This is a genomic window from Bradyrhizobium sp. 1(2017) (genome assembly GCF_011602485.2).
Classification (GTDB): domain Bacteria; phylum Pseudomonadota; class Alphaproteobacteria; order Rhizobiales; family Xanthobacteraceae; genus Bradyrhizobium.
In genome coordinates, this window is the sequence record NZ_CP050022.2 from 7,770,318 (window position 1) to 7,826,187 (window position 55,870).

At 58.4% G+C, this 55,870-nt stretch carries 54 protein-coding genes and 10 pseudogenes (1 of these 64 running past the window's edge); 29 read left to right on the forward strand and 35 right to left on the reverse strand.

Annotation, left to right across the window (positions count from 1 at the left end):
• Positions 1-296 precede the first annotated feature (296 nt).
• The 3 genes from HAP40_RS36740 to HAP40_RS36750 all read right to left on the reverse strand — a co-directional run bounded on the left by HAP40_RS36740 (position 297) and on the right by HAP40_RS36750 (position 2,220).
• The gene (locus HAP40_RS36740) at positions 297-1,007 is read right to left on the reverse strand and encodes a hypothetical protein (protein ID WP_166812093.1); all 711 of its coding nucleotides are present in this window, start codon (positions 1,005-1,007) and stop codon (positions 297-299) included.
• Between the two features lie 239 nt (positions 1,008-1,246).
• The gene (locus tag HAP40_RS36745; protein ID WP_166812091.1) at positions 1,247-1,858 is read right to left on the reverse strand and encodes a hypothetical protein; all 612 of its coding nucleotides are present in this window, start codon (positions 1,856-1,858) and stop codon (positions 1,247-1,249) included.
• An 11-nt stretch (positions 1,859-1,869) separates the two neighbouring features.
• The gene (locus HAP40_RS36750) at positions 1,870-2,220 is read right to left on the reverse strand and encodes a hypothetical protein (RefSeq protein ID WP_166812090.1); all 351 of its coding nucleotides are present in this window, start codon (positions 2,218-2,220) and stop codon (positions 1,870-1,872) included.
• 78 nt (positions 2,221-2,298) lie between these two features.
• On the opposite strand from HAP40_RS36750, the gene HAP40_RS36755 reads away from it, so the two are divergent.
• Positions 2,299-2,550 (forward strand): helix-turn-helix domain-containing protein, encoded by a 252-nt coding sequence (locus HAP40_RS36755; RefSeq protein ID WP_166812088.1) that lies wholly within the window; start codon positions 2,299-2,301, stop codon positions 2,548-2,550.
• Between the two features lie 16 nt (positions 2,551-2,566).
• Positions 2,567-3,301: a hypothetical protein gene (locus HAP40_RS36760; protein WP_166812086.1), complete on the forward strand. Its 735-nt coding sequence runs from the start codon at positions 2,567-2,569 to the stop codon at positions 3,299-3,301.
• Positions 3,302-3,557: 256 nt separating this feature from the next.
• On the opposite strand, the gene HAP40_RS36765 is transcribed toward HAP40_RS36760, so the two are convergent.
• From HAP40_RS36765 to HAP40_RS36795, 7 genes are all read right to left on the reverse strand, one after another.
• Complete coding sequence (locus HAP40_RS36765) at positions 3,558-4,067, reverse strand: hypothetical protein (protein WP_166812085.1); 510 nt, start codon at positions 4,065-4,067, stop codon at positions 3,558-3,560.
• A 159-nt stretch (positions 4,068-4,226) separates the two neighbouring features.
• Positions 4,227-4,397, reverse strand: coding sequence for a hypothetical protein (locus tag HAP40_RS36770; RefSeq protein ID WP_166812083.1), 171 nt, complete (start codon positions 4,395-4,397; stop codon positions 4,227-4,229).
• Positions 4,398-6,103: 1,706 nt separating this feature from the next.
• Complete coding sequence (locus HAP40_RS36775) at positions 6,104-6,298, reverse strand: hypothetical protein (protein ID WP_166812081.1); 195 nt, start codon at positions 6,296-6,298, stop codon at positions 6,104-6,106.
• Between the two features lie 998 nt (positions 6,299-7,296).
• Positions 7,297-7,947 (reverse strand): hypothetical protein, encoded by a 651-nt coding sequence (locus HAP40_RS36780; protein ID WP_166812079.1) that lies wholly within the window; start codon positions 7,945-7,947, stop codon positions 7,297-7,299.
• Positions 7,937-9,958: a DUF927 domain-containing protein gene (locus tag HAP40_RS36785; RefSeq protein ID WP_246741212.1), complete on the reverse strand. Its 2,022-nt coding sequence runs from the start codon at positions 9,956-9,958 to the stop codon at positions 7,937-7,939. Before HAP40_RS36785 ends, HAP40_RS36780 begins: the two co-directional genes overlap by 11 nt.
• A 31-nt stretch (positions 9,959-9,989) precedes the next feature.
• Entirely contained in the window at positions 9,990-10,691 is a 702-nt protein-coding gene (locus HAP40_RS36790) for a recombinase family protein (protein ID WP_166812077.1), read from the reverse strand.
• A 360-nt stretch (positions 10,692-11,051) separates the two neighbouring features.
• The gene (locus HAP40_RS36795) at positions 11,052-11,375 is read right to left on the reverse strand and encodes a hypothetical protein (protein ID WP_166812075.1); all 324 of its coding nucleotides are present in this window, start codon (positions 11,373-11,375) and stop codon (positions 11,052-11,054) included.
• Positions 11,376-11,404: 29 nt separating this feature from the next.
• Between HAP40_RS36795 and HAP40_RS36800 the strand changes: the two are divergent.
• The 5 genes and pseudogenes from HAP40_RS36800 to groL form a co-directional block, all read left to right on the forward strand.
• Positions 11,405-12,070: pseudogene (locus tag HAP40_RS36800) on the forward strand (DUF932 domain-containing protein); the annotation flags it as partial.
• Positions 12,071-14,087: 2,017 nt separating this feature from the next.
• A complete protein-coding gene (locus HAP40_RS36810) occupies positions 14,088-14,333 on the forward strand; it encodes a response regulator transcription factor (RefSeq protein WP_246741211.1) in 246 nt (81 codons plus the stop codon).
• A 527-nt stretch (positions 14,334-14,860) separates the two neighbouring features.
• Entirely contained in the window at positions 14,861-15,070 is a 210-nt protein-coding gene (locus tag HAP40_RS36815; protein ID WP_246741388.1) for a DUF1488 family protein, read from the forward strand.
• A 99-nt stretch (positions 15,071-15,169) separates the two neighbouring features.
• A pseudogene (locus tag HAP40_RS36820) lies at positions 15,170-15,491 on the forward strand (co-chaperone GroES).
• A 134-nt stretch (positions 15,492-15,625) separates the two neighbouring features.
• Positions 15,626-17,275 (forward strand): chaperonin GroEL, encoded by a 1,650-nt coding sequence (groL, locus tag HAP40_RS36825; RefSeq protein WP_166812071.1) that lies wholly within the window; start codon positions 15,626-15,628, stop codon positions 17,273-17,275.
• A gap of 611 nt (positions 17,276-17,886) precedes the next feature.
• Here groL and HAP40_RS36830 read toward each other — a convergent pair.
• Both HAP40_RS36830 and HAP40_RS36835 read right to left on the reverse strand, forming a co-directional pair.
• A complete protein-coding gene (locus tag HAP40_RS36830; protein ID WP_166812069.1) occupies positions 17,887-18,270 on the reverse strand; it encodes a hypothetical protein in 384 nt (127 codons plus the stop codon).
• 138 nt (positions 18,271-18,408) lie between these two features.
• Positions 18,409-18,601: pseudogene (locus HAP40_RS36835) on the reverse strand (hypothetical protein).
• Positions 18,602-19,934: 1,333 nt separating this feature from the next.
• On the opposite strand from HAP40_RS36835, the gene HAP40_RS36840 reads away from it, so the two are divergent.
• Complete coding sequence (locus HAP40_RS36840; RefSeq protein WP_166812067.1) at positions 19,935-20,612, forward strand: Crp/Fnr family transcriptional regulator; 678 nt, start codon at positions 19,935-19,937, stop codon at positions 20,610-20,612.
• A 74-nt stretch (positions 20,613-20,686) separates the two neighbouring features.
• Here HAP40_RS36840 and HAP40_RS36845 read toward each other — a convergent pair whose 3' ends face one another.
• Positions 20,687-20,932, reverse strand: coding sequence for a DUF2061 domain-containing protein (locus HAP40_RS36845; protein ID WP_166812065.1), 246 nt, complete (start codon positions 20,930-20,932; stop codon positions 20,687-20,689).
• A 182-nt stretch (positions 20,933-21,114) separates the two neighbouring features.
• Positions 21,115-21,486 carry a signal transduction histidine kinase gene (locus HAP40_RS36850; protein ID WP_166812063.1) on the reverse strand — a complete coding sequence of 124 codons (372 nt, stop codon included), beginning with the start codon at positions 21,484-21,486 and terminating at the stop codon, positions 21,115-21,117.
• A gap of 1,647 nt (positions 21,487-23,133) precedes the next feature.
• Here HAP40_RS36850 and HAP40_RS36855 point away from each other — a divergent pair.
• Positions 23,134-23,445 carry a hypothetical protein gene (locus tag HAP40_RS36855; protein WP_166812061.1) on the forward strand — a complete coding sequence of 104 codons (312 nt, stop codon included), beginning with the start codon at positions 23,134-23,136 and terminating at the stop codon, positions 23,443-23,445.
• Between the two features lie 240 nt (positions 23,446-23,685).
• Positions 23,686-23,993: pseudogene (locus HAP40_RS36860) on the forward strand (transposase); the annotation flags it as partial.
• A gap of 36 nt (positions 23,994-24,029) precedes the next feature.
• Here the strand turns inward: HAP40_RS36860 and HAP40_RS36865 are convergent.
• A protein-coding gene (locus tag HAP40_RS36865) for an IS5 family transposase (RefSeq protein WP_166812059.1) occupies positions 24,030-24,793 on the reverse strand; the annotation gives its coding sequence in 2 pieces (ribosomal slippage) (positions 24,030-24,481 and positions 24,481-24,793; 765 coding nt in all).
• Positions 24,794-25,286: 493 nt separating this feature from the next.
• Between HAP40_RS36865 and HAP40_RS36870 the strand changes: the two genes are divergently transcribed.
• From HAP40_RS36870 to HAP40_RS36895, 5 genes are all read left to right on the forward strand, one after another.
• Complete coding sequence (locus HAP40_RS36870; RefSeq protein ID WP_166812057.1) at positions 25,287-25,475, forward strand: hypothetical protein; 189 nt, start codon at positions 25,287-25,289, stop codon at positions 25,473-25,475.
• Positions 25,476-25,530: 55 nt separating this feature from the next.
• On the forward strand, positions 25,531-25,986 hold the full coding sequence (locus HAP40_RS36875; protein ID WP_166812055.1) for a hypothetical protein: 456 nt from the start codon (positions 25,531-25,533) through the stop codon (positions 25,984-25,986).
• A 677-nt stretch (positions 25,987-26,663) separates the two neighbouring features.
• Complete coding sequence (locus HAP40_RS36885) at positions 26,664-26,927, forward strand: hypothetical protein (RefSeq protein WP_166812051.1); 264 nt, start codon at positions 26,664-26,666, stop codon at positions 26,925-26,927.
• A 541-nt stretch (positions 26,928-27,468) separates the two neighbouring features.
• Entirely contained in the window at positions 27,469-27,678 is a 210-nt protein-coding gene (locus HAP40_RS36890) for a hypothetical protein (protein ID WP_166812049.1), read from the forward strand.
• Positions 27,679-28,832: 1,154 nt separating this feature from the next.
• Complete coding sequence (locus tag HAP40_RS36895) at positions 28,833-29,438, forward strand: response regulator transcription factor (protein WP_334271037.1); 606 nt, start codon at positions 28,833-28,835, stop codon at positions 29,436-29,438.
• Positions 29,439-29,490: 52 nt separating this feature from the next.
• Here the strand turns inward: HAP40_RS36895 and HAP40_RS36900 are convergent, their stop codons facing one another.
• Positions 29,491-29,769 (reverse strand): hypothetical protein, encoded by a 279-nt coding sequence (locus tag HAP40_RS36900; protein WP_166812045.1) that lies wholly within the window; start codon positions 29,767-29,769, stop codon positions 29,491-29,493.
• 125 nt (positions 29,770-29,894) lie between these two features.
• Positions 29,895-30,152, reverse strand: a complete 258-nt coding sequence (locus HAP40_RS36905) for a hypothetical protein (protein ID WP_166810869.1) — start codon at positions 30,150-30,152, stop codon at positions 29,895-29,897.
• Between HAP40_RS36905 and HAP40_RS37455 the strand changes: the two are divergent.
• Positions 30,085-30,295, forward strand: a pseudogene (locus tag HAP40_RS37455) (hypothetical protein); the annotation flags it as partial. The gene HAP40_RS36905 and the pseudogene HAP40_RS37455 sit on opposite strands and share 68 nt — an antisense overlap.
• A 123-nt stretch (positions 30,296-30,418) precedes the next feature.
• Here HAP40_RS37455 and groEL read toward each other — a convergent pair.
• Together groEL and HAP40_RS36910 are read right to left on the reverse strand one after the other, a co-directional pair.
• Positions 30,419-30,609: pseudogene (gene groEL / locus HAP40_RS37460) on the reverse strand (chaperonin GroEL); the annotation flags it as partial.
• A 1,202-nt stretch (positions 30,610-31,811) separates the two neighbouring features.
• A pseudogene (locus tag HAP40_RS36910) lies at positions 31,812-32,491 on the reverse strand (Crp/Fnr family transcriptional regulator).
• A gap of 931 nt (positions 32,492-33,422) precedes the next feature.
• Between HAP40_RS36910 and HAP40_RS36915 the strand changes: the two are divergent.
• From HAP40_RS36915 to HAP40_RS36925, 3 genes are all read left to right on the forward strand, one after another.
• Positions 33,423-33,863, forward strand: coding sequence for a hypothetical protein (locus HAP40_RS36915; protein ID WP_246741210.1), 441 nt, complete (start codon positions 33,423-33,425; stop codon positions 33,861-33,863).
• A gap of 26 nt (positions 33,864-33,889) precedes the next feature.
• A complete protein-coding gene (locus HAP40_RS36920; protein ID WP_166812043.1) occupies positions 33,890-34,261 on the forward strand; it encodes a signal transduction histidine kinase in 372 nt (123 codons plus the stop codon).
• A 237-nt stretch (positions 34,262-34,498) separates the two neighbouring features.
• A complete protein-coding gene (locus tag HAP40_RS36925) occupies positions 34,499-34,852 on the forward strand; it encodes a hypothetical protein (RefSeq protein ID WP_166812041.1) in 354 nt (117 codons plus the stop codon).
• Between the two features lie 366 nt (positions 34,853-35,218).
• On the opposite strand, the gene HAP40_RS36930 is transcribed toward HAP40_RS36925, so the two are convergent.
• Positions 35,219-36,253, reverse strand: coding sequence for an IS110 family transposase (locus HAP40_RS36930; protein WP_166812039.1), 1,035 nt, complete (start codon positions 36,251-36,253; stop codon positions 35,219-35,221).
• Between the two features lie 388 nt (positions 36,254-36,641).
• On the reverse strand, positions 36,642-36,818 hold the full coding sequence (locus tag HAP40_RS36935; protein ID WP_166812037.1) for a hypothetical protein: 177 nt from the start codon (positions 36,816-36,818) through the stop codon (positions 36,642-36,644).
• 218 nt (positions 36,819-37,036) lie between these two features.
• On the opposite strand from HAP40_RS36935, the gene HAP40_RS36940 reads away from it, so the two are divergent.
• Entirely contained in the window at positions 37,037-37,798 is a 762-nt protein-coding gene (locus HAP40_RS36940; protein WP_166812035.1) for an IS5 family transposase, read from the forward strand.
• A 61-nt stretch (positions 37,799-37,859) separates the two neighbouring features.
• Positions 37,860-39,207: pseudogene (locus HAP40_RS36945) on the forward strand (IS701 family transposase).
• 36 nt (positions 39,208-39,243) lie between these two features.
• On the opposite strand, the gene otsA reads toward HAP40_RS36945, so the two are convergent.
• From otsA to HAP40_RS36980, 7 genes and pseudogenes are all read right to left on the reverse strand, one after another.
• Positions 39,244-40,608, reverse strand: coding sequence for an alpha,alpha-trehalose-phosphate synthase (UDP-forming) (otsA, locus tag HAP40_RS36950; protein WP_166812033.1), 1,365 nt, complete (start codon positions 40,606-40,608; stop codon positions 39,244-39,246).
• Between the two features lie 124 nt (positions 40,609-40,732).
• A complete protein-coding gene (locus HAP40_RS36955; protein WP_166812031.1) occupies positions 40,733-40,897 on the reverse strand; it encodes a DUF3309 family protein in 165 nt (54 codons plus the stop codon).
• Between the two features lie 42 nt (positions 40,898-40,939).
• Positions 40,940-41,458: a sensor histidine kinase gene (locus HAP40_RS36960; RefSeq protein ID WP_246741209.1), complete on the reverse strand. Its 519-nt coding sequence runs from the start codon at positions 41,456-41,458 to the stop codon at positions 40,940-40,942.
• Positions 41,376-41,756 (reverse strand): hypothetical protein, encoded by a 381-nt coding sequence (locus HAP40_RS36965; RefSeq protein WP_166812027.1) that lies wholly within the window; start codon positions 41,754-41,756, stop codon positions 41,376-41,378. The genes HAP40_RS36960 and HAP40_RS36965 overlap by 83 nt, the downstream gene beginning before the upstream one ends.
• An 89-nt stretch (positions 41,757-41,845) precedes the next feature.
• Positions 41,846-42,202: a hypothetical protein gene (locus tag HAP40_RS36970; RefSeq protein ID WP_166812025.1), complete on the reverse strand. Its 357-nt coding sequence runs from the start codon at positions 42,200-42,202 to the stop codon at positions 41,846-41,848.
• Between the two features lie 45 nt (positions 42,203-42,247).
• Entirely contained in the window at positions 42,248-42,403 is a 156-nt protein-coding gene (locus HAP40_RS36975) for a hypothetical protein (RefSeq protein WP_166812023.1), read from the reverse strand.
• A gap of 432 nt (positions 42,404-42,835) precedes the next feature.
• Positions 42,836-43,698: pseudogene (locus tag HAP40_RS36980) on the reverse strand (transglutaminase family protein).
• Between the two features lie 89 nt (positions 43,699-43,787).
• On the opposite strand from HAP40_RS36980, the gene ppk2 reads away from it, so the two are divergent.
• On the forward strand, positions 43,788-44,624 hold the full coding sequence (gene ppk2, locus HAP40_RS36985; protein WP_349259200.1) for a polyphosphate kinase 2: 837 nt from the start codon (positions 43,788-43,790) through the stop codon (positions 44,622-44,624).
• A 1,942-nt stretch (positions 44,625-46,566) separates the two neighbouring features.
• On the opposite strand, the gene HAP40_RS36990 is transcribed toward ppk2, so the two are convergent.
• Together HAP40_RS36990 and HAP40_RS36995 are read right to left on the reverse strand one after the other, a co-directional pair.
• Positions 46,567-46,764: a hypothetical protein gene (locus HAP40_RS36990; protein WP_014491587.1), complete on the reverse strand. Its 198-nt coding sequence runs from the start codon at positions 46,762-46,764 to the stop codon at positions 46,567-46,569.
• Positions 46,765-47,625: 861 nt separating this feature from the next.
• On the reverse strand, positions 47,626-47,988 hold the full coding sequence (locus tag HAP40_RS36995; RefSeq protein WP_246741208.1) for a response regulator: 363 nt from the start codon (positions 47,986-47,988) through the stop codon (positions 47,626-47,628).
• A 121-nt stretch (positions 47,989-48,109) separates the two neighbouring features.
• On the opposite strand from HAP40_RS36995, the gene HAP40_RS37000 reads away from it, so the two are divergent.
• The 4 genes from HAP40_RS37000 (at position 48,110) to HAP40_RS37015 (ending at position 50,990) form a co-directional block, all read left to right on the forward strand.
• The gene (locus tag HAP40_RS37000) at positions 48,110-49,369 is read left to right on the forward strand and encodes a GAF domain-containing sensor histidine kinase (RefSeq protein ID WP_246741207.1); all 1,260 of its coding nucleotides are present in this window, start codon (positions 48,110-48,112) and stop codon (positions 49,367-49,369) included.
• 205 nt (positions 49,370-49,574) lie between these two features.
• Complete coding sequence (locus HAP40_RS37005; RefSeq protein ID WP_166812017.1) at positions 49,575-49,775, forward strand: hypothetical protein; 201 nt, start codon at positions 49,575-49,577, stop codon at positions 49,773-49,775.
• A gap of 259 nt (positions 49,776-50,034) precedes the next feature.
• Entirely contained in the window at positions 50,035-50,271 is a 237-nt protein-coding gene (locus HAP40_RS37010; protein ID WP_166812015.1) for a DUF6894 family protein, read from the forward strand.
• A 479-nt stretch (positions 50,272-50,750) separates the two neighbouring features.
• On the forward strand, positions 50,751-50,990 hold the full coding sequence (locus HAP40_RS37015) for a DUF6894 family protein (protein ID WP_414645361.1): 240 nt from the start codon (positions 50,751-50,753) through the stop codon (positions 50,988-50,990).
• Positions 50,991-51,049: 59 nt separating this feature from the next.
• Here HAP40_RS37015 and HAP40_RS37020 read toward each other — a convergent pair whose 3' ends face one another.
• A complete protein-coding gene (locus tag HAP40_RS37020; RefSeq protein ID WP_166812013.1) occupies positions 51,050-51,859 on the reverse strand; it encodes a transglutaminase-like domain-containing protein in 810 nt (269 codons plus the stop codon).
• A 460-nt stretch (positions 51,860-52,319) separates the two neighbouring features.
• On the opposite strand from HAP40_RS37020, the gene HAP40_RS37025 reads away from it, so the two are divergent.
• Entirely contained in the window at positions 52,320-53,258 is a 939-nt protein-coding gene (locus tag HAP40_RS37025; protein WP_246741206.1) for a zinc-binding metallopeptidase family protein, read from the forward strand.
• Positions 53,259-53,571: 313 nt separating this feature from the next.
• On the forward strand, positions 53,572-53,754 hold the full coding sequence (locus tag HAP40_RS37030; protein ID WP_166819209.1) for a hypothetical protein: 183 nt from the start codon (positions 53,572-53,574) through the stop codon (positions 53,752-53,754).
• A 14-nt stretch (positions 53,755-53,768) separates the two neighbouring features.
• Here HAP40_RS37030 and HAP40_RS37035 read toward each other — a convergent pair whose 3' ends face one another.
• The 3 genes and pseudogenes from HAP40_RS37035 to HAP40_RS37045 all read right to left on the reverse strand — a co-directional run bounded on the left by HAP40_RS37035 (position 53,769) and on the right by HAP40_RS37045 (position 54,589).
• Entirely contained in the window at positions 53,769-53,984 is a 216-nt protein-coding gene (locus HAP40_RS37035) for a hypothetical protein (protein ID WP_014491577.1), read from the reverse strand.
• Between the two features lie 55 nt (positions 53,985-54,039).
• Positions 54,040-54,283 (reverse strand): annotated as a pseudogene (locus HAP40_RS37040) (transcriptional regulator).
• A 96-nt stretch (positions 54,284-54,379) separates the two neighbouring features.
• Complete coding sequence (locus tag HAP40_RS37045) at positions 54,380-54,589, reverse strand: cold-shock protein (RefSeq protein WP_166812009.1); 210 nt, start codon at positions 54,587-54,589, stop codon at positions 54,380-54,382.
• 450 nt (positions 54,590-55,039) lie between these two features.
• On the opposite strand from HAP40_RS37045, the gene rpsU reads away from it, so the two are divergent.
• Positions 55,040-55,318 carry a 30S ribosomal protein S21 gene (gene rpsU, locus HAP40_RS37050; protein ID WP_166819208.1) on the forward strand — a complete coding sequence of 93 codons (279 nt, stop codon included), beginning with the start codon at positions 55,040-55,042 and terminating at the stop codon, positions 55,316-55,318.
• Between the two features lie 498 nt (positions 55,319-55,816).
• Here the strand turns inward: rpsU and HAP40_RS37055 are convergent, their stop codons facing one another.
• A protein-coding gene (locus HAP40_RS37055; protein WP_166812007.1) for a DUF1488 domain-containing protein crosses the window boundary here: on the reverse strand, positions 55,817-55,870 show its end. Its footprint extends 225 nt past the window's final position; only the last 54 of its 279 coding nucleotides appear in the window; its start codon lies off the right edge, out of view; the stop codon is at positions 55,817-55,819.

A 55,870-nucleotide genomic window follows, 5' to 3' on the forward strand; every position in this document is an offset into this window, starting at 1 on the left:
TAATGGCGCCAGCCGCAACCAGAAAAACGGCCGTCAAAGCGAGCATTCGCGAGGTCGTCCAATCAAATTCCATCGCGCTTTCCTCCAGCTTGAGGCGCGCACTCTATACCTGGGGATACCTGCCAATTGTGAACTACATCATACGGCTGCCTCCATGCTCAAGGATTTTTGCTGATTCCCTAGGGGCTGTGGAATGAACATCGTCGCATTTCGAGGCCGGCGACGGTTTTGTTCGCTACTGCCGCCGCATCGGCCCGCCAGCTTGAACCGGCGGGCCTATTGTCGAAAGTCGAATGTTAAGCGGCGGCGACGCCGCACACGACATCACAAACGAGCTTGTCGTAGTCGTTCAATTCTTGTTCGTCGGATCTGTCCTCAAAGAACCACTCCACCAGCAAGGCCGCCTTTGCCTGCGTAGCACCGGGCGTAGACGGGTCCGCGTCGATAATTACTTTTTGGATGGGGATAATCTGATTGAAGTAGACGTCGTTCAGGTGGTCCTCGGCTTCCCGGAAACCTGTCTTGATCTTGAGCGCATCGCAGACGGCGCGGTGCTCATCAGCAGCTTTCAGAGCCTCGTCGAGACGCCGCTGTTTCAGTTCGTCAGGCTTGCTCTTGAACAGATGCAGAAACCCGTCTTTCGGTCGAGCTAGACCGGCGTCCCACATGTCGGCAGCCTCGGCGTCCTCTGGACCAATGTACTCCCACGAGAGTTGCGGAACGTCTCGCATTTTCCCCAGATCGGTTGGGTCCAAGATGGTGCCATCTTTCGTCTTCCAAGGGCGAATGTTCAAGCCGTCCATAGGACGCCAGCGCAATGCGGCGGGCCAAGCGGGTCGGCTACTGTTGTACACGGACCATGTCTCGTCAAAGCGGGCTTGTGCCTCATCGTAGACCGGTTTGAGCTCGCGAAGCTTTTCGAGGGCGGCAATCAGTGTCGCATCGACACCAGCATGAACCGGGGTTGATGTTGCGGTAAGCGCAGCTGCGCCGACGAAAACATTCATGATTGATCTCCTGCTGATCTGCGCCCCGCGCTCAGAAATGCTTGAAGGGGCGGTTGGTTCTGATCGCGCTGATCCGGGCTGACATGCGTCAGGCCCGCTTTCCTGCTTGTGGGATGATGATGAAAATAGTCCGGCGCCCGTGGCGCACTTAGCTACCGCGTTGCTCATGTCTTTCTCTATATTGCGGATTGATGATTGACCGAACACCGCCCGTGCTCGGTCCGTGAAAGGCGGCAAGCCTAAGGTTGCTTCACCTCCTTCCGAGCTTGCCAGCCGAATAGCTGGGACCACAGGGGATCGAAGTGCTCGCAAAGGTCATGAAACGCGACCTGAGCTGCGCTCTCGATCAGCTCGACTTGCAGGCGCGGCCAAACAGCCGTCGCCTGAACCTGGGGCGTCCAGTGGGCTGAGTTGAAGCCCTTGCGCACGCCTTCAATGGTGTCGTGGAAGTAGCCCTCACACTGGCCAACCGTGCCGAGCCTGACTGCGAGCATGCCGATTACTCGCTGCTGTTCGGGAGAGAGCAGGTCCCATGCCTTGCCAGCATCGAAGCTGGCCAGCTCATTAAATGTAGGCAGCCGATCAGATAGGGGGATTTCGGCGGTATCGTTGGCCACCTCAAGTGCGGTGGCATTGGAAGTGCTGCGGCGCACGACGATGATTGTACCGGCGTTCCATATCGCCACACGACCGTGCTCGCCCTTGCTTAGAGACACTTCGACCTTGCCGCGCGGCGTTGCAACGCCAGCGCTCACACTGAGGACGGTTTCGCCGGAGCCGGTGACATCGCCCTTAAGCAGCAGGCGAGCCGGGACGCGAACGCGGTCGGTGTTGGTGGTAGGGGAAAGCATGCCCTGGTCCTTTATGCCCAATGCTGCGGGGGAAGTTCGAAAGCCGGCGCCGTGCCAGTGCGCGCAACGCGGGCCTCAGCGAAGCCGCTGCGCATCTGGAGCGCGAGGTAATAGCTATAGGGTCGGTTGACGTGGTGGGCGCGACCGCGGCTGGCGAGCTCGTCGGCATAGTCTGCCTTGGCGCGGGCGTGGGCCTCGGTCATGAGCTTGGAGCGGAGCGCGTTGGCCGATGAGCGCGGCTTGGTGCTAACGGAAGCTTCACGGCGGCCCAAAGCTGGGGTGGGGATGGATTGCCTTACCTGCTCGGTGAGGAAAGAGGCGGACATAGCTCCGCCGTTCACCGGAGAGGTGCTGTTGCTCATCTGGGTTGCCTTTGTGCTGCGGTCTTGATACAAAATGGATCATAGAGATGATCCAAAAAGTGTCAAGTAGGAATTGAGATGATTTCGATCGAACAGATAAGAGCTGCGCGGGGACTACTGGGTTGGTCTCAGACCGACCTCGCGGAAGCTGCAGGAAGGTCGTTGCCAACCATCAAACGCCTAGAGCGCGAGAGCGATGACGGATCGGCCGTGTCCGAAGATGTTCGGGATGCAGTCCGCGCTGCGCTCGAGAAAGCCGGCGTCGAGTTCATCCCGGAAAATGGCGGCGGTGCCGGCGTGAGACTGGCGAGGAGAGGAAAGCGAAAGTAGAAGACGAGATAGGTCCATGGAATACGATCTTCCACAGAACTTTCAAAGGCTCCATGAAGCCGAGGAGTTATTGCGAGGCAAATCACTGGACATCATCCGCGACAACGACTTGAAAGCACATCTCGCAATCGTCGAGCTGGCAATGGACTTGGCCGACATATTGAGACAGTTCCCAACCGACGATGAAGATCTCAAGGTTGTCCAACTCCTCGGAATGCGGACGTTCAACGCCTTCGCCTCATCTCTCAAGCTGGCGTTGTCCGGGTATATGCAGAACAGCGCACTTGTGATGCGCGACATACTTGAAACTGTTTTTCTCCTTGATCTCTTCAGAGGCGAGCCATCCTTGATCAGGGAGTGGAGATTTGCAGACAAGCAACAGATCAGAAAAAAATTCTCACCAGTGAAGGTGAGGGAGGCCCTCGACAAAAGGTATGGGCACACTGCGAAAAGAAGAGCGGAGCTTTATCAACTATTTTCGGAGCTGGCCGCTCATCCAACAATGAAATCTGCTCTTATGCTCCGCCCTGAGATTGGCGGAGATGCCGTCATCGGACCGTTCGTCGAGAAAGGGGCGTTGATGGTGCAGCTCTCGGAAATAGGGAGGCTGGCCGTTCAGGTTGGGGAGATATTAGGTTCATTCATTCCAGGCTGGTGGGGGCCGGCCTCAGCTTGCCGAACTTCCTTCATCCAAGCCAAATCAAACTGGCTCAGCCGGTTCTACCCCGGCAGTCGCACGAGCAAAAAATAGCGCTCCTCGAGCCCTTAAGAAAGTCAGTGTCCAGTTCATCCGGAGAACGGCTGTGGGGCCAGCGTGAGGTTGAAGAAGCGGAAGCGCTGATTTTTTTTATTTGCAACGCCGCTCACGGACGCCTCCGATGCTTGCGCAGGATCGTGCTTGCGCCGAAGAGCATGACCCCGGCATAGGCGAACAGAAGGCAGGCAATCGCCCAGCGGGCCCATTCGGGCGCGTCGGGCCCTAACGTGGATGTGAGGAGCAATGGGCATCAGGCGTGCTCCTGACACTTAGCGACGACCGGATAGGTCCGCACCACTCGATCGCCATCAAGTCGAAGCGGGAGGGGCTTCAGGCGCCAGTGCAGCGCAGGATCGAAAGGCTGATTGTCCTCGTTCTCGATTGGCAGCCACACGCCGCCGCGGTCATCCTCGGCCGGCCTGAAGCTAGTTGAGATCAGCTCGCCGTCGATGACCAGGCAGTATTGCTGCTCGCCGAACGTACGCGATTGCCGCGCCCGTCCCAATACTTCGCCAGCACCCGACTTAACCGTCACCTCATATTGGTAGACACCGGGGTTGCAAGGCCCGAACGTCCGAAGAGCGCCAGCCGGAAGGATGCCGTTCTTTGGCAGGGGAACTTCCTGGCCGCCGTATTCTTGATCAGCTTGGGTAAGCTGCACGAGGATTGAAGCCGCTCCCTGCGGAACGTCCTTAAGTCGGATTTCTGGATTATCGAAGAGGCTAACGCAAGGCCTTGAGCTGAGAAAGGAGAAGCTCATTGTCATTCCTGCGCTAGCCTGGCGTGAGACCAGGCCCTGCTGAAGCTGCTGTCGCGCGGCCGTTTGGGCCGCTGCCGAGGTGGCCCAGATCAGGACCAAACATGTGACTGGAATTGCTCTCATTGGTTTCGATAGCACAGGCCGAGAGACGAGTCTGATCTATTCTCGATCGGTCGCTCCCTTGAGGGCGATCCGTCTTCTGATCTCGTCCTCGATGTTTTTAAGCAAGTTCAGGATCTCGGGGCTATCCAAGTCCTCGACCGCGGCGCGCTTATAGCGCTCCACGATCGTCAGCTCAGTCTTTGAAAAAGGTCCGGCGCCGTTTTGCATCACCATCTCCAGTCCGTACGAAGCGGGAGCATTCGGCTCTCAGTCACAGATAGATGCCTAGGGCATCCAAAAAGGTGATTAGCTTAAAGCTATTCTCCCAGCGGCGTTCCTAGAAAGCCAAAGGGATCGGGATCAGCAGCTGGACGCCGCGTGCAACGGCTTTCCCTCTCAAGCAAAAACGCCGCCCGCTTAAATAAAAGCGCAGGCGGCGGCTTACCAGCCCCGGGAGGGTGAGCGTAAAATCCCGATAAAGGTTGGTCTCGCCGTGGCATGCTGAAGTTCATCACGTCGGACAAAAAACGAGACCTAAATTCAAGATGGCGGCTGTAGTCCCGGCGAGGTCAGCCACTTGTTGACCTCTCCGGCAACATCGATCTGCCTGGCCTTTCGCAGAAGCTCCGTGCGGCGGACGCCAGCGGGCATCCCCTTCGCCTGTAGGCGGAGGTTGATCGCCTCCTGCGCGAGGCGGTATTCGAATGTCAAGGATTGTCCTGGGGACCGTTGAGCCGGCATGTTTGACGCTCCGCTTGGGGTTGAGCGGGAGCGCATTTTGCGTTCACGCCACCGATAGATGCTGAGGGCCGCTCGGTGGTAGTGAGACAGTGCGCCTTTATTTGCCCAATAGCGAGCGCTTTGTTTCGATTCTGGCAGGAACTATCTGCAAGCTGCTTGACGTCACTGGCTGGCTGACTGCTCTCGCTTCAAGCTGGGCGCGATTACTATTGTCGCCTTGAAGCCGATCTAACTCATCTTGGCCGCCGCGTCGTCTCGGCGAGCCCTGATCTCGACGCGCGCCATCGCGCTTTCAAGAACAGCGCGTCGGAGTTCCGATCGCTCAAGCCGTTGTTCGTCAACCAGCAGCTGGCGCTCGTCTTGGAGGGATTGGCTGTCAGCGATAGCGCGCGTGGCGCGGCTTAGAAGCTCATTCATGGCGGCCCCAGTCTGCTTGCGTGGGAGCGCATCTCCAATAACTTGGGTTAGGTCAAGTGGAATAACTGTACCACGCATCGGCGCGGGCGAGCAGCGAGAGCGACACGGTAACGCCGAGAGCGTTCGCCGCCGCCGAGCGGCCTTGCCACCGTTCGACAATGACTGTTCCCCGTGCGGTGGATGCCAGGGGGCATCCCGTTGCAAACTGGCCCGGGGTTTCGCAGCTGGCTAGATTACTCGTCGCCCCTCGATCTCTTGCTAGAACGATCAACGCGGTCCGCTCGAAATTCCGCAGGCCCTTCAAGCAGACGCTGCTTTCTCGTCGATTGAACCTTGGAGCTCGCGGAGGCGTCTGCTCTTTCATCTATCACAGTGCCAGCCAGGTGAAGAGCACGCTTTCGCTGGCGGCCCACTCGACGAACTTTAGCATCCTCTTTCGTCATTCTACTGGCCCTCTGAATCGGAGATGTTCGGAACACACCGGCGCACTTAGCAACCGCGACAAATATTCTTCAGCTTTGCGGCGGTTCGGGCTTCTTCCGCAAGGAATGGGTCCTTGTAGCCTGACGATGAATCGGTACCGGTCTCGGCGGGCTTCCTCGTTTTTGGAGGATACGCAGCGTCGTAACAGGAGAGGCGCGCGCTGGGGATTTCGATAGCACGGCAGTTCGGGTCCGCGGCGAAAGCGGCTGGCGTGGCTGCACCGAATACTGATGCCAGGAAAAGCGCCGCCGTCCATGTCCGTGTTCGGGCCATCGTCATGCTGAACATCCCCTCTATTTAATTTTACTTGCCCAAGAGGGCCGCTCGCCGGCCCAGGCCGGAAGAGCATCCCATTCGGACCAACGCATCCGGCGCTCCTCATCTCCGACCCTGACGAAAACAAAGGGCGCATCGTCCCGTCCTGTTTTCGAACCAACAAAAACTGCCGGGAGCCCATAGGCATCCCTGATGATTGCTGTGTTTGCCATTTCTGTCTCCAGTCTCGGCTTGGGGCTGGGTACTCGGCCGCGATTGAGGGGACCTACCGCTATAGAATGGCCACGACCGCGATCAGCAGTACAAGGAAGATCGGCACCAATAACGGTGGTACGAGCCACTCACGAATGTTGAATTTGCCGGGATCGGACATCTGACCGCCTTCTTTTGGGTTGAGGCGGGAGCGCAATGCTCTCAGTCACCGATAGATGCCACGGATCGAGCGGTGATGGATGACACCCTAGGCTTAGATAGCGCGCAGCGATATCGAAAAATGCACACAGGAACGCGGCGAAATGGCTGTCAGCGGCCTAGTTCTGACCACGGCAGAACGATGGGATGCATTGCGTCCCGTTCCCGCTGTAGGTCGCAGATCACGCCGGTAATACGTTCCGCGGTGAGGGGATCGAAGGGGAAGGCTGCCAGCCGCCAGTAGTGCGCGATTGTCTCGTCTAGCTCTTTGCACTTTTCACACATCGGCTCACCGCTGAAGTTTAGGCGGGAGCACACGGGCTCTCAGTCACCGATAACAGCAGAGGATCGGGCGGTGATGCAGGCCAACGGCTGCCGGTCCTTTCAGTTCCTAGGTCACGTCACCCGGCGCGGACTGTGGATGCACGAAAGCGTCGCGCCGAATGTGCGGTAGGGTCAAAAGCGCTCCTCGCGGATCTTCCGGCGCATGTCCGGTCCGCCTCGGATTGCGGAAGGATTTGGCCTAGGCAGACCGAAGCGCTCAAAGTACGCAGCAACTTCCGAACTCGAATGGTCGCCCGCATGGTACGCAGTGAGAGCCGCCATATCGCCGTCCAGGAACATCGCCAGAGCGACTTGGCTGACAACCCAAACGCCGCCTCCGACACGACGCCCGAGCCCATGCTGAGGGCACCAATTCCGGATGGTCGTTTCTGACTTGCCGGCCCTCTTGGCCGCCGTCGCTAAGCTAATGCCCTCCCGAGGATCGTACGGGGTCAGCACCCTCCATGTGGTCTCCTCAGCGGATTGCATGCTGACCTCCGCAAAGGAGCGCGGCGTCCGACATGGGCTTCCGTCGATACGTTAGTGTCGATGCTGACGGCCGGCGGAAAGCCGCCGTCTGCTCGGTCATCGCGAATACAGCTCCGCCTCCAAGCAACATCACCAAGCCCATGGCGTCGTATCGGCACCCCGGCGCGGCGACGTGAACACCGAATAGATCCATAGCGCTCCAGCCGAGATCGCAAGCCGCGCGGCCCCAGTTCGACAGGAAGGCATCGGCGCCTTCGATCATCTGAAACCATCGCTCTGCTCCGGCCCACTCGGGTACTTGCATTCGCTTCAGTTCCTGCAGAATTGCATGCCATCCGGAGGTGTCGTCCTCGAAGATTTGGGCCGTTCGCCCCTCTTCAAAATTAGTGGTGGCAGTGGGGACACTGGGGACACTCCGCGTAACCAGTTCAATTCCCGACGTTTTCCTGTCCCCACTCGCCACCAGGGGCTGTCCCCACTCGTTTTTGAGTGGGGACACGGTCGTCTCTTGAGTGGGGACAAAAAAGTCGTTGTGCTGCAGCGACTTCTCGGAAGTGTCCCCACTGCCACCACTGTCCCCACTCGTTTTCATGAGGGCCGCGATGTCCCGGGAGAAGGCTTGCAAGTCATGCTTCATTTGCATCCTCCAGGAACGTCGAGCGGATGTGGTAGAGCCGCATCTTCCCGTACTCGGGGACGCGAACTGACTTGGCCATGTGGGAGCCTTCGCCCTCGATGTAGCCCTTCTGCCTCAGCGTCGCTGCTACGCGCCGCGGGTCGAGCCCGGCGCAGATTTCCTTCCATGCCGTGGTGGTGACGTAGAAGTCCCAACCATCGCCCATCTGCTCTCTGAAGCCGGCGACGTCGCGAGCTTGCATCCCCTTGGGGGCGTTGTCCTCCCATGCCGGGATGAAGCGAGACATACCGTCCTTCAGCAGGAAGGTTCTCACCTGCTCCATTCCGGCCGCCGTCTCCGCCGCTTCATGCCCACCGCGCGCTGCGAGCCACTGCTCGAAGCACAGGGCGGCTGCCTTCACGGCGCCTCCTCGCGACCAGGGCAAGATCTCGTACAGCGTCGCGATCTCGCCGCCGGCAGCGATGAGCCCGAACCGCTGAGCCACGCGGCCAACCTGCCCGTCTGCTCCTGCCGGCACATAGGTGTCGCAGAAGCTCTTCACGACATCCTTCACGGTCTTCCGGATCTCTTCGATGTGCGGAACGATGGCGTCGAGGTATTGTCTGGAGGCGACGCCGTAGTGCTGTTGGGTTGCGGTCTTCAGGTGAACAGCGAGGGCGTCCGCTGAGGTGAACCCGTGCAGCTGTTCGAACATCCCCATCCCGGCGCCGGCATCTGCCGACACATCCACGATCCGGATCTGCTGACCGGCTGCCAGACGCTTGCCGCGGCCATCCTCAGCCACCTTGTCGGAGAGGCCGATTTCACCCGACGACAGGAAGAGGACACGCCACTTCGCCGCCCGACGGGCCGAGCCGTCGCGTGTGCTGCGGGACTTACCCGAGCCGTTCGCGAGCATGTAGGCGGCTTCGCCGGCATCCTTCGCCGCCAGCTGGGACAGCTCGTCCAGGCACAGCAGCGTGTCGCAGTGCGCCAGTGAGACGCCCTCCAGGCCGTTGGCCGTCGATCGCCATGAGCGGATGTAGCCATTGGTATCGCCGCCGCCCCAGACGCTGCCGGCGACATGCAAGGCCGTGCTCTTGCCCGTGGATGAGGCGCCCTTGAAGTGGACGCCACCACCCTCGGCCGCGCAGGGGCCGACCAGCGGTCCGGCAAAGGCCGCCGACAGCGCCAGCACGAGCCGACTGTTACCGACGGCGTACCGAGCAACGTTCTGTTGCCAGCTCTCCAGGCTGCCTGCCTGCCGGAACGGGTGTTCGTGGGCAGACGCGCTCTGCAGCAGCAAGAGGTCTCGATCGTCAACGGCGAAGCACTCATCCGGCATGACGAACGAGTTGCCGTGCCAGCCCACCCGCTGGGTAGCCCTGGCCCGCTTCGGCGATCTCACCTGAAGCAAGAATGAGTTGAACAGGTTGCGAGCGGTGTTGCTGGGCGAGATGAAGAACCCGCCATCCATCAGGATCCGACGCGCCTCCGAGCCGTCTCCAGCCAAGGTCGCCCGCGGCAGCGCGAATTGGTGCTCGCGACCATCGTGATCGCGCCAGCGCAACAACACGCCCCAGCTTGCGCCATCCGTGTCACGGGTCTCCGCCACGACGTCGAAGTGGCCGGCTACCAAGATCGCAGGCTTGTCCAGATCGTCCGGATTGCTCCACATCAGTCCCCGGTCAGAGAAGCTGTAGCCCACCGGCAGGGCGGACTTCTTCTTCTCGGCCCGGGCCTGAACGTCCTCCTCCTGGCTCGGCTCTTCCGTTGAGGGCTTCCATTCCTCAGTCGCCCGAGCCTTCTCCTCGAGATCCTGGAATGAGCGCCCGGCTTCGAACCAGTCGGACACGTCCTGCTTCTTTTCCAGCTCTGGGAACCGCACGACACGGATGCTCTCGACGACGCCGAATGCGAGGGCCGCCTTTGCATCGGCGTGATCCGATCCCTCGTCATCGTTGTCGGCCAGGATCACGAGATGCTTGCCCGCGAAGTACTGCTCGCAACGCGCCGGCAGCCCATCGCCCACCCCGCCGAACGTGACGGCGCAGCCGCCGCGCTTAGCCGTGGCTGTTCAGCCACTTCGTCGTTTCCTTCACGCCGAGCGGGCCGGTTGTGCCATCCCCGTCCAAGTACAGCTTGAAGATCAGCCTGACGGTTTCAGCTTCCACCGGATCGGTATCGAGCTTCTTCTTGATCTTCTGACCGCGTCGCTCCGCTTCAACGATCTTGTACCCGAGCGGAGGCGTTGCCCCATTCCAGAATCCCTGCCGCGCCGACTCCAACATTGCTCGTTTCGTATTTTTAGAAATTTCGCGTGAGGTGTGCTCGTCGAACGCTCCAATGATCTGTCGCACGAGAATTTGGCTAGGATCGTCGCCGGTAGGTTGCGTGACCGAAACCACTTCGACGCCGTGCTTGCGTAGTTTCCGGATCGTCAGCTCCATTTCGGCGACGTTGCGGAAAAATCGATTGAAGGCGTAAAAAACGATCGCGTCGTACGGATGATCAGATGCGCAAGCGCGGTCGATCATCTCCTGCAGCACGGGCCTGCGATCGTCGGTCGCGGTCTTCGCTTCGACGAATTCATCGACGATCAAATAGCTGTTCTGATCACAGAAACTGGCCGTGATTTTTCGTTGGCTCGGGATGCTGGCTTCGGTGGTGAGTTGTCGGCCCGTGCTAACTCTATAATACGTGGCGGCGCGCTTCGTTGCGTTTGATTGCTTCGGGATCGAATTGCGAAAAACGTGCTTGTTCATGAGAAGTATCTGCGGTTGGATTGCAGTGAAAAAGAGCCTCTTGGATAGATTCTGCGCAGCTCGTGAGGCATTCTGTCAACGAAAATCAGCTTGCGAAATCAGCTGTCTTTTCTGCCGTTACTGAGCAGCTTTAGGAGCTCATTGCCGAGCAGAATCTCGATCGCGCGCAGCTCCTTATCCAGGATGGGAATGGGCTGCGGCATCTCAGTCGTCACCTGAAGATCCGTCGCCTGCGACTGGCAGCGCCCTCGCGTCTTTGTTGCTGAGAGTGCCGGCCGCGTGCCGGGCCGATCGACGTTTGGATGGAGCGCGGTCGCGTTCTGTGATCGCCGATCGTTTGGCGAGTGCCGGTTTGTCTGCCTAGAGCTCATGGCTGAGCTCGCGCTTCTTGCGACGCTGGCGGTCGCGGACGCTGGCCACCTCGGCTTTTGCAAACTCGGTCGGTTCGATCGTGCTGGTCTTGATGCTCTCGCGCGAGAGCAATTTCAGCAGGAGGGCTCGGCGCTCCTCGGCAGTGACGTCGTTTTGTCTCGTCTCTTGCGAACGAGCGGCTCTGACATGGGCATCGACTTCGGCGACATCGATGACGAGCGACAACGGACCACGGGCCCGGCTGGCGGCCACATAGAGCGAATTCCGATCGTAACGCGGATCGACCACTGCCGTGCAGCTCTCGGCCGTCAATCCCTGCGCTTGATAGACGGTCGTCGCGTACCGGCGACACCCGATGGAAGGTGCCGGGCGTGCTGGATTGGTCGACCATGACCCACAATCCCTTTGTCGACGTGACCAACGACACGACGACGCTCTACGCCAGTGACCGCGACGTGTTTTTGTTTCTGGTCGACGACACCAATCCGATCGAGGCGGGCCGTTTGCCGGACGGATCGCCGGATTTGTATTTCCGTGGCTTCTACTGCTGGAATAGCGAGGTCGGGAGCAAAACTCTCGGCATTGCCAGTTTCTATCTTCGCGCTGTCTGCATGAATCGCAACCTCTGGGGCGTCGAGAATTTTGAGGAGATCACCATCCGGCATTCCAAATTTGCGGCGCAGCGGTTTGCCCATGAAGCGGCTCCCGCGCTGACAAGCTTCGCGAATTCCTCGCCTGCGCCGTTCGTCGCCGGCATCAAGGCCGCGCGGCAGCGGATCGTTGCCCGCACCGACGAAGACCGCGAAAGTTTCCTGCGCAAGGGCGGATTTTCCAAGTCGGAAGCCACCAAGATCATCGAGACGGTTCTCGGCGAAGAAAACCGCAAGCCGGAAAGCATCTTTGATTTCGTGCAGGGCATCACGGCGCTGGCGCGTACCAAGTCGCATCAGGACACGAGGCTTGAACTGGAGGGAAAAGCCAGGCGGTTGATGGAACGCGCAATCTGATACGCCGCGCAGCCATCACGGTTGCGCGGCCCTTGCTTCCAAGCTTGGTGTACGCCGCCGATCCGGCAAGCCGGATCGGCGGCTCGGCGCGTGTCCGCGTCCCGGGCTCGCCGGGCGTTAGGCCCGGCTCGCGAGACTCCACGGTTTAACACCTGTTATGTTTCTAACCCTTGCAGAGCCGATCTACTAAGTCGCGAAAGTTAGCAGTTTGAGCGTCGCGAGTGTACACGAACCCCGACTCGGTGAGTGGCTGACTTGGAAGTTTGACGATGACCCGCATGCTCGATCGTGAGCCGATCGTTAGGTCGTCGCCATCGAAGATCCGACCGTCTTCGTGTAGAACAAGCGTACCGGTTGGAATAGTTCACCGCGAGCTGCGTATCCAGGAAGTGCACCTTTCACTCGCGGTCAATCCGACCTAAACTCGTGGAGGAGGCCCGCGCTCGCGCCGGCCGGTGGTCATCTGGAACTGCATACACCGCAGATCTGCGCCGATTGCAAACCACTACTCCTTCCGGAAGACGATCTGATCCGGACGTGATCAAGGCCGCGCTCAAACGTATCTTGACAGCTTGCGGCGGCCCGGAGATGAGGCCGGATCGTTGTGGCCCTGGCTGCATCCTGCGCTTCTCAAACTGGGCTTGATGGCGGTGTGCTGGAGACTCTTCACGTCCGCGCAGCGCTGAAGGCGCAGCGCAACAGGACCGACAAAAACAAACGCGTTCGGAATCGCCCCTCTGATGCGGACCGGCTGGTTCCACAAGGCCCATATCAGAGCGAGCCCCGAACCGGATCGAGCGGGAAGGTTTTGCCTAGGCCGCGCGCGACGGTGGCGGATGATGGGCCGGCGGCCGATCGATGCCGCGCCAAATGCGCACGCCGCGCTGTGGAAAGAGTACCCGGCTGCATGATTTGGTTGTGAAGCTGGTCGCCGGTAAGCGCTGCAAGACGATCATGACGCTAAGACTTTTTGGTTCGCCACTAGAGCGCCCTCACTTAAGCGTGCACGAGTTCGTGGTGGAGTGCGATAGTTGCTTGCCGATGGCATATGGGCGATGCCTTCGGCCCGCGCTCTACTCGTCGCTTCGCTCCTCACCGAGCCACCCTACGGGTGTCTCGGCCCTTCGGGTAACGATCGCTATCGCAAACGTTCGCAAACAGTCGGGGCTTCGCAAGCTAACTGCCAAGTCGCTGCGGCTTTTCGCAATGAATCCGGCGACCCGGACGCCCCCAGGCCGACGTGAACGCGCGCACCGCCGCCCAAAGAACGTAAGTTGCTGAAGGCCCACGCATGAGGGCCCGAGGCGCACCTTGAGAGGTCGATCGAGGTCATCGACGCGATGCTTTGAACAGGGAGCTTCGCTCTGGCGTATGAGACCTGATGCAGATCCACGACGTCGCGCGTTCGGCGACCCCAAGCCCTTCTCTCTCGCGACCAGAGTATTTGGGCCTGGTTCCGCGCCAGGGCTATGATGGAGGCTGCTTCGCCGTGCGGGTAGCCAGCAGCAGGCTGTCCGTCAGCAGAGTGGCTGAAGATCGACAAGCCAGCGGACCGACGCCGGCAGCACAGTCCGCCGTTCGTTCAAGCGCAACAAAGTGCAACAAAATGCAAGGTTGCGAAAAGTTGCTACCACACCTGTGCATCTGGGAGGCGAAACCGCTCCGGCCGCGCATTGGTAAAGACGACGTCTGGATCTTGGGCCGGCGTCTCCGCAATGTTCAGTAGCGCGCTTTTGACCCTGGAATCGTCCCAGCCCGCAAGTGTGCTTGATGCCTAAATCCCAAGGATACGTTAGCTCGAGTGCTATTTGAAACTGAGCAATATTGAACAGCGATCTCGGAACCGGAAGGACAAAATAGCCCATTATCGTCGCAAATCGGCGTCAATAGGATGTAACGCTTCCGAACTCGGGATCACAGAGCTTTCGCGCGATCCAACGGCAGCACCAACCGTTGGCTCCGCCCGAATTCCGAGCGCCGGTATAAGCCTACTTAATATCAGGATTCGGAGAACGGCATGACGATCACGGAGAACCTGCTTACCACCCTGACGGAGCGTGAGCACCAGATCGCGCGCTTGGTGTCCCAAGGGTTATCGAACAAAGGAATTGGGCGACTGCCGAATGTCACCGATGGCACCATTAAAGTACATCTTCATAACATCTTCCAGAAGCTCGAAATCAGTAACCGGACGATGCTCGCGATTTTCGCACAACGATCGCTCGGATCCCCCGAGAACAAGCTGCGCTGCCCACCTGTTTAGATTGAGCGCAGTACGCGTGACGGTCATACCTAATCGCACCAACTGCCAGCGCCCCGACACCCAGCTCGTTTGTCATTCATCGGAGCCAACTAGCTCTATGCTTGAGCCTATGGCGCGGGTCCGCCGAGGCGGACTACCACTGAATAACTATCGCAGCGATGATCAACAGCCCGAAAAAGATCGGCAGCAATACCGGAGGCACGAGCCACCCACGAACATTGAATCTATCGGTATTCGACATTTGGGACCGCCTTTCCAGAACGGCGGGAGCGCAACACTCTCAGTCACCGATAATAGCCAGGGACGCGCGGTGATATGAGGAACATGGTGACGCCCCCGCCGAGTAACGAGGCCGGTCGCAACTTAATTGTCGTGGGCAGGTTGTATCCGATTCCAGAGTAGCCATTTACGTCCTAGCGCACCCAGATCGCTTTCAGCATCCTCTTGCCGTTGCGCAAACTTGATCGGATCCAACCGTGATCGAGTTTCCAAACTATAGTCGTTCATATGACCGAACGCGCCATGCCGTGCGTTTCTGGGGATACGATAGCGCGCTAGAGGCATCGTTTTTCATAGAGGAAGACGCGCTGAGGCGACTTCAACCCGACGCTCACCTCAATGAATCGGGTTTCCTGAACGCATTCGATTCCAATCGTGATGTGATATGTGCCGCCGCTGCCAGGGTGTACGTCCGCGGCAGCAGGGGTTCCTACGATCTGGTCGCCGCAAATTTTTGAAACGAAGACTTACGTCTTAATGGACGCGGAAGAGTTCGTTTACGGCACGTAGTGCATTACGACTGCCAATCCAGAAATAATCACAAAAGCCAGAGAGAATTGCATGAAATTCCGTCGCTCCATGACCGTGTCGTGGTCAAGCGCATTGAGGCCGAAGACAAGACCGCTGGTGGCATCATCATTCCCGGACACTGCCAAGGAGAAGCCCTCCGAGGGCGAAGTCATCGCCGTCGGCCGCGGCGGCCGCGACGAAGCCGGCAAGCTGATCTCGATCGACGTGCAGGTCGGCGACCGCGTGCTGTTCGGCAAGTGGTCGGGAACCGAGGTCACGATCGACGGCCAGGAGCTGTTGATCATGAAGGAGCGCGACATCATGGGCGTTCTCACTGATCTGCCCGCCGCCAAGAAGAAGGCCGCGTAAGCGCCAGCCAGTTTTCCTTATCCTGGGGATTCGGCGTAGCCGGGTTCTCGAAGGATGAGGCTCAAAATCTCATCCCTCAAGTGCTCGCCAGTTGCGCGGTCTTTCGGATTTGACAGTTGAAAACGGAGATCATTATGTCGTCCAAAGAAGTTAAATTCGGCGTCGATGCCCGCGACAGAATGTTGCGTGGTGTCGACATTCTCAACAATGCGGTCAAGGTCACGCTCGGTCCCAAAGGCCGGAACGTGGTTCTCGACAAGTCGTTCGGCGCCCCCCGCATCACCAAGGACGGCGTCACCGTCGCCAAGGAGATCGAGCTCGAGGACAAGTTCGAGAACATGGGCGCGCAGATGGTGCGCGAGGTTGCCTCCAAGTCGGCGGATGCGGCCGGCGACGGCACCACCACCGCGACCGTGCTCGCAGCTGCGATCGTCCGTGAAGGCGCGAAGGCGGTTGCCGCCGGCATGAACCCGATGGATCTGAAGCGCGGTATCGACCTCGCGGTCGAAGCCGTCGTGGCGGACCTCCAGAAGAACTCGAAGAAGGTCACCTCGAACGACGAGATCGCCCAGGTCGGCACCATCTCGGCCAACGGCGATGCCGAGATCGGCAAGTTCCTCTCGGATGCCATGAAGAAGGTCGGCAACGAGGGCGTCATCACCGTCGAAGAAGCCAAATCGCTCGAGACTGAACTCGAGGTCGTCGAGGGCATGCAGTTCGACCGCGGCTACATCTCGCCCTACTTCGTCACCAACGCCGACAAGATGCGCGTTGAAATGGACGACGCCTATATCTTGATCTACGAGAAAAAACTTTCCAGCCTGAACGAACTGCTTCCGCTGCTGGAAGCAATCGTACAGAGCGGCAAGCCGATTGTTATCATCGCAGAAGACGTGGAAGGCGAGGCGCTTGCCACGCTCGTTGTCAACCGTCTGCGCGGTGGCCTGAAGGTTGCGGCCGTCAAGGCGCCGGGCTTCGGCGATCGCCGCAAGGCCATGCTCCAGGACATCGCGATCCTGACCGGCGGTCAGGCCATCTCGGAAGACCTCGGCATCAAGCTCGAGAATGTCACGCTCAACATGCTCGGTCGCGCCAAGAAGGTGATGATCGACAAGGAGAACACCACGATCGTCAACGGCGCCGGCAAGAAGGCCGACATCGAGGCGCGCGTGGCCCAGATCAAGGCGCAGATCGAGGAGACCACCTCGGACTACGACCGTGAGAAGCTGCAGGAGCGTCTCGCCAAGCTCGCTGGCGGCGTTGCGGTGATCCGCGTCGGCGGCGCGACCGAGGTCGAGGTGAGGGAGCGCAAGGATCGCGTTGATGACGCGATGCATGCGACCCGTGCGGCGGTCGAGGAAGGCATCGTGCCGGGCGGCGGCGTCGCCTTGCTGCGTGCCTCCGAGCATCTAAAGGGGCTGCGCACCAAGAACGATGACCAGAAGACCGGCGTCGAGATCGTGCGCAAGGCGCTGTCCGCGCCGGCCCGCCAGATCGCGATCAACGCCGGTGAAGACGGCTCGGTCATCGTCGGCAAGATCCTGGAAAAGGAGCAGTACTCCTACGGCTTCGACTCGCAGACCGGTGAGTATGGCAACTTGGTCGCCAAGGGCATCATCGACCCGACCAAGGTGGTTCGCGTGGCGATCCAGAACGCAGCCTCGGTTGCGGCTCTCCTGATCACCACTGAAGCCATGGTGGCCGAGGTGCCGAAGAGGAACGCCGGCGGCGGTGTGCCTGCGGGTGGCGGCGGCATGGGAGGCATGGGGGGTATGGACTTCTAAGTCCAGCCGTGCAGCGCTCAAAGAAAAAGAAAGGTCCGGCAGCGATGCCGGCCTTTCTGCATTTTCTTGCGCCTGATCGCGGTTGCCCTGCTCAATTTGCCACAGGCCGCAATACTGATACGTCAGTACGGCTGTCAGCCCGAGCTCATACCAGCCCTCCGAGAACTTGGAGTTGCCGAGCTTGCGATGGGAATAGCCAATCAGACTGCCCGCGTTCAGGGGATCCTCGTGGCCAAATGCCTTTAGCTGATTGCCTGCGTCCGGCACTGAGTTGAATTGCCAATCCCAAGGTCAAGTCTCCTAACTTGAATTGGCCAGGAGTCAAATTAGCTCTAGACGAGGATTGTCGTCCCACTTGGAGGACCAAGGTGTGGGTAAAGATAAATCAATGTCGTTTTGGACGCCTGAAATACTGGACGAAAAAGCTAAACAAGACGCTGTGAACGACAACTACAGTCCACCACATTCATGGTGGCCCGGCCGATACAGCATTGGTACCGAAGCCCGCGACAGGTACGATCGGGCTTTCAACCTTCATCACACCGACAAGGACGAGTACTAGGACCAATGATTGGCTGCCGAATTGCGAAGCGCATTCGGCGAATGCGGCCCTAATAGCGGCAAAACTCAATGGGCTTGTTGGCATACCGCCATCCGTACACTGCTCGCGCAATAGGGTCGCGCGGCGCGAACGTAGCAGGAGTAGGGTGGCTAGGCTTGGCAGCATTTTCGTCGCTCATCGAACACCAACCATCCGCCTTGATACAGGTCTCCACCCGCTCATCTCTCTGCCGTTGATACGGATTGAATACACCATCATGGTGAGCTTCGGCCGATTTTGCAGTATCCGCCACCATGAGTTTATCGGAATCGTTCTCACAACGCGTAATAACCTCTATCAGGCGATCACGAGGAAAAACGTAGTATCTCGTGAGGTGAGATATCCAGAGGAGCGCAGCAACCACCGCTGCAGTGAGTTTAATAAATTTCAGCACGTGCACCTCAGCCCGCGAACGGAACGGCGCGTGACGGACAGGAGCGCCTTCCCTCTCGTGGCGATCGACCACAGGCGGTTGCAACGCGCCCTACCTACAGGTGACGTTTCCGGCAATTTCGTAGAGTTCATCTGTCAGTCACTGCACTGCGCTTGCATAGGCAGCCCGCGCATTAGCAAGATCGATCGACCCGATCGAGAGCATCTCCATGGTCCGAGGGCACCGCGATCATCGTAGCGACGCGGCGATAGGCTGGTGAGGCCCTCGATCGACTTCTCGTCTGAAAGACATCATATGCTCCGGCGGCCAGCAGCCTCTCGATGCCGCGGATCCGAAAGAAATGCTTGAACGTGACAGTTTCTCGCCGCGAGCGGGATGGTCATGCACGCCTACCTTTCGAGAAGAGGGGCCCAACCGACGCTTGGAGTACGACCATGCGCCCGTTACGCGGCAATAGCCAGGACTACTGTCAACAGACCTCGAACGGAGACGACCCTTACTTCTTTACAACGACTATTTTCTCAACAGAAAGAGCGAGCAAGTTGAGACCCGCCTGCCTACCCCGCGGTCCGACGAACCTTTCCAAGAAGCTTGTTCTCGCTTGCCGAGACGCCGAGGTGAGGCTGCTGCTCCATCGGCCTCGACCGCGAACGGCCTCCCAAGCGAAAAGCCCGGCCACGAGGGCCGGGCTGATCGGTAATATATTCCAAGTCAGGCAATGCACGGAATAAATCGGGGAGAGTCGTCGCCGTCTGTTCAAAAAGGAACACCTGAACCGATTATTGGCACCGCCCGCGCTCAACTTCGGATGCAGAGAATCTCACAAAGGCTCTGCATTTCCAGGAGCATCGCGGGGCAGATGCTCGTCGTCGCCAGACTGCAGCGGAGCCGGCGCATCAGGCCATCCCGAGAGTGTCCGCACGCGCTGAGTGAGCAATTTGGTACAGACGCCGATCCCTAGACGTGTCTAGCCTCACCAACGGATGAAGCTCAACATACCTCTTAGTCAGGTGAAAATCATGGAAATCTCCAGGGAGACAAAAGCTGCCGTGCGGCCGGCACTGTGGGGAGCTGCGGCCGGAGCGGGGCCGCCGAGACCCTCGCGACGAACCGCGCTGCAACGGCTGTCGTCGCAGCTCTCACACCTATCTGCATTGACAGGTTCCGACAAGCCGCTGATGCGTCGGCGAACTTGGTCGAAATGAAGAAGGCGACCTATGCATGGGATCAGAGCAAGTTCGTCGAAAAAGGCGGTTGGGCCACGATGCCGGGAAGCTCTAAGCCAAACTCAGCCGTTGCAAAAGCTTGTGCCGAATCGCTTGGTAGCAAGAAAGCTGTGGAGCTGGGAGGATAGTCAGGCAAGTCGCGCGGCGCAAATCCGCGCATAGACGCCAGTCTGCATCTCGCGCAGTCGAAGGGGCTCTTGCAAAGCTGGCCAGACAGCCGTCGCCAGATGGTCAAGCATGACCTCGTATCGACTTTGAACGAAGAACTCGAAGAAGCCGAAATCCGTGAAGCCCACGTCGAGCCGAAGGCTTCCTCTCGTCATTTCAGTTCCAATTTGCCGCACGCCACGCCGCCTTCCAACCGGTGAATATCCTTTCAAATTGTCGTAGGTGGTAGTATGATAGCGTGTTAGCGATCCAGCGAACGAGAGTCCTGCCTTGGTGAAAGCGGCGAAGGACTTGTTTGATCCCAGCGCCTTCCTTGCCAAGGTCGGGGCCGGAAAATCGATTTCTAAATTTGGCAAAGGTCAGAACGTGTTCGCACAGGGAGATGTCGCGGATGCGGTGTTCTACATTCAAGAGGGAAAGATCAAGCTCACGGTCGTTTCGGACCAAGGTAAGGAAGCGGTCGTCGGAATTCTGGAGCCGGGACAATTCTTTGGCGAGGGCTGCCTCAATGGTCATCCATTGCGTATTGCCACGACTACGGCAATGGAGCCCTGTATCATCACGAGAATATCGAAGACCGCCATGATTGCAGCGCTCGAAGGCAAGCCGAAGTTCTCTCAGTTGTTCATGGCATATTTGCTCGCGCGCAATAGCCGGATTGAAGAAGACCTGATCGACCAACTCTTCAATTCGAGCGAGAAACGCTTGGCGCGCCTGCTGCTTCTGCTGGCGAATTTCGGCAAGGAAGCCAGCTCGCAACCCATAGGCGTCACTATCAGCCAGGAAACGCTGGCCGAAATGATCGGTGCGACCCGATCACGGGTGAGCTTCTTCATGAACAAGTTCCGCAAGCTTGGCTTCATCAGCTACAATGGAAAGATCGAGGTTCATAGCTCGCTTCTGAACGCGGTGCTGCGCGACAAATCCGAGATAGACCGGAAGGATTGACCGCCGCGCGGTCAATCCAATGCATGGCCGATTGCCCAGGCCAAACGCGTGCCATCAGCCCACGCGATAGCGGATCAGGGCGAACTGGGGCCGCCGCCAGTTTGTCCCTGCTGGTTCCAGCGAATAGCGGACCAGGCTCTTTCGTGCAGATAGTAGAGGATCATTTTCGTAATGGCCTCAGCACCGGCGATCGAACCTGCAACCTTGACGCTACCGGTGAAGATAAGACTCAGCACGAAGGTGTCGATACTACCGGTGATCCTCCAGCTGACAGCTTTGACCAAGGAGCGAAAATGGGAATCTCGCGTCCGAATGAACATCCGTCCCTCCCGTCCCTCCTAAGCTCGATCACGTCGGCTATCCCCGCAAAGGCAGGCTGTAGCTGATGCTGCTTCGGGGGCGGGAATTGAATCGTAGTCGCATTATCCTCCTTGAGGGGGCCTGGCTATCACGACTGGGTCTTGTCCGGCGACTTTTTCGCGGTATTCTCGTGGTGCAGATCTCAAGCCAGCCTATGAAATGCTGGCGGCAAAACCTCTCGCACGAGCTGACTTAGATCTAAAGCCTCGCCGCTTTCTGCAATGTCCGAGAACAGAACCTCGATAAATGGATGTTGCCGGTTGAATGCAGCCCCTCGCTGGTATTTCGCGCTCACAATCCGTTGGATCGCCGCAAGATTTAGCTTTCCGAGCGCATTGTATTGATCGCGGAACAGACTTTGCCGTCCGCCATGGTGCTCGGTAGATTTGGCCCAGACGTCCATCACTTTGCGGCCGACGAACGCCTCGACGCGTTCAGTTCCATCCTGAGCAAAAAGCCGTAGCCCATCCATACTATGGGGGCCGTCATCGACGCTAAACTGTGTAAGTGACATTAGGAGTCCTCCTGTCTTTCCGCGTTTACTCACATCGGCAGTTCGTCGCGGACTGAGCCTCCCTCGTTCTCCCACCGCGACAGAGCGGCAGCGCCCGATCTCGTAGCGCTAGGCCTATCCTTTGCTAAAGGTAGCTTGTTGCGACCGACTTCATTCTTGTCCCCGAGCTCCGTCAATAAGACGAAGCCAGCCCTCCAAGCCTTGAATTTACGGCTTTCCTCAGCGCGGGTCGAACCCTTGACGAGTTCGCCGGACGCGGTTGCTCTTGCGCGATGTTGCTGAGATTTGAACATATGCAGAGCTCTTTCGTTGGAAGTCTCCGCGCAATCCGGCCAATCTCGATGGTTGACCAGGGTAGATTTGGATATGGGGATCGAACGGCTGAATAACGAGTCCGTGGCATAAATAAGATTGCCAAAGGAGAGCGCGGATAAGCTTTGCCGTGCGTCCAGCCGTCCCGCCTTGGAAAAGGGCCGCTGCGGCGGACTGCAATCAGAAACAAGTCACTCCTATCTTCGACCGCATCGTAGTTGCGAGCGATAGCGTCAGCTGCAATTTGCGGCGAAGAAGCAGGTGCCCGACAGCGTCCGACCAGAACGAGAGGCCCGTCAGGCACGGCCTGATCAGTGGTGCTGACAGACGGAACCACGGCAATCGCGGCCCGGCGCCGGTTCGCACGCTAAGCTTCTGTTCTATCGATCCAAAGAGATTCGCTGCGGGATGGTAAGAGAAGCTGTCCGTCTTAGCTTCGGATGCCGCGGAACGGCTCTTCTGCTCGTCGAGCGAGAGACGATGGCCCGTGCTCGCATGAACTGGAGCTCGGTCTCTGATGAATGACTCGGTTAGCCAAAGAAAGGGATAGCTATTCCAGCAAAAGGCGTGCACCGTCCCGTGTTCTTCAATTGTGGTGTCGGCGCGGAGGTGTATCCTGCGTAGAGGCGTCGCAATGAAAAAAATGGCTCCCGCGCCGTCCGCGCACCGCCAACGTCAATCAAGTTTGCAATCGAGGCCGTGACGTCCTCAATGCGGACTGCCACTTGCGCCCGACGAGATATCCAGGTCCAGCGTCCGTCCGCTACGCGGCGCCTCATGAGCCAATGCGTGAGAATGACCATGACGACGACCCGATCGCGACAGAAATCGGTGGTGCTTAAGCACCCGTTCCGGATCGAACGGTTGTTACCGGCCCGCTCTGCCGACGAAGAGTCGATGGAGGCATTTGTCCTCTCCGGACTTTACGTTGCCACAAGGATCGTGGTGCCAGCGCCGGCGCCCCGCAGCCTTTCCTCGAGATGGTAACGATCAGTTCTTGACGGTGAAATGCGTGTCGAGCTTGACGGGCATCGCGATATACCGCGCCGAGCACTTACGCGCGACGGATGGCACTCTAAATCGAAAGGCGGCGTTCTGCTTGCGCTTGCCAGCCACATCGCCTGCTCAACATCTCCAATGAGCTTGCGATGCAGATCGCGCCCAGCCTCGCTGGCATTTTGGTTACGATCGCGGCCGCATTGCTGTTGAGACCCGATCGAGACCAAGCCGGGGCGGCGACCATGACGACATGAAGACCACGACGTCCGAATGACCCGTGGTAAGTGATATTTCATACGGAAAGATCGATCAAAGTCGACCCAGCGAGGTGAGACAATGGGAAACTTCAAGATAGGGGTCGCACGCATCGAGATGATTTCGCCGAACGAACGAGGCATGGACATCCGTTTGACGTTTCAATTCGAGGGCGATCAGACCAGTTTTGCCTTGCCAATCTTTCTGAACTCTTGCGAATTCGACGACACCGAAATCGTCAAGGTCGCTCGAAGCAAGTTATATGACGTGTTCTGGCAGCTTTGCGGTCAGTGCGAGGATTGGCAGTTGTCGGACGACGAAAGTCGCGAGCTCGCAAAGATCAACGTGAGGCCTGCGGGACAATGTCGATTGGTCCGTGAATCAAAGAGCTAATCGCCAGTTTGGAGCGGCAAAGAGGACGATGCACTGCTTGTACTCTTCTCTATCCCTGTGGTGAAGGTTGAAAGCTTGATCATACCTGTCGTGGGCTTCGGTACCAACGGTGTGTCGGCCGGGCCACCATCCCTTTGGTGGATTGTAGTTGTCGGTCCCGCTGTCATCCGCTTCCGGTAAGCCAGCGATGTCCATGCGCTGGAGCACCACCAGGCCCTCTCGGCTTCATTGTACGCACTTCTGCGCACCCTGGCCGCCACCATCAAGGCACGGTGGATTTGTGAGCAGGCGCATCAGCAGCTGAAGGAGGAGCTTGGACTTGATCACTTCGAAGGGCGATCTTGGCAAGGTCTTCATCGCCACGCTTTGATGACAATGATTGCCTACGCCTTCCTGCAACATCGTCGCCTCGCATACGCGGGGCGGAAAAAAAGAATCAACGGGCCTCCGCCTCAGCCAACCATGCCAGCCGTACGTCACGCCATCGTCGATCTCATCCTTCGGCCGCCGTCTCAGCAGTGCCCATATTGCCGAAAGAAAATCCGTGAAAAACAGCCGCGAAAACACAATCTGCCAAAGTAGTGCTAGGGCGCGGACTCATAACGCGCGGCCAGCGATAGGCGGATAAATGCGAGTTGGACGAAGGCAAGGTAATTTCCTGCAAGCCTGTCGTAGCGCGTCGCCACCCGACGGCACTGCTTGATCCTGTTGAAGAACCGTTCGACGAGGTTGCGAGCGCGATAGAGGTAGGGGCTAAAGCAGATCGGATCGCTGCGATTGCTTTTCGGCGGGATGTTGGCCCACGCGCCCTTCTTCATGGCAAGCTCCCTGATCCAGTCGGCGTCATAGCCACGGTCGGCAAGCAGCATTGATCCGGATTTGAGACGAGACAGCAGTTTTCCGGCAAGTCGAACATCGTGCGCCTCGCCGGGGCGCAACGCGAGCCGTATCGGTAAACCATTGCTATCGACTACCGCGTGGATCTTGCTCGTCAGACCGCCGCGTGACCTTACCATCGATTGGCGCTGGTTCCTGTGATACAGGCCCCATGTTGATGGACTCGAACAATGGACGTATCGATCATCTGCACGGCAGAATCATGGGCACCGGCCAGTGCGCTCATGAGCTTGGCCCACACGCCCGCCCGTCGCCAGCGAACGAACCGATTGTAGCAGGTCGTGTACGGACCGAAGCTTTCCGGCAGGTCGCGCCACGGTGCCCCGGATCGCAAGACCCAGAAGATGCCATTGAGGACACGACGGTCATTCACCCGTGGCACGCCGCGCGACTTATTGGGCAGTATCGGCTTAATGGCAAACCACTCATAGTCCTTGAGTTCGTAGCGCATGATTCGACCCCTTCCGATGGGTGGCTTGAATCATGGCTCGGCTGGCAAGCTCAACTGGTCGCTATGCACCCGAAAGCGGACCTATTATGCTCTCCTTGAATTTTGTCGTTCATGACCCTTAACGGACTCCGGCCGCCCCACCCTCGAAGAGAGTCGACTGTCTTATCACGGGTGAATGCGGCCTCTAGGTTGTCGGCTAGAGTTCTATCCGATGACGGTTGATGTACACCAACGGGCGCGCTCCTCCGGGGAGAAAGCCGACGGCTGCGGTTAGAAGGCCGCCTTCTCTAGGCCGTCACGCAGACGCACGTGGCGACGGTCCGAACGGCTCGCCTCGAAGTGATTTCGACGAAGGCTGAGGTCTGCGCCCCTAGAGTTGAGCAAGCCTTGATAGAGCCGAGCGAATTACAACGCATGAAGTCCCCTAGGAAGCCTCGGAAACTCAAAAAGCCGCCGGAGCCGGTTAAAGCGTCGAACTGACGCGACAGGACAGGTGGTCGCCGAGTACATCGAGGATCAGCGTAAAATCCTGCAGAAGCTGGCTTCGCCGGCCCTATCACTGATAGCTGGCCCTGAAGGAGGGATAGATCACATTTCCGGCTTGCCGAAAGTCACGTTTCCGATCGGCCCAACGGGCTTGATCCAGATCAAGAAGTCCGTCGCGATTGTGCAGCATGTGTGAGACAACGTCGTAGAGCTTGCCTAGGGCAACGTTGCGGGGCACGGGAGCGACCGGCATGCCGCTGTTGGCATATCTCTGGAAGGTCGGAGCGGCGTTGCTCTTACTTCTCTTTGTGGCTGACTACTGTCTTCCGAGGTCGCCAATCTCTGAACAGGCGCTGGCCGATCGACCAACGATACGCATTCACTCCGATCGCAAATGGCCGGAGCGAATCGTCTTCGATACCCGGTCGCCGACAATCGTTGCCGCCGCTCCCGCGGTGAAGCTCCCCGATGTCGCGATGTCGTCAGACGTCACCGAACTGCCTGTTAACCGGACGGATAACCCGACGGTCGCAAATGCGCTCGCAATGCTGCCGCGTCCGGATATGCGCCCGCCTGAATCCATCGATCGCAAGCGACAACCCAAGATATCAAGCGTCGCCGCCCGGCCGAGACGACACGTCAAGCCGCAGACGCTTCTGGCGGCACGACAAGGGCAGTTCACTTGGCTCGGCTTCAGATCCTGGTGATCGGCGTCCGGACACGATCCGAATGCCGACGTCGTAGCGCCTATTCGTACGCCGCACAGGTACTTCCCTGCCATCCCCTGCGGATGGCGCGACGGGTCTGGCGGATTGTCGTTCGCGCTACGCAAACGCCGTTGACGCGCGTTCGACCCGGACCGCACGTGGCCGCGACCGGCGTGATCACGCTTTCCGATTGAGCGAGCGGTGCGGGCGCACCATAGCCGCTCCCGATCTGGCAACAGATGTATGTAGACGAGAACGTGCTTATTCCGCGTCGGGACCTGTATCTCGCTCAGCGTTCCATTGTTCATCGACAAGCCAAGCTTGGATGCGGGACGACGGAACGAGTTGCCTGGGGGCGTGCGGATTGATCGTACCCGCAAATACAGCGAGATCTTCGTCGAGCTTTGCACGAACGAACGCCTTGGCCTCTGCTTCCGTAGCGAAGGTCCTCGTTTCTCGAGGGCTCCGCTGCTTCGGCAGCGTGCCGCGTTTACGAACTTCGAAGGTGACATACCAGGTTGGCGTCATCGCACGCACCAAACACGGATAATCTTCGGCGGAGTTAATGAACAGCCTAGCTCACCCTTGATCTACGTCAATGTCGCTCATCTCTCGGCGCACACACTATTCGTAAGCCGTAGGAATGCGGCTTCCGCTACGCATAGAGGAGGACCATCATGAAACCTAAGACGCGACTTTCGATCAAGCCAGTGACGCTTACAGGCATCGCTGCCAGCGCACTTCTGGGACTTGCAGGGGCCACGCTTGCTCCATCACCGGCCCGCGCGATCGTGTATTGCCAGTACGTCGACTATCCGGTGGGTTGCGCTGCCCGGGCTGGCGTTGTCCTCCGGCCACGGCCCGTTGCGCGCGCTGCAGTCCGTCATAACGTAGGCGGTAATGCCAATGGCGGCGTTAATCGCGTCGGAGCGCGTCGATAGAGTGATTTGCCTACGGGCCACTAGCCTTGGTGTGTAAACCAACCTCGTGACCCGCGGCAGCATTCAGCACCACTTCTCGGCCAAGCCAGCGTACCTCCCTTTCCAGGCCGGTTATTGGCCCCATTGCCGACTTTGCCGCCGACGCCGCTCGCGTTTGGTCTTGGAGGGAAAGCGGACCAAAACGCGCTTCGTCGGCGACGGCGCTTATGACGCAAATCGGAAGCCGCGCCTACTCGTGATGGCTGTTATTTTCGCCGCGCAGCAACGGCGGCTGGCCGCGGGAAAATCAATCCGGATGTATAAAAAAGAACATCCTGCGCGACCTTTTCGTGCCCTAATGCTGCGAGTTCCGATATGGAGCCGCAGAAAGTGACGATTACTCCTAGACGGCTTGGTTCTCTCTGCCGGAACAGGTAAGGCGACCTCAGGCGGAGCCTCTCGCGCTCTATCCTGGCGGCGATCTCAGGCCGACAAATAGGCATACAGACCAGACAGCTTTTGTTGGTGGCACGGCCATGGTGGACAATAGGGAGTAGGTGCAATGAGAGTCTCCTCGATTGTCGGACTGCTGTTTGCAGCAGTGATGTTGGCGATCATTCCGGTCTCGCCGCAGGTGACACCGCGCGGCGTGGAGTTAAGCGCTGATCAAGCGCAGGCCGTCACGTACCGGCGCGCCCGCGTGACTGCGCGTCGTGTCGACCGTCGCGATTACCGCTATACGCGTCGCGCTGTGCGACGTGGTGCGTATTAGCGGAGCGCGACGCGGGCAGAGAGCCAGAACCGGTTCCAGTCGTCGCAACGCGCGAGGCATGCTATGACCCGTCTACCAGCGGGCGACGCGTTCCTTACGGTCGCCATTATGAGCGCCACGTTCCTGACAGAGGTCGCTATTTTCATCCTGATTGGAATGATCTGAACTCTGGGCCCCACGCGGAAGTCCTGAAACGTCCGCTTTGCCCCGCTATCAGAGGTATAGCGGACGTCGAACGGCGTCCCCGACTTATGGGCACACGCCCAAGCCCGCAATATGCAGGAACCCGCTGGGCTGGGGCTGCAAAGAAAGCAAACCTCAATAAGGTTGGCCAAGCGGAGGAGCACAAATGCCGTCAATCGAACAATGCAGAGCCTATGCTGCGGAATACAAAATCCTAGGAGCTGATCCGAAAAATTCAGCCCGCCTGTCTACCGTGCTTAGGAACATTTCACGTAGCTGGATAGCACTAGGGCACCAGCTTGAGAGCCTTGCGGATATCGCAAAATCGGAAAGAAGTAAGACCGCCTCGGTTGGCGGCTTCCCTCATTTAGAATGTCGCCTGTTGGCCCTTCTCGGAAGTCCGACAACGTCCGCTTTCGCGCCGCAGTTGGAGCACAAGCGGACATCACGCGCGCCTACTCTTAGCAGCAGATTTTATGAGTACGCACCCTAGCTAGCTAGATTGCGGACCTCAAACGATATCCGTCTCACGGCGGAAACGTGCGTCAATCGGACAACTCCGACGACTGTTCCGAATTTTTTGGGTTTAGCCCCGAGGAGGCGCGGCCAAGAGCTGGGGCTAGTTGGTGTGCGCTTGCGCCGAAGCAATGATACCATCGCCGACGGCTGATCAAAGATCTCTTGTCAGAACGCCATCCTGGAACTGCCCCTTTGTTGTCATGCATCTTTCCACATGGGTGACCGTTAGCGCTGCAACTTGGCCAGTCGGAAACTACACGCGCCAGCGACATATGCGCGCAGAACTGCATTTAACGGCTAGTTCGCGCAAACAGCGGGAATGAACTCGCGTGGACCACCATGAGCAATTTTATACAGACTGTGGTCATGCCCCTGCGCAAGTTATCGTCACTCACCGCGCGTGACCTGCAAGTTTTTCCTGTCTCCATATGGGAGAAGTATTGTTGCCTAGCGTGGTCTACATCGTCGACGACGACCGTTTTTTCCAAACCGCTATCCGGCGGCGACTACAGCTATCCGGATATGAGGTGCAGATATATTCGTCCGCCGAACAGTTCATTGATCAGCAACCTGACGATAGCCGACTTGGCTGTCTTGTCGTCGATGCCAAGATACCCAGACTTGGCGGCCCGAAGCTACAAGCCCGTCTGCACGAAGCCGGTTCGACGCTCCCAGTTGTGTTTGTTTCCTACTACAACGATATCAACACGGTCGTGCAGACGGTGAAGGCCGGCGCGGAAGATTTTCTGCTGAAGCCGGTGACATCTAACGTACTGATCGCGGCAATCGAACGCGCGATAGCTCGGCATGATGTTTCAAGAAAGCTCCAGAGCGAGCTGAACCTCCTGCGCGCTCATGTTGCTACGTTGACCCCGCGTGAACGGCAGGTCTTCGGACTTCTGGTTCAAGGCAAGCCCAACAAGCAGATTGCGTATGCATTGGGCCCGACTGAACGGACGATCAAGGCGCACCGACACATGGTCATGGAGAAAATGAACGTACGATCAGTGGCCGAACTGGTCCTGATCGCTAACCGGCTGGGTCATTCGGCGGTATGAGGCAGACAGCGGCTCAATGGCGTGCGCGGAAATGCCCTTCCGACTTCGATGATTAGTGAACCCGGTCTATGTTGCCGTTGTGCTCGATGACGAGCCGCGCGGTCTTATTGTTTTGGCTGACGACCGTGATTTTCATGGGCAGCATGAACGCGTTGTTATCGCAGTGCTTGATCAATACGACAAGCTCCGCACCTTCGTTGAAGTTCGCCACCAGCACGCTGCCGTTGTCAGCCACGGCGCGAAAGGCGAGCGGTAGCTGCATGTCATGCTCGTAGAGGCACTGATCGATGATCGTCGCCAAGAACTCCTCGAAGCCGTCGTTCATGTTCATGTCCTTCTCCCCAATCGAGCGCGACGATCTAGACTGCCGAACGATCGATGGCTTCGAGCGGAGATGCGCCGCGCCAAAGCGCGCCCCTCGTCACCCGCCAACAGACTTCTACCCCACTGGCATTCCTATTTGATCTGGATCAAGGTTCCAACGAGAACCCGCAACCCGGTCATAGTGCTGTTGCGGTTGCTGATGCTCGCGCCGGTCTCGTCCAAGTGCAACTGGAAGCGGCGGATGTCCTCGAGTGTGGCCCTGTGTGGGGAGCGCTCGAGAAACGCGGCGAACCGCTTGCAGCTGCTGATGTCGCCGAGCAGCGAGACTAGCGTGCTGTTCGAACTCATCGGCGCACGCTGCGAGCGCCGCTCGATGTTGATCACCGCCAATCAGCCCTTCGGCGATGACGCTCGCCGCCATCGATGGTCGCGTGGTGAACGAGACCATCGTTGAGATGAACGTTGAGAGCTATCGCAGGCGCACCGCGGTCCGGGACGATCGGCCCCGCACACCACACCCAAACCATCGCTGATTGACGCTCCGCGACAATCAGACTTCAACAAAACTCTTGCGCATGACAATCTGCGCGGCAATCATCGCCGCGACACTGACTCGCCATCTAGATTGCCGCTTCCGATCCAGATCGACGCGCTACACCAGTCTGCGAGTCGAAGCCATAGCCGTATTGTTCCTTCTCCAGGGCCTTACGGATCACGAGCGGGCTGTCCTCGCCCGCGTTTTATCGCGATCTTGCGGGCCGGTCAGGACAGCGCCTTGCGCGCGATGTCGATGCCGGTCTTTTTGGTTATCGTTCTCGGTGCGCGGCTCCTTGAGACGCTGCGAGGCAACGCAGCAATGCTCGGCAGCAGCCAGCGCGGTGCTGACCTTAGGCCCAGACTTTGAACCGGCCGAGCACTGGCTAGTGCCTTGGTCCGCCCGTTTGCATTAACCGATCAAGGTGCCGACGACACGTTAAAGGACTCGCATTTGGTGCGGGCCAAGCGCCTAATGGCGCATGTTAATGTTCCAAGCCGCACGTTGAGGCCGGAGGCCATAAAATGAGTGAGGATCAGGAACGATCCCTTCGCCGAGCTGCCCAAGCGAACAGAGAACGCCTTGCGGTCGCGCATCGCGAGGGGGTCATGCAAGAAGAGGCAGAAAAGGCCGCTGATGTTCGCCAAAACATGGCGCGCCTCAAGGAGCGACGGTTAGCCAAGGAAGCGCAAGGGGCTCGGACGGCAATCTCCAAGGCAAACCAGCCCCAAGCGTTCAAGCCAAGGCGATTCAGATAAAAGGATGCGGAGACGAGGCCGCCGCCCGTGTCCAGACGGGACCGAAGTCATCAGAAAAACGGTCGCGCGCTGCACTCGCTCCTAAAAGTGAGGCAGGCCGCGCCGGCGTAAACCGAGCCCAAATTGACTCGCACTTCGGGTCAACCAGGCGCATGCTCGTGCCATCACCGTTCTGCATCCTGGCATTTGCCGGTGACTGAGAGTGTTGCGCTCCCGCCTATGCGTAGGGAGGTATTCATGGCCCAACCTCAAAGCCCGTCACCTGCCGTTGCACCGATCACAATCCAGCGCCCCCTCTGTCCAAGGTGCAAGGCTTCGATGATGCTCCTCAGCGTCGAGCCAGAGCGCCCAGGCGTGGACTTGCATAGGTTTCAGTGCGCACTCTGCAATGACGTACTTACGTTGCGTGCCGCCTACGAAGATCCTATGTGTTCCAGGTCCCTTGGCCGCTGGCTACAAGGCGATTTGCATCCACCGAAGTGAGGTCATGTAGTCCCCAAAAAAGCAGTTTCAGTCACGGGTTTGGCGCTGATCTGGGCCACGTCGGGAGCGACCCAAACAGCCGCGCAACAACAGGTGCAGCGCGATTTCACTCAGCTTTTCGGTGTACCGAATCTCGACTTCGCGTCCCTGGCGGAACGAACACTGTCGGCGCGACTTGGTGAGGGGCGACCGGATGCATATGCCCCCAAGCATACGATGAAATGACGGCCTCAGCGCGCCCCGCACGCCCTGGGGTCGTTTTTTGCGACGGGCCTACTGATCTCGCTCTCTCAGCAGGGGCTTCTCATGCAAAACCGCGCTCAATAGCGAATTGTGGACCTCGATGTGTCCATTATAGCTGATGAAGCCCAGCCTGCGAAACTTGTTCATGAATAGCTGACGCGGGATCGCGTGGTCCCGATCATCTCCGCCAATGTTTCCTGACTAATGTTCGCGCTGATCGGCTGCGGATTGCCTTCCTTGCCGAAATTGGCGAGCAGCAACAGGAGTCGAGCAAGCCGCCGCTCGCTCGAATTGAAGAGCTGGTCGATCAGGTCCTCCTCAATCCGACTGTTCCGGGTCAGGAGATACGACATGAAGAGCTGTGAAAAGTTCGGCTCGTCACGAATAGCCCCCATCATCGCGTCTTTGGTGATCGACGTGATGACGCAATCCTCCATCGTCGTTGTCGTCGCGATGCGTAACGGATGACCGTTCATGCATCCTTCGCCAAAGAATTGGCCGGGCTCCAGAATTGCGACAACCGCCTCCTTACCCTGCTCAGATACGACCGTTAGCTTCACTTTGCCTTTTTGAATGTAAAACACCGAGTCTGCGACATCGCCTTGCTGGAACACGCGCCGGTTCTTGGGAAGCTCGAGAATCGTTTTCCCCGCGCCCACTTTGGCGAGGAATTTTTTGGGGTCAAAGATGTCCTTGGTTGGCTTGGCCACGAGAGCCTCCCCTGACTCACAAACTTGTCCGATCTCGGTTAACTGACAAACGCACAGGTATTTTGAACGAGTGGCGAGTGTTGTTTAGCCAGCTAATCGCTTGCGGCGCTAACCCCATTTTCAAACATTACCTGTTGATTTTCACCAGTTCTACAGAAAAGCCCGACTTTTGAGCGCGTCAGTTTGCTGCCCGCCGGGCGGCATCCGCCGGCAGTCCCGCAAACGCATCGAGCATAGGCTGCCACTCACCAGATCAGGCGACGGCCACGATCTGAACGTGAGCGCGGTTGACATGTTGAAGTGGACGGATATTGAAACCGGTAGGCCCTGCGTAACCTGCGGATGCTCGCCTCAACTCAACCCTGAGGTCGGGAGAGCGAGGCAGCTCGGGATTCCGAGTTTGATAGACGTCTTATGGGAGCGGCTCGCCGTCAGCCTGTCGTCTTTGCCGTACCGTTGGCCGTTTCGGTATCAGCCATTCCTTCCTGTTTGCTGCGAGGCGAAGCTGCGCGGCGCTTCTGATGGCTTTGCATCGCATCGGGTAGCAACTTCTGCCTGTGCCAAAGCCTCGGATGCCCGGGCAGCCCAATCGCGACGGTCGAGATCGTGCGGCGGTGAGTCTGTCATTTCATCCTTGTTACTTTGGCTCTCACATCGCTGCACCATGAATCTGGATAAGGCGGAATAGCGATCGCACTCTCCTGTGCTCATGAATGCTGATGGTCGCGAGGTGACGCGGCAGTATGCTGGCTCGGCAGCTCAACGCGCAGGTCAATATTGCTCACTCTCGTGCCCTCTTATTTGTGCGCCGGGGCTCGTTATTTGAACCTTCGATCCCCATGTCTATCTAAGTCTGACGGTCCGGAGTGGCCGGAGATTTAAATCTCTGCAATACCGCGCAAAGGCAGCCGAGTACGAGGAACTGATTAAGGTGTCGGCCGACCCGGATGAGATCCGTAGATTTCAAGAGCTGCAGAACCGATTTGCCTCGCTCGCCGATAACGCGCAAGGACTGGCGGGCGAGTATGACAATGCGGTGGCGGAACAGGGCCGATCGCACGGCGTAGCCTTTGCGGCCGAAGAAGAGCTTGTTCTGCGGTGTCTTGGCGCAGCTATCATCATGCAATGGAACGCTCCACCGACGACGTTGCAACGGGAAATCTTCGACACCGCCGGGTCGATTGGCAAATTGCTGGAGACGGCGGCGCTCCGCGGCCAAATCGCCCGATTTCTTCATAACCACAAGGATGACGCCGGTCACGGCAAATTGCCTCTAACAGAAGACATGCCTGCCGATGCAAGATCGAGCACTTTGGCTTTCTCTCGGTGGGACAACGAGGGAGGCGCAGTTCGCGACGCGCTGCCGATCTGACCGGACGCCCATTACAGGAGGTTTCCATGTCACTTACACAGTTTCGGGTCGATGACTGTCCACATACCATGGACGGGTTGCGGCTTCTTGCTCAGGATGCAAATCAACAGATCGAGGCGTTCATGAGCCGGAAAGTGATGGACATTTGGGCGGAGTCTGTGGAGCATCGTGGAGGACGACAAAGTCTATTTCGCGATCAATACAACGCCCTTGGTAGACTGAACCTTGCCGCCCTTCAGCGGATTGTGAGCGCGAAATATCAGCGAGGCCCTGCATTCAACCGCCAACATCCCTTTGTCGAGATACTATTCTCTGACATTACGGAAAGCCGCGAGGCTCTAAATCTGAGTCAACTCGTGCGAGAAGCGTTGCCGCCAGCATTTCATAGGCTGGCCTGAGATCGATCTACACCACGAAAGTGCTGCCGACCAACAGGGGGATCGGTGGGCGGTTATGGCGAAAGTCAAAACCTGCAAAACAAGAATAGCCGGAGTTTCTACTCGACGAATCGCGAGATCGATAAGAAGAGCAATGAATCCGCCCACCGGTGAAGAGCGGAAGGAATGCAAGCGTCAACTGGCGGATCGACCGAATTGCGAAGGGCGCCTCGACCAGCCGAGGAGAGGGTGGTTAAGATGATGATGCCAGCGAAAGCCGAGGCCCCACCTCTGCCTGTCTTCGTGCTGGAGATCGATGGTCAGCCAATTCTGGCGTTCAGAGCGGCGACGTTTCGTCAGGCCAGAGAACTCGGCAAGGAGGACTGGTTGCAAGAAGACTTGAAGCGAATGATGATTGGGTACAGGCCGCTTTGGGATGGGAAGTCTCCGATCCGGGTGCGTCGGGCCGGCCCGGCAGAAGAAGTGTACTACGTTGACGCCAAAACGGAGAACGCTCCGGGCGACTTGCCTTTGGTCTATCTGATCCAGCGCGACGATGAAATGGATACAACTGGTCCCGTTACTCGTGGATCATTTCCGCCCCGGAGATGAGCTCGAACTGACACCTTATCGGTGGACTGTGTCAGATTGGTAGACGAGCGAACCGGGACCTGCTGCAGTGATGGATCCTTCAAACGACCTCCTCAGTTAGGCCGTGTACTCATCTGTGGACGCCCCGCCAGATGCAAGCGGTTTTTGAAGAAGATTGGCACGTAGTCGGATGCTGCCATCTGTCCGGCCTCTGATGCAGCGATGGAGCTGCGGGCCCGTATGGGAGTTCGCGGACCGGAACCAAATCATAAATGCGTGCTCTGGGCACGATGAGTACATCTGGTTCTTCCGGCCCCGTCTCGCCGACTGTTGCGCCATACTCTCCTTCGACCGACTGCACCTGCGACGACCTCAGGCCCGCCAGGCTCACGCCATGGCCGCGACCGGAGCTCTGTAGTTTTCCTGCTTTACAAGCAGCGCCCAGACGATCCGCGCCATCTTGTTCGCGAGCGCCACGGTTACCAGCATGCGCGGTTTGCGTGCCAGCATCTGCTCGAGCCACGAACCTCTTGGCGCGCCCCGTTTGCTCGCCTGCTGCACGACGGCGCTGCTGCCGATGATGAGGAGGCGCCTGAGCGTGCGTTCGCCCATTTTGGACGTCGCGCCAAGCTTCTGTTTGCCACCCGTCGATCGTTGAAGAGGCGTAAGCCCCAGCCAGGCGGCAAAGTCGCGGCCCTTGGCGAAGGTCTCGATCGGCGGCGCTAGGGCGGCGATCGCTGTGGCGGAGATCGGGCCGATGCCAGGAACGGTCATCAGCCTGCGCGATACTTCGTCCTCGCGAGCACGTCGCGCGATTTCCTGGTCGAGGTCCGCGACCTTGCCATTGAGGTCGGTCAGCAGGTCCAACATCAATCGGAACATGGCGTGGGCCGCTTTGGGGAGCGAGCTGGCCATCTCTTCTTCCTCGATCAGGTCGGTAAGCATCGTCACGTGCGACGGCCCCTTAGGTGCGACCCATCCATATTCAGTGAGGTGTCCCCGGATCGCGTTGATGAGCTGCGTTCGCTGCCGCACTAACAGGTCACGGGTCCGAAACACCAGACCCGCCGCCTGTTGCTGTTCGCTCTTCACGGCCACGAACCGCATGCTCGGCCGCTGCGCTGCTTCGCAGATCGCCTCGGCATCGATCGCGTCATTCTTTTGCCGCTTCACAAACGGCTTTACGTAGGCGGGAGGGATCAGCCGAACTTCATGGCCAAGCTGGGTCAGTTGACGGGCCCAGTGATGCGCTCCGCCACATGCCTCCAGAGCTACCGTGCAACTCGGCTGAGCTGCGAAGAAATCCAGCAGCTTTCCTCGGCTGATCCGTTTGCTGAATATTGCTCGCCCTTTCCCGTCTGCTCCATGAGCGTGGAAAACATGCTTGGCGATATCCAGACCGATTATGATAACCTCTGACACGGACGCCTCCCTTAAGTGGTGCTCAACACCTCCACTTTGGCACATCGATGCCGTCGGGCGGGGCGTCCACCCCATCATAAATCAGAGCGCTTGCGTCAGGACGTCTGAAGTCCGCTTGCGAGACGACAGCAGAGCAACAGGCGGACGTTTACTGACTCTCGGAGGATGGGTCGGACTGACTCGAAGCTGGGTCAGCTTTGTACCGGCCCAACAGGATGGATGGATCAGACTCCGCCAAAACCTTTTTTGCGAATCTGATAAACTCCCGGGCGCGTTCGATCTCATCGCGATCATAGTCGCGTGGTCGAAAAATCGGGATTTGAGGCGCCGGGCGAGGTTTTTCGGGCATGGGTCGTCGAGCCGTGACCGAATGGGAAACGCAGAAAAGCTATTTAGGTTTCTTTATTTCACGGAGGAAGGCAAGACGGATTTCCTGGCGGTGCCGGGTCCTCTCGCATTGCGCCATCATCTCTTTGCGCTGTTCAGCAAGGTCACGACTGCGGGCAATCGCCCGGTCGGCAGCATCCAATAATTCCTGGGTTTCCAGGCTAAACGCGTCAACCATCGCGTGCTCCTTCTGCGTATGCAGGCGGGAGCGCAATCGGTCTCTCGGCCACCGACGCCTACGGGCAGAGCCGAAGCCGGTGATGGCGAGACAATATACCGTTTGCCAGAGGGTTCCTAGCTCGGATTAGAATGGTCCGGTTCCAGTCGTCATTTGGCCGGCCAGGTTGAGCCTGTCTACCGAGCCGTGATTCAAGCTCCTGATCGGGGGAGCGAATCATGCGCTACGAACTCACTGACGACGAGTGGGCAGCCATCAAGGCAATGCTGCCGAGCAAGCCGCGCGGCGTGCCACGAGTGAATGACCGACGAGTTCTTAATGGAATCTTCTGGGTCTTGCGATCCGGAGCACCATGGCGCGACCTGCCACGCAACTTCGGTCCTTATACGACCTGCTACAATCGATTCGTTCGCTGGCGAAGAGCTGGTGTATGGGCCAAGATCATGAACGCATTGGCAGCCGCACATGACGCTGCTGTGCAGATGATTGACACCTCGATTGTCCGCGTGCATCAGCACGGCGCCTGCATCAACCGGAGCAACAGACAGTCGATTGGACGGTCTCGAGGTGGGTTGACCAGCAAGATTCATGCGCTCGTGGACACCAATGGCCTGCCAGTACGCTTGGCGCTGTCAGCAGGTGAGGCCCACGACAATCGGCTTGCCGGAAAGCTCATGTCTAACCTACAGCCCGGATCAATGCTGCTTGCTGACCGCGGCTACGACGCCGATTGGATTAGAGAGCTTGCCGTGAAGAGGGGCGCATGGGCCAACATCCCTCCCAAAAGCAATCGCACCAGCCCAATTTGCTTCAGTCCTTATCTCTACCGCGCCCGCAACCGGGTCGAACGATTCTTCAACAGCTTCAAGCAATGTCGCAGGGTCGCCACGCGCTACGACAAGCTTGCCGCCAACTACCTGGCCTTCGTCCAACTCGCGTCAATCCGGCTATGGCTGCGCGTTAATGAGTCCACGCCCTAGCACTACTTTGGCAGAATGTTGATTTTGCCGTGTTTTATAGGATTCCCGAATCAATTTTTCAATGATTCATGGGTGGTCGGCTCTTGGAGGGCTGACCATGCCGGGATGGGAAGACGAACTTGAACGCTGGCTGATGCCGTTCTTGGACCGGCTGGGTCATAAGGCCCGGCAGCGTATGTGTCCTCTGTATGTTGCGGGATTGATCGGTCCGGGCGATCGCAAGAGCGTTCAGCCAATGGCGGAACGCCTTGCCACGAGCAACTACGACCAGTTGCACCATTTTATTGCGGACGGTGTCTGGGATGCGACGTCGCTGGAGACGGAGTTGCTCAACCAAGCGGACCGACTTGTGGCGGCAGGGATGCGGTGCTCGTTATTGATGACACCTCACTGCCGAAGAAAGGTGAGCGATCGGTCGGTGTTGCGGCTCAATACGCGTCGGCTCTCGGTAAGACTGCAAATTGCCAAACGCTGGTGTCTTTAACGCTTGCGCGCGGCGAAGTGCCAGTGATGGTCGCGTTACGTCTCTTTCTGCCTGACAGCTGGACAGGCGACATGTCTCGTTTGAAGCGCGCTCGCGTGCCAATCGAACACCGAACGCCAAGGTCCAAGCCGGAGATCGCATTGGCCGAGATTGACCGCGCGATGGCAGCCAACATGCGCTTTGGATGTGTTCTGGCGGATGCGGGATACGGCCTCAGCGCACCGTTTCGCCAAGGGCTAACAGAGCGCGGGCTGACCTGGGCTGTCGGTATCCCTCGGCACCAGAAAGTGTATCCGGTCGATGTGAAGCTCATTTGGCCGATCACCAAAGTCCGTGGCAAGCCACGAAAGCACCACGTGCTCGATATCTTATCGATTGCCGCAGAACAAATGCTGGCCAGCGCCAAAAGGGAAACCGTGAGTTGGCGTAGCGGGACGAAAGGTCGGCTTAAAGCTCGTTTTGCTGCTCTCCGTGTCCGCACCGCCGACGGCCCTCCGCAGCGAATATGGGATAAAGGTCAGCAGCATCTCCCAGGCGACGAAGCCTGGCTCATTGGCGAGCAACGTACCTCCGGGAGAAGAAATACTATCTTGCCAATCTTCCGGCTGCGACGGATCTGCGCACCCTGGCCGCCACCATCAAGGCACGGTGGATTTGTGAGCAGGCGCATCAGCAGCTGAAGGAGGAGCTTGGACTTGATCACTTCGAAGGGCGATCTTGGCAAGGTCTTCATCGCCACGCTTTGATGACAATGATTGCCTACGCCTTCCTGCAACATCGTCGCCTCGCATACGCGGGGCGGAAAAAAAAGAATCAACGGGCCTCCGCCTCAGCCAACCATGCCAGCCGTACGTCACGCCATCGTCGATCTCATCCTTCGGCCGCCGTCTCAGCAGTGCCCATATTGCCGAAAGAAAATCCGTGAAAAACAGCCGCGAAAACACAATCTGCCAAAGTAGTGCTAGTTGCCGAGGGCCCCAAGGAAACTCTCGCGCCACGCCGTAATGCTATTGCGGCGGAGGACCGCCATCATGGCCCGCCAACGTTCGGATCTCTCTTCAAGTGGCATTTCCAGCGCAGTCTTCAATGCTTCGGCGACGGCCTCGGGGTCATACGGGTTGGCGATCACCGCAGCGTCGAGTTCGTAGGCTGCGCCTGCAAAGGGCGAGAGAATGAGCACGCCGGGGTCGTCGGAGATCTGTGCAGCGACATACTCTTTGGCGACCAGGTTCATCCCGTCGCGCAACGGAGTGACAAGAGCCACGCGGCTGAGCCGAAAGAACCCAGCGAGCGAGCGCTGGGAGAAGCTCCTGTTCAGATACTGGATTGGCGCCCAATCGAGTTCCGCGAAGCGTCCGGCCACATCTCCCGCCAGCGCGCCGAGTCTCTGCCTCAGCTCACGATATTCAGGAACCTCGCTGCGCGTCGCGGTGGCGATCTGCAGCAAGCGGACATGGTTGCGGTACGCGGGATAGGCTTCGAGAAAGCGGGCGAATGCTTTGAACCGGTGCTCGAGCCCCTTACTGTAATCCAGCCGGTCCACCCCAATGATAAGCTGGCGCCCCCGGAGACTCTCCTGCAGCCGGCGCGCCGTTCGGGATTTCACAGCGCCACTGGCCATTTCGGCAATGGCTTCAGTATCGATACCGATCGGGAAGGCACCGGCGCGTAGAACCCGATCGAAAGCGTGAACGTGGCCATCGGTCGAAATCTTGCCGCCTGCACGGCGCGAGATGGCGTCATGGAACGCGGTCAAATCCTCCGTTGTCTGGAAGCCGACGAGATCATAGGCGCAGAGTGATTTCAGCAGGTCGTCGCAGTGAGGAAGGGTCGCCATTACCCCCAAAGACGGAAACGGCGTATGCAAGAAGAACCCGATCCGTTGTGTGGTCCTGGCGCGGCGAAGTTCCTCGGCCATGGGGATCAGGTGATAGTCATGCACCCAGACGAGATCACTCGGGTTGAGCAGCGGCGCCAGGGCGTTGGCGAGCAGTGCGTTCACCCGTCGATAGGCGGCCAAGTCGCGGCGGGTAAAGTTCATGAGATCGAGTCGATAGTGGAATAGAGGCCACAGTGCCGCGTTGGAAAAGCCGCTGTAGTAGCCGTCATAATCCGCGCGGCTAAGATCGACGGTGGCGTACGTCACGCCCTCGGTCTCGAAAACATTCGGCTCCGGTGCCGTTTCTCCTAGCCTGCCACTCCACCCAAACCATAATCCTCCAGCCTGATGCAGAGCATCGACGAGGCCGGTCACGAGCCCGCCGCTGCGCTGCGCAGCTTCTCCCGGCAAGGCGACACGGTTGGAGACGACGACCAAGCGGCTCAAGCGGGTTCCCCGGTCCTTTCAGATTACCTTAACCGGGAAATGGTGGTCGTTGCACGGAACATGTCGTCGCCACCGACAAGATCTTCGGGAGAACGCCGGGCCAACGCAGCCCTCACATACAGGATCAAAGCCGACCCAGCAGCAGCAATACGAGGAGGATGACCACGATGGTACCAATGACACCCATGCCACCGTGGCCATAGCCGTAGCCGTAGCCGCCAAAGCGGCCGCTGAAGCCGCCAAGCAGGAAGATGACGAGAACAATGATGATGATAAGTCCGATCGACATTATGCGGCTCCTCGGGCTGGACGTAAGGATCTGACCGTCGCGTCAACTGGTCGCGGCGTTTGGCGAAAGCGGCTGAACGACCGCTGCAGAAAACAGCACGGTAAATCGTGCGCCCTGACCGTCGGCGCCCCGCTCGATCCGCAACTCACCGCCAATCTGATCGATAAATGATCGAACAATTTTCATTCCCAGCCCTCTGCTTGCGCAGGGGTCGAAGCCCTGGGGCAAAGCCGGGCCATCATTGGAGACGGACAGCGCATAGCCATGTTCCGGATCCGGCTCCAGCCTGATGGCGATCTGGCCCTTGCCGTATTTTGCCGCATTCGTGATCAACTCGTTGGCGATGAAGCCGAGCGGAATGGCGGTGACAGCAGGCAGATCGATCTGACTACCTTCGACGCTAACTTTTCCGTTGCAGGTGTCCGACGATGACATCGCAGAAAATTCGCGTCCAAAATCCTGAAGGAATTTCTTGAACTCAATTGTTCTCACGCCCTCGAAGGAATGAACGCGATGGTGGATGCGCGCAATCATCAAGACCCGATTGGCCGCCGCGCTCAATTGTGAGGCCGCTTCGGGATTGATCGAATTGCGGCTCTGCAGCGAAAGCAGGCTGATGGTCGGTCATCTGGAGATCGTTCAACAGCCGATGGTCGGACTCCTCCTTCAATAGTTGCTGTCTGTGGATCAATTCGTCCTTTTGAAGAAGCCGCGCCTCGCTCTTCGCAAGCGCCTTTCGCAATCGAACCGCGATGAGCCGGTAATCCGTCAGCTCCGCAGCAGGCAGGCGTTGTTCCGGATCCTGAAAAATCACGCCCGGAGGTCGGCCCGAACTGCCTGACGCGTCTTCGTCAATCATGACATCGGTCCCCTGATTAGCTCGCAACCGCATTGAGTGCGACGGTCTATGATATAGACCGTCGCACTCGAACAGCGTCACTCGTGCGCTCAATACGGGGCGTAGTATTGGCGGCGATAGGGATACGGGCCGCCGTAGTAGCCTGGCGCGTAGTAGCCCGGTGCATAGCCCCGCCCGTAATAGCCCTCGCCGTAGGCTCCATAGGCAGCGGCTCCAGCCGCAGCACCCAGGATGCCAAGACCGATTGCGGCCCCCGGAGCGCCGTAGTAGCCGCGACGGTAGTGACGTCGGTAGTAGACCTCTGTCACTCCGGATGAAGAAGCGGCTTGCTCTGGAAGACTCGTGCTCGGCGAGATCGGAGCAGCCCCCGAAGGGAGCACCGAGCCGAGCATCGCCGCACCGAAGACCGCGACGGCAACCGCGCCTTTTATTATCTGGTGGTTCATAGTCGTATCCTCTCGAATTTGAAGTACGCCGTTCCTTGATGCGGTTCAACGCGGCAAGAGAACGCCTCTTTTCGGCTGAGGCTCTTTCGCCTCCTCATCCGCCAGCAACTTCAAGAGCACGTCGCGCTCCGCGTCACTGTGCGGCTCTGCAAGACGTTTCTTGAATAAAATGAGGTTCTGTAGGTGAATGTATTCCTCCATGGGTGACCTCGCTGATTGGAGCGAAAGACGACGTTTTTGCGCGGGAGGCACGTTCGATCCATCCGCGCAATGCCTCCGAATTCATGGGATTCTCCGAACTTCCTAAGTCCGGATAGGGCGCTGCGCCTTCGGGCATCGCTTGCATCCCGGGAAATCAAACGCGCAGAACTCCTCGTCTGAAAGCGCGCCTGCCGCCAGTTCGAAGCGGCACCACAACGCGACGGGTTGAAATTTAGCGGGCTGAATGTCGGGCATGATGCTCTTCCCAAGACCAAATGGGAGCAACACGCTCCCACTCACCGATGGATGCCGAGAATGCAGCGGTGATGAGGATATCGTGCCGCAGTGCAGTTCGAGCTTATGGTCAAAGTTGCTCATTCACGACAAATTAATGGACGGGATTTTGCCATCCCGAAGCTCCATTGCGTCGCGCTAGGATGTGACGAGAACTTCTACGGACATCCCGGGGAAGGCACCGGTGCTGCCGACGAAGCTGCCGGATACCGGGATCGTTTGCCGGATGTCGCGCGCGACCGCGACCGGGATCAGATTGAAGCCCCCGAGACTGCGATTGGTCGGGTCGAAAGTGATCCAGCCGGCTCCCGGTACGAAGACCTCCGCCGACGCATGGGTTGATCCCGCACCGGTCGATCCGACGCCGCCTTGTTCTGGATTGTAAAGGTAGCCGGAGACAATCCTGGCTCCGAAGCCGAGCATGCGTGCTGCTTCAGTGAATAAGACCGCGAAATCCCGGCATGATCCCCAACCACGATTCAGGGTTTCTACTGGCGTTTGGGTGCCCTCATCCTCACGGCTCTGATACCGAACAGCCTCGGAAACGCCGACGCTGAGGTCCTTTAGCAGCGACAGCGTGTCAGTCTGGCTGCCTCGAACGAACATTTGTGCCCAGTTTTTCAGGACTCCTGCTCCGTCCGGGAATTGAGGGGAGGACAGGGCGCCGAGATCGGTCCAATCGTCGTCAGAATAGCGGAATGGGTAAGCCATGGCCGAGACCGCGATGTCGAACACCGGCCACGCAACTGCGTCGAGCTGCAGCTCCGCGGTGTTGACGATCACCAGGTTGGAAGCCGCCATCTGAAACGTGGCCGTCGCGATCGTATTGCCGAACACATCGTGCGCCCAGGTCAGGTCCGCATGCGGCGTCACCGTGACGCTGCTCGAAATCAAACGAAGCTCGCGGCTTTCGCGCGGACGAAGCATCAAGCGGTGCGGCAACAGGCGCCATGTTCGTTGAATCGATAGGTCGTCGTGTAAAGAACCTTCAGCGTCGTCAACGGAAAGCTCCGATCGGCGCAGCTACGGCCAGGCCCGTTATCCGGTGGTCCCCTTCGGGAAGTGTGGCCGAGTTGATGAGGCTATGCAAATGTCGCTCCAGATGACCGAAACCCGAGGCGACCAGGAGGAACGCGCCATGAAGAACCGGCCACCGCTTCCGCAAGATTTGAGCCGCCATACATATCACATGCTGCTGGTCCGGCTGCAGATCGAGCTCGTGAAGCTGCAGCGCAGCGTGATTGATCGCCGCCAACGCATCCTTGTCATCGTCGAAGGTCGCGACGCCGCCGGCAAGGATGGCATGATCAAGTCGATTGTCGAACATCTGAGCCCACGCGATACCCGCGTTGTGGCGCTGGGCCCGCCAAGCAACCGGGAACAGTGTTCATGGTACTTCCAGGGACACGTTCCGCACTTGCCCGCGGCGGGAGAAATCGTGCTTTTCAATCGAAGCTGGTACAACCGTGCCGGAGTTGAACGTGTCATGGGCTTTTGCACCAAGGAGGAAACCGAAGAATTCCTGGAGACCGTGCCGGCCTTCGAGGCAATGATCGGGCGTTCGGGGATAACTCTGCTCAAGTACTACCTTGATATTTCGAAACAAGAGCAGAAGCGGCGGCTCGCCGACCGCCAAAGGGATCCCCTGAAGCAGTGGAAGCTGAGTCCCATCGATGCCAAGGCGCAGAAGTATTGGAAGGCCTATTCCGAAGCACGGGACAAGATGCTGGAGCGGACGCACACCGTCACCTCGCCTTGGACCGTGGTCCGGGCTGGTGACAAGGAACATGCGCGGCTCAATGTCATACGCGATGTGCTGTGGCGGCTGAACTATCCGGGAAAGCACCGTCGTCTCCAGAGACCAGATCCGGCGGTCGTTTTTCCCTACGATAAAGCCTGTTATGAGCGTGGCTTGATCGAGGGATAGATGGAGCCCCGTGATGCCTCAGTTCGCATCACTCTTCAGACATAAGCCGTCCCCGACGACTGCCGGACGCGCTCACGATTCTCTGAAGCGACGTGGCTGCAATTATCGCAACGAGCTGGGCGGGCGCCAACACTGCGAAGATCGGCCAGATGCCTCATCGACACGCCACATTGATCGCAGAGCCGTGGCGGCATCTCCGACGCTCTATCAGGAGAGTGGGCGGCATCTCGGTCACTTCTCAATGCTTGAGATTCCGTTGATCCAGCCAAACCAGATGACTGACCGGATTGGGTCTTCCAGAGTGCGAGCTTGGTCAAATTCCAACTTTGGATCTTCAGGGGGAGGGAACTCAAAGCCCCCAAAAAAGTCGTCGCGAACAAATCTGTGGCTATTGGGGATGGTTGGGAAGCGAGTCGTTGAGAGCGGGGAAATCTGCGACATCCTCAACAATGGACTGACCAGAGTTCCGCCGCTGTACCGTTTTGCTCACTCGCCAAGAAGTCCGATGCCAAACCTGCGATGGTGGAGGATCCTCAAAGGTGGCCGGATCATCCATCCGCAGTCCGTGCTCCAGATCGCCCGTTGTCAGCGCCGATACCGGGGGACGCCGGCCTATACGTTGTTGGACCAGTCATCCGGCTTCGTATGCTTGGCTTCTTCTCACCACCCGCTTCTCGGACAGTGGGGCCTGCCGCTCAAGGATGGACGAGCGCGCACTTGGGCTGATCTCATGTTTGATGAGAGCCGCGTTATCGTTGCTGCCATGCAAGGGTTGATGCGGGATGGCGTCCCTAGCTTAGCGGTGCATGATAGCCTAATTTTGCCTGAACAGCATGAGCGCCGGGGAGCAATGGCGTTGATGGCGGCTTTCGGGGGGCATTTCCGCGTGGGCCATATCCCAGCGCAACATATGGCGATGCGCCGATAGCAAACCCAAACATCTGTCAGAGAGTCGTCGCTTGGGACAAAGGAACAAAAACGCCGCCCGCTTAAATAAAGCGCAGGCGGCGGATCACCAGCCCCGGGAGGGTGAGAGTAAAATCCCGATAAAGGTTAGTCCCGACGTGTCGCCCTAAGGTTCATCGGCATCGAGTGGCAACGCCCGAGGTCAAAGATAAAATTCAAGAATCGGCAGGTCGCAGACCGAGCGTATTTGATTGAAGCTGCTTTTCCCTGAGCCATTGGATGATGGCACGTTGAGCTGTGATGATAGCCTCTGCTCGATTGAAGCCGATCCCTGTTTTCGATGACCGACCGGCTCGCTCAAACGACCATTTCCAGCCAGGTGGATTGATCGTTTGGACCACCGTATACTCAATACCCTGATGTTCCATGCACCGTCATCACTCTGCGACGAATCAACACGTAGACAGCGAGAAATGTTGGTTACTCAGCATCGCTTGAAGTCTTCTCTGAACGATCGACTCGAACTTCCCTAAACTCCGCGGGCCCGTCGAGAAGACACTGCTTGCGCATCTGGTGCTCCTGCGAGCTCGCGGGGCTGTCGGCCCTGTCATCCAGCACCGCACCCGCCAAACGAAGGGCTCGCCTTCGTTTGCGGCCCGTCCGACGACCTCTTGCATCCTCGTTCGTCATCAAATTGGACCCTCAAATTGGAGCGCACATGATCGGACACGCCCGCTCGGTCGGCGAAGCTCAGCAACCGCGGCAAATGTTCTTCAGCTTTGCGGCGGTTCGGGCCTCTTCCGCAACGAATGGGTCCTTGTAACCTGACGACGAGGCACTATCGGTTTCGGCGGGCTTCTTGGCCTTTGGCGGAAACGCCGCATCGTAACAGGAGAGGCGGGCACTGGTGCTCTCGATCGCGCTGCAATTCGGTTCCGCTACGGAAGCGGCTAACGCAGATGTGCTTAAGCCCGACGCGAGCAGGAGCGCCGCCGTCCGCATACCGGATCGAGTTCTGCTCATACTGAAGGTCCCGTCACGATCCACCTTTGTTGACCCAAGAAGGACGCTCGCCGGTCCAGATTGGAAGAGCATCCCACTCCGAGCAGCGCATCCGGCGCTCCTCACCTCCGACGCTCACGAAAACAAAAGGCGCATCGTCCCGGCCTGTTTTCGAGCCAACGAAAATTGCCGGAACGCCGTAGGCATCCCTGATGATTGCAGTGTTTGCCACTATCGGCTCCCATGGGGCCCAAACTAGCTCCAGGCATTCGATTTGCATTTTGAACGCATGGTGACTGAACCGCTTGCAGCTACAGAATAGCCACAACCGCAATCAGCAGTGCGAGGAAGACCGGCACCAATAGCGGCGGCACAAGCCACTCACGGATTTCGAATTTGTCGGATTTTGACATCTTACCGCCTTCACTGGGTTGAGGCGGGAGCGCAAAGCTCTCAGTCACCGATAACAGCCACGAAGCGCGCGGTGATGCCCATCCTATAGCAGTCTTCTTACCACCGAGCCAGATCAATCTTGGCCCATTGCTGCCGAAAGTAGATTGGCAGTCGATTGCGTCTCCGGATCGGGCGGGTTCACCTCCAAAAAACGGCGATCACCAACACGACCGGGATAGTCCCGAGTACGATCACGCCTATGCGGAAGCCAATTTCGCCAAGCATTGGGAGCTCCCGCCAAGGCAAGAGTGCAAGCTGTCCTTCTGACCCAGATAGACGCTTTAAGCACGCTGCATGATTGACCATAGTCGAAACCTTCGCAGGCGCCGCGTCGAAATCGAAACACAGCGCCTTCAAACGCCGCCGCCGCCCCGCGAACACTCACGTCGTTCTGCTCGGTTACGCCCCGATGGAACCTTCCATCGGAACGTTACCCGCAGCTCAACGCACCTTGACAGCTCCTTCGATCGAAAGAAACCCAATGTCGAGTAGTCGGTGGGCAAATGCGTATCCCTTGCCGGTTGGAGATGACAACGTCCTGCGCTGGTGCTCGCCGGTGGGCACGCGAACCCCTCGACAGGCGCTTCTACTTCCAGGTACTTCCATCGCTGGTGCGCGTAACGCGACGGGCGGCTGGCCATCATCCGGTGAGAGCATGGAGATGCTGGCCGAGTTGCCCTTGCACATAGGGCTTGGCCAGGAAGCGGGCTCCGGCGGGAAGATCCTCGACGGCAGGTTCTACCTGGCCCGAAGTCACCAGCAGTGCGATCGGAGGCCAACGGTTGCGAACAATGGCCAGAAGTCCCAGGCCGTCCATCGAGCCGGGCATCTGGATATCGGTAAATACGATCGCGACGTCGGCGGTGGTCTCCAAGAGCTCGATTGCATGATCCGCATCGACGGCCTCTACAACCTCAAAGCCCAGCTCGCGCACCATCTCAGCCGCGCTCAGGCGAATGAGAAACTCGTCCTCGACTATCAAAACAAGGAATTTGTGAGCCACCGAATCGGGTACTTTACTCTGGAGGTTGACAGGTAACTGCCTCCGCCTCGCATTGTTCCGAGAACGTTTCACCTCTTCGGGCGTTGGCCTTGGAACCCGAATGCTCCCTGACTATAGTTTAATGATGACCGACCTCAGCGCCGACATCATTGCTGTTCAGCAAATCAACGCTGTTCCGAAGATTTTGGATGCCGTAACCCGAATGACGGGCATGGGCTTTGTAGCGGTCGCCAGAGTGACCAGCGATCGCTGGTTGTGCTGTGCCGTTCGTGACAGCATCGATTTCGGCCTCGTGGAAGGGAGCGAGCTTCGCGTCGAAACGACGATCTGCAATGAGATTCGCGACCATGGCGAACTGGTCGTCATCGATGACGTCGAGACGGATGCCGGATTTTGCAATCACCCCACGGCGCGCATGTATGGTTTCAGAAGCTACATCTCGGCTCCGATCAAGCGTGCGAACGGAGAGATCTGGGGCACGCTCTGCGCGATCGATCCGCGACCGCGAGAAATAGATCGACCTGAGATCGTTGATAGCGTTCGGCTCTTCGGAGAATTGATCGCTGCGCAACTCGATCTCAATGAGCGCTTCGAGCGCTCTCAAGCCGACCTTGCCGCGAGGTCGCAAAGCCTGCTGGCCAGTGAGGTGGGGCGGCAGTCTGCCGAAGCGGATCTGAAAAGCACCCGAGCCGATCTGCTTGACGAACGAAGGACGTCGGAGCTGCGCGAGCAGTTTATCGGCGTCCTGGGACACGACCTCCGCAATCCGCTGGCGTCAATAGCCGGCGGCATGCGCGTTCTCCTCAAAAATGCGAATAGCGAGCGAGCGCCCGACATCGTCGCATCAATCCAGAAATCCGTGATGCGAATGGCGGGTCTGGTGGACAACATCATGGATTTTGCCCGCGGCCGCCTCGGTGGCGGATTGACGATCAGGCCCGACGCAAACGAGCCGCTTACCCCCGTGATCGAGCACGTTGTCAACGAAATGCGTCTGGCGTGGCCAAGCCTTAACATCGAGACCGATATTGCCCTGAACGAGCTGGTTCGATGCGACCGCATCAAGATCAGCCAATTGTTCTCCAATTTACTCGGGAATGCGATCACCTATGGCGACATCGACAAGCCAATCATTGTTTCGGCGAAGACGGGGGATGGAAGATTTACCCTCAGGGTGACAAACTACGGTACGCCGATCTCGAATAAGGCGATGCAAAGCCTGTTTCTGCCTTACACCCGCGGCGATCGTCCCAGCCAGCAAGGTCTAGGTCTCGGCCTCTACATCGCATCCGAGATTGCGCGAGCCCATGACGGGACGCTTGAGGCCGTCTCGAGCGGCAAAGAGACAATTTTTGAGTTCAGTATGCCTGCAACGACTTAGGCCGCTCTTGCGAGTAAGCAAAGTAGATTGAGTATGCATTAGAACGGAGAGCTGCTGTGTGCGGCTTGCGCCAGATTTTTTCGGTCACGTTGATCTTTGTTATGGTTTGAACCTATCTGTTTTGTAGCGTTATGTTCATCGTGAGTCCGTGGCTATCGCCCGGAGCGGATCGCCAGTTGTCGACATCAACTTGGAGATGAACGCCATGCAGAACCGACGTCGTTTCAAACAACAACTCACGTTGCAGGAGCGACTAACAGCGTGGTCCAAAGAGGTTCTTGACCAGGCCGCCAAGCTCCCGCCGGGACCAGAAAGGGATGCGCTGATCAAGAAGGCCCGTCAGGCCGATGTCGCCTGTCACCTGGATGAATGGGCGCATTCGCTGGAATTACAGCCACCGGTCTGATAGTCTTGTCGTCGGAACAATCCATTGACCAAGTCAGGTGATGGTGGTCGATGCCCGATGGCTCGAATTCGATTCTGCGGCGCTTACGGAGGCAGCCTGTCCAAGTTGCCGCTGCTTAGACCCGGATGGCCCCGGAATCTCTGGCAACCAAGTTAGAGCTGGCGTATTGTCTTCCGATCACCGGCCGAGGCTTGTCCCGTAGGCGTCGGTGACTGAGAGACCGAGAGCGCTCCCGCCTGCACGGAACTGGAGTGCTCTTATGGAACGCTATTTCTTTGACATCCAGAGTGGCCGCGAGTTTTTCGCCGACGAGGAAGGACAACGACTGCCCAATCAGAAGGCTGCTGAAGTTGAAGCGATGCAAACGCTGACCGGGATCGCCAGAGAGTCCGTGTTCAAAGGCAGTCGTCCAGATTTGGCGGTGGAAGTGCGCTCGATGACTGAACGGCTTTTCTGCGTATCGATCGTCTATCGAAGTGAGAGCACCAAACATTGAGGCTGCCTGTGAGAACAGACACCTCCATCTCGACTGGGTCTCCCGCTCCAGTTGGAGTACTCGACTAGCCGTGAGGCTGTCCAAAAACATTTCTTCAATCATGTCTGGTCGGAGTGCCTTCGCGCACATATGTTGGGGTCGTCACCGCCCCACCCGAGGCAACCATCGGTGATGAGAACGCCTGTCGCGCTCCCGCCCATTCAAGGGAGAAAGCCGTGCAGGTTCGTAGCGAGTCTCAATCTTCGACATTCGAATACCGTCTCACTCAAGAGGCGATCAATTTGCGCCAGCAGGCTCAAGGAATGCCTGTTTGCGTCCGGCTCGCCGAACTACTTCAGAAGGCCCGGCAGATCGATGTTGCCCTGGAGGTGAACAGGTGGCTCAGTTCTCCGGGACTTCAGCCGCCAATGTAATTTGAAGGCCTGGACCTGCTTTCGGGCCTCTCGCGCTGGCGCAGACATCTTTCCAACAGGGCGCTCATGATGATCCGATATTTCTTCGATATCAGAGACGATCGGGAGCTCTACCCGGACGAAGACGGAATAGAGTTTTCAACGCAACGTGAGGCCGAGATGGAGGCGGCTCACACATTGGCGGGATTGGCCCGCGATTTGGTGGGTCAGGAAGACCGGCCGGACGTTGCTATCGAGGTTCGAACGGAAGCCGGGCACGTATTTCAAGCTGCATTGACCTTCGAGGCCAATAAAGCCGGTCAATAGGGGGTTTGTCGCGGTTCCGCGGGCTCGACATGGACTGTCGCATTGCAGCCCTCTTGCGATCAGCCAACGAGTTGGTCGGTCCAAACCCTGAAACTCAGCAACGTGTTGGGTCCAAATGTCTGGGTGATTGGAACGTCGGCGGCATCGCGGCCCTGCGCGATCAGGACGCGACCGATCCGGGGAATGTTGTTACGTGGATCGAATGTGTACCAGCGACCACCGATATAAGCCTCGAACCAGCCGGCGAAATCGCCGGCGGCATATGGAGGCGCCATGCCGATGTCACCGAGATAGCCGGTGCAGTAGCGCGCAGGAATGTTCATGCAGCGGCAGAACGCCATAGCCAGATGTGCATAGTCCCGGCAAACGCCTTTGCCTTCGTTGAACACTTCCCAGGCGGTCTTGGTCGGGCGGGCGTGCTCGTAGCCGAAAGCGATGTGGTTATGCACGAAGTCGCAGATCGCCTTGACCCGTGCCCAACCGGGCGCGGTCCTCTCGAACAACTTCCACGCCACGTCGGTAAGTCGGTCAGTCTCGACGTACCGACTACCGAGCAAATATACGATGGTGTCCGACGGAAGATCTTCCACTGCATGCTGCTGCGCCGATGGTGCGATCGCGTCGGGTAGACCGCTGTCTCGGACAGTGCCGTCCGCTGTGAGGCGCATGCGGCCGGCGGGCGCGACAAGACGACTACACCAATTCCCGAAACCGTCGCGGTATGGCGTGATCGGCACTGACGGCTCGCTGACAAGATGATCGGGCAGGACAATGTCGGATGCCCGTGTGAAGTGAGTGCCGACAACTGCGATAAGAGGGGTCGGTTGCGGAAAGTCGTAGATCATCTCGAAGCCGACGCGGATCTTCATGGAAGTAGCTCCAAAGAGATGATTGCGATCGTCGCGAAACCCGTTTGGGCATCGTCACCGATGAAGGCTGCGAGCGCTCGGGTGTGAACAGTATGCCATCGCAGTCCCGACCGCCAGCCGTATGCTCGATTGCGTTGAGAACATCCGCCCAGCGCCTGACGGGAACCCGTTCAAACTGAAGGCATTGTTGAAGGAAGATGAAAATCCGATCCGGAGTCGCGCCCATGTCCGTTCAACCGGCGCAAGACTGGCGGGCACAGCCTGTATCCAAGAAGGCCTCCTACCAGGGCGCGTGTCGCACTGTGGGCGAGGCCGATGCTGACATTCTGAGGAAGCGCGCGTTGAAGAGGCAACGTGCGCTGATCGACACCCTCAATGGTCGTGCGCCATCATGAGAGATTTCAAATGTCCTCATTGCGGGCAGCTATCGGCGTTCGAGCTCTCCAAATGCAACGGCTGCATGCAGCCGTTGATCTTCGATCCCGAGAACATGGCAATGATCGGTGCGGAAAGTGCCCTTGTATGCGTCAACCGGAATATCATCGGTTGCAACTGGTGCGCGGTTGCGACGACTCCCTACTGCATGTCCTGCTCCCTGACTCATGTCATTCCCGCCACGCAGAATCCGCGTAACGTAGCCCTTTGGAAGCGCGTGGAGGAAGCCAAGCGCAGGCTGATCTACGACCTGCGACGGCTCCGCGTGCCCATCGTGTTCGCGGGTGGATTTCGTCTGGCATTCGAGATTCTGTCGGACGAGCATGGGCCGGTCATGACCGGTCACGAATCCGGCCTGATAACGCTCAATCTTGCGGAGGCCGACGATGTGCAGCGCGAGATCAGGCGCGTTTCCTTTCGCGAACCCTATCGCACCCTGCTTGGTCACTTTCGACACGAAATAGGGCACTTTTACTGGAATGCCCTGATCTACGAAGCGGGCTTTCGAGCGCCGTTTCGGCTGGTGTTTGGCGACGAGACCGAGAACTACCAAGCTGCGCTTGCCGACTATTATGCCCGTCAAGATTGGTCTTGCGATCCGGCGAGTCACATCAGCATGTATGCGACATCTCATCCCTGGGAAGATTGGGCAGAGACTTTCGCTCACTTCCTGCACATCGTCTCGACCTTGGATTCCCTGGCAGGACTTCCGTTGTCGTTGGACGCGCGCGGGAAGCACACGCTGAACGACCCGTATCTGGAAAGCGATTTCGGTGCGCTCCTTGAGTTATGGACCCCGCTCGCTCTGACGATCAACCGCCTCAACCGCTCACTTGGTCTTGCCGACGCGTACCCGTTCGACATTTCACCCGCAGTCGAGGGCAAGCTACACTTGGTGCATATGGCGATTACCGCCTTCAGGAATCGGCAAGGAAACGCGCACACAACGCAGATGATGTGCTAACTGAATTCCGGTCGAAGCGCTTAGCTCGTGAGCAGCGCCACACCTGGTTGGGATTTTAGCTGAACGTCTGGCAGACGAGCGGCGGCGTGGGCTTCGGTTCGCCACTCGGGAACCTGCGTCCTGCGAAAGCGTTGATAACCATAGGCAGCGTCCGCTTGCCGTCGTTTCGGCAACGCGCTGGGCCCTCGCGAAAGATCTGGCGCGAAGCGGAGCGTTCACGCTTATCCGCTCCCGGGCGAATATCTCTTGGGGCCGCCATGGCGACTATCCGAGCTCCAGACCGGCGCTGATCCAATTTCTGGAGATCAAAATGATGAAAAACGAAGCGAAGGCTGCCCGGCATCTGCGGGAGGCGAACAACGCGTTCAAAGCGGTGCGGACAGAAAAACCAATGACCGATTACGCGAAAGATCAGCAATCCCTGCACGACAATCACGAGCGCCTGAAGGCGGCCCGATTGGCGCGTGAAGCCAAGCCGAAAGACGGCCAGGCATAATCGTCGCTCTCGATTTAGAGCATCGAGAGCACGACGATTCCGTTTTCGAGCTCGCCGGAGGCGAGCCGCGCACGGGCTATATGCTCGAATTCTTTTCGATATTTGTGGAGATAACTGAAGGCCTGCTTGTCAGTCTGAAACGTCGTCGTAAGCCTGCACATCTGTCGTGCTGCGCCAAGCGCAAGCATGAAAGTGATCGTTCCCCCGCCGTCTGCTTTGACTCTAGGCATCCACCCTGCTCGTGTAATTCGGTTTCACGATGATGCCGTGTGATCGCGAGTTCGACTATCGCACCGACCTGTTTTTGCGTTTCGTCGGTGCGGGCGCAGGCAGCGATGCCGCGAAACGCGGTGTCGGCAACTTCCTTGGCCTCACGCAGCTCGCGGAGGCGCGCCATGTTCTTTCGCACCTCGATGGCCTGCCGTTCCGCGTCAGCCAATGCCCGCGCGCCGTCTTCAGCAGCCAATCGCTTGCGGTTCGAGCGCGCGATGCCTTCGGGCGACGGCTCTGCCGATTTCCTGGCCATCATCCTCAACCCGCATTAGGATAAACAAAACCCGCTCCATCCGAAGATCGAGCGGGCAGCGTGCCGTTTCAGTACATCCGTGAAAACGGCGTCGACAAATCAAGCCAGCGAGAGGTTTTCGGCGCTCACTTTGCCGCGCATCTTGTCGGTCTTGACCTCAAAGCTGACCTTTTGGCCCTCGGCGAGACCCGCAAGGCCAGCCCGTTCGACCGCGCTGATATGAACGAACACATCATTGGTGCCGTCGGTCGGTTGGATAAATCCAAAGCCTTTTTGGCCGTTGAACCACTTAACAGTGCCTGTCGTCATTTTCGTTCTCCAAGGCGCACGAGCGCGTACCGCGTGACAATCACGCGATTGCTTCAACTTCGTCGATGTCTTTGGAAAAGGAGCCCGCGGGCGCGTTCAACAAGGCACAGCGGCTAATCGAATTTCTCTGATATATATCATTTTCGGCTTTTTGCAAGGCAACACTCAAAATTGTTTCCGAGAGCGCTGCTACTCGAGCGCGTTTGGGCGAACGTTCCTTTGCGATCGAGGGGCTCCAAACGACGTGTGGGAACGGCTCTATCCATTGACAGCGCGGCTTACAGTAGTCACGTTGCTCTACCGAACTTGATTGCCGTGACGCATAGACCGGCTTGTTCGAGGCCGGCGGAAGAAGACGCCGTCACTCCCATCATCACAATCGCCACGAGACTCCTGCGCAATTGGCTGCATGCAGGAATTGCGCATTCGCAGCCCAGCGAGGAATTTCAATTGCAGGTACTTGTTCGCGACAACAATGTCGACCAGGCCCTTCGTGTTCTGAAGAAGAAGATGCAACGCGAGGGTGTCTTTCGCGAAATGAAGCAGCGGCGCTCATACGAAAAGCCTTCGGAAAGAAAGACGCGCGAAAAATCCGAGGCTATTCGCCGGGCCCGTAAGCTCGCTCGGAAGCAGGCCATCAGGGAAGGTTTGCTGCCGGCGTCCCCCAAGAAGAAGCTTCCAGAGCGCAAGCCGCCGTTGCCGCAGATCGCCGGCAAGGAACGCGCGTAACGGGAATGCCGCGCGTAGAGGAACGTTGTTGCTATAGATTCATTGCCATGGTGGTTGCGCCGGGTTCGACGCAGCGAAAGCCAGGGTCCGTAGCTGCCAAATTCCAGTCGCGGTCTCTAATCCAGGAGATTGAGATGGCGAAGACGGATACGAGTGATCATCGCATTCTGGTCCAACGCGCGCGTGCCGCCCACCTGGCTGGCAAAGCCATAGACGAGAGGGCGGACAATTCTGCGAATGGCGATGATCAAGCGATGCGAAGGCAGCGTTTGATCGAGGGACCATCAGAATTCAGGGCCGCCCGAGTCGATCGTTCAAGAAAGGCTCTTGATCGTTGACTGGCTATCAGTCGCTTACGGGTTCCTTGCGACTTCCGGAACGCGTTGACATTGTCTTGAGCATCGGCCTGTCCGTCTCTGCTCGGCGAGTTATGGGGCGGCGGGGTCAACTTGTTAAGAATTCGCCTAAGCGGCTCCAGTATCACGACGTGGCAAGTTGTTAGGTTCTGAAATCGATGCCACGCAACACGATGCCCCGTGGATCGCCTTCAAG

Excerpts from the sequence above, each read along its gene's own strand:
- HAP40_RS36740 (WP_166812093.1), bottom strand. The coding sequence starts at position 1,007 with ATGAATGTTTTCGTCGGCGCAGCTGCGCTTACCGCAACATCAACCCCG.
- HAP40_RS36745 (WP_166812091.1), bottom strand. The coding sequence starts at position 1,858 with ATGCTTTCCCCTACCACCAACACCGACCGCGTTCGCGTCCCGGCTCGC.
- HAP40_RS36750 (WP_166812090.1), bottom strand. The coding sequence starts at position 2,220 with ATGAGCAACAGCACCTCTCCGGTGAACGGCGGAGCTATGTCCGCCTCT.
- HAP40_RS36755 (WP_166812088.1), top strand. The coding sequence starts at position 2,299 with ATGATTTCGATCGAACAGATAAGAGCTGCGCGGGGACTACTGGGTTGG.
- HAP40_RS36760 (WP_166812086.1), top strand. The coding sequence starts at position 2,567 with ATGGAATACGATCTTCCACAGAACTTTCAAAGGCTCCATGAAGCCGAG.
- HAP40_RS36765 (WP_166812085.1), bottom strand. The coding sequence starts at position 4,067 with ATGAGCTTCTCCTTTCTCAGCTCAAGGCCTTGCGTTAGCCTCTTCGAT.
- HAP40_RS36770 (WP_166812083.1), bottom strand. The coding sequence starts at position 4,397 with ATGCAAAACGGCGCCGGACCTTTTTCAAAGACTGAGCTGACGATCGTG.
- HAP40_RS36775 (WP_166812081.1), bottom strand. The coding sequence starts at position 6,298 with ATGGCAAACACAGCAATCATCAGGGATGCCTATGGGCTCCCGGCAGTT.
- HAP40_RS36780 (WP_166812079.1), bottom strand. The coding sequence starts at position 7,947 with ATGAAGCATGACTTGCAAGCCTTCTCCCGGGACATCGCGGCCCTCATG.
- HAP40_RS36790 (WP_166812077.1), bottom strand. The coding sequence starts at position 10,691 with ATGAACAAGCACGTTTTTCGCAATTCGATCCCGAAGCAATCAAACGCA.
- HAP40_RS36810 (WP_246741211.1), top strand. The coding sequence starts at position 14,088 with ATGACGATCACGGAGAACCTGCTTACCACCCTGACGGAGCGTGAGCAC.
- groL (WP_166812071.1), top strand. The coding sequence starts at position 15,626 with ATGTCGTCCAAAGAAGTTAAATTCGGCGTCGATGCCCGCGACAGAATG.
- HAP40_RS36845 (WP_166812065.1), bottom strand. The coding sequence starts at position 20,932 with ATGTTCATTCGGACGCGAGATTCCCATTTTCGCTCCTTGGTCAAAGCT.
- HAP40_RS36850 (WP_166812063.1), bottom strand. The coding sequence starts at position 21,486 with ATGTCACTTACACAGTTTAGCGTCGATGACGGCCCCCATAGTATGGAT.
- HAP40_RS36855 (WP_166812061.1), top strand. The coding sequence starts at position 23,134 with ATGGGAAACTTCAAGATAGGGGTCGCACGCATCGAGATGATTTCGCCG.
- HAP40_RS36875 (WP_166812055.1), top strand. The coding sequence starts at position 25,531 with ATGCCGCTGTTGGCATATCTCTGGAAGGTCGGAGCGGCGTTGCTCTTA.
- HAP40_RS36885 (WP_166812051.1), top strand. The coding sequence starts at position 26,664 with ATGAAACCTAAGACGCGACTTTCGATCAAGCCAGTGACGCTTACAGGC.
- HAP40_RS36890 (WP_166812049.1), top strand. The coding sequence starts at position 27,469 with ATGAGAGTCTCCTCGATTGTCGGACTGCTGTTTGCAGCAGTGATGTTG.
- HAP40_RS36900 (WP_166812045.1), bottom strand. The coding sequence starts at position 29,769 with ATGAACATGAACGACGGCTTCGAGGAGTTCTTGGCGACGATCATCGAT.
- HAP40_RS36920 (WP_166812043.1), top strand. The coding sequence starts at position 33,890 with ATGTCACTTACACAGTTTCGGGTCGATGACTGTCCACATACCATGGAC.
- HAP40_RS36925 (WP_166812041.1), top strand. The coding sequence starts at position 34,499 with ATGATGATGCCAGCGAAAGCCGAGGCCCCACCTCTGCCTGTCTTCGTG.
- HAP40_RS36935 (WP_166812037.1), bottom strand. The coding sequence starts at position 36,818 with ATGGTTGACGCGTTTAGCCTGGAAACCCAGGAATTATTGGATGCTGCC.
- HAP40_RS36940 (WP_166812035.1), top strand. The coding sequence starts at position 37,037 with ATGCGCTACGAACTCACTGACGACGAGTGGGCAGCCATCAAGGCAATG.
- HAP40_RS36955 (WP_166812031.1), bottom strand. The coding sequence starts at position 40,897 with ATGTCGATCGGACTTATCATCATCATTGTTCTCGTCATCTTCCTGCTT.
- HAP40_RS36965 (WP_166812027.1), bottom strand. The coding sequence starts at position 41,756 with ATGATTGACGAAGACGCGTCAGGCAGTTCGGGCCGACCTCCGGGCGTG.
- HAP40_RS36970 (WP_166812025.1), bottom strand. The coding sequence starts at position 42,202 with ATGAACCACCAGATAATAAAAGGCGCGGTTGCCGTCGCGGTCTTCGGT.
- HAP40_RS36975 (WP_166812023.1), bottom strand. The coding sequence starts at position 42,403 with ATGGAGGAATACATTCACCTACAGAACCTCATTTTATTCAAGAAACGT.
- ppk2 (WP_349259200.1), top strand. The coding sequence starts at position 43,788 with ATGTCGCTCCAGATGACCGAAACCCGAGGCGACCAGGAGGAACGCGCC.
- HAP40_RS37000 (WP_246741207.1), top strand. The coding sequence starts at position 48,110 with ATGATGACCGACCTCAGCGCCGACATCATTGCTGTTCAGCAAATCAAC.
- HAP40_RS37005 (WP_166812017.1), top strand. The coding sequence starts at position 49,575 with ATGCAGAACCGACGTCGTTTCAAACAACAACTCACGTTGCAGGAGCGA.
- HAP40_RS37010 (WP_166812015.1), top strand. The coding sequence starts at position 50,035 with ATGGAACGCTATTTCTTTGACATCCAGAGTGGCCGCGAGTTTTTCGCC.
- HAP40_RS37015 (WP_414645361.1), top strand. The coding sequence starts at position 50,751 with ATGATGATCCGATATTTCTTCGATATCAGAGACGATCGGGAGCTCTAC.
- HAP40_RS37020 (WP_166812013.1), bottom strand. The coding sequence starts at position 51,859 with ATGAAGATCCGCGTCGGCTTCGAGATGATCTACGACTTTCCGCAACCG.
- HAP40_RS37025 (WP_246741206.1), top strand. The coding sequence starts at position 52,320 with ATGCAGCCGTTGATCTTCGATCCCGAGAACATGGCAATGATCGGTGCG.
- HAP40_RS37030 (WP_166819209.1), top strand. The coding sequence starts at position 53,572 with ATGAAAAACGAAGCGAAGGCTGCCCGGCATCTGCGGGAGGCGAACAAC.
- HAP40_RS37035 (WP_014491577.1), bottom strand. The coding sequence starts at position 53,984 with ATGCCTAGAGTCAAAGCAGACGGCGGGGGAACGATCACTTTCATGCTT.
- HAP40_RS37045 (WP_166812009.1), bottom strand. The coding sequence starts at position 54,589 with ATGACGACAGGCACTGTTAAGTGGTTCAACGGCCAAAAAGGCTTTGGA.